Raw genomic sequence first — 57,671 nt, 5'->3', positions numbered from 1 at the left:
CTGGTTCCCGGTTCTACCGCGCAGGAGCATCGCGGTCACCACGTGTGGCGCGGCATGCTTGCAGCAGGCGATGAACCCGCGGAGGGTTCCATCCTGACTGTCGGACATGAGCGTGCGCGTGGTGGATATGTACGCACCTATGGCGACCAGGTGGTGTGGATGGTGAATCAGTTCGATAGCCCAGCCGTTACCGGTACTAAGAAGGAGGAGGCGCTGCGCCGGGCCGCGCTTCTGAACGATAACGGCTGGAACGACTGGCTGGCGAAGCTGATCGAGAGGACGCCGGAAGCGCAAATCCTGCACAACCAGATCATGTTCGTTCCAGCGCTGCCGCGGTGGACATCGGCGCGGGTCGCACTGATCGGCGATGCGGCACATGCGTTGTCGCCGCATATCTCGGCGGGTGGGACACTGGGTGTCGAAGACGTCCGGGTACTGGTCGACGCCGTGCAGACACACGGCGATCTCGCGACGGCGTTATCGGCCTACGAAACCAACCGCATGCCTCACTACGCCCGCGTGCATGAACTGGCCGATGCCGTAGAGCAGGTGCGTGACGCCCACGAGTATGCGCAGGCGTACGCAAGCTTCACTCACTGGATGCTCAACGACGGTTATCGCGCATCGCGTGTCACACCGTAATGACATTCAGCGCGACGTCGATGTTGCCGTGCACGGCCTTCGAGTACGGACAGATTTGATGCGCGGAACGCGCGATTGCCTCGGCGACATCCTGCGCCAGACCAGGTATGCGAACAGTGAACTGTGCACCGAGGAACCAGGCAGGACCGGTTTGCCCGACGTCGACCTGGATATCCACGGAATGATCGGGCGGCAGTGTGACCTTCTTCAACGACGCCGCGATGCCGAGCGCGGAGATGTAACACGCCGACCAGGCGCCGGCAAACAACTGCTCGGCGGTCGGGTGCGGTTCGGCGGCGATGAACTCGTGGTTCGCACCGCCCGGCGCTGACAGCTTGATATCGACGACGCCGTGGTTGCCATGCTGGACGCCGGGATCGCGGTTGACGACGGTGTGGGTCTTGCCCGAGAAGATGACTTTTTCGATCGTGGTCATGATGGATTCCTTGGTAGAGAAGGGGGTTCGGTATCTTCGTAAGAAATGCGATTAAATCGCATGCGATGGATATTGACGAAAGCGACGGCTGCTGTCAAGCGCATAAGATTAAATCGCATGCGATATATATCAGGCAAGAAAGCAAAGACCTGACAGTGACCGGTTACCAGGCGCCGCGCGCAACCCGGTGCTCATCCGACTGAGGGTTCAGCGGGTTGCTTGAATAATCGCCCGAAGCCTTGCGCGACCGGGCTCACACCCATCAACTGGACCGCGTCCCAGAACCCGGCAGGCGAGCTCGACACGACCGGTACGCCAAGGCGAGCCTCGAGCGTGTCGATGATGCCGAGCGTTTTCAGGCCGCCACACGAGATCAACACGCCCTGCGCCGACGTATCCTCCGCAAATGCGTCTTGCGCCAGATCGATCAGTGTTTCGGGCGGTACGGTGCCCACGCCAAGTACATCGGTCATGGCAAGACCCTTGACGGCCGTGACCTCGAATCCTTCTTCTCGCAGGAATGCGGCAAGCCGTGCGTTGACATCGTCGATGTAGGCGGTCGCCAGTGCCACGCGTCGTACGCCCGTCGCTTTCAATGCCCTGACGACTGCATGACTCATCGTCGTTGCAGGCAAACCGGTGGCCTCGTGGATCGCGGCAACGAGTTGCTGGTTGAACGCGGCGCCGCGGTAAAAGCTGAGCGAGGTGCCCATCAACGAGATGGCCTGGGCGCCGTCGTCGGCGAGCGCACGCGCCCTGTCAGCCACGGAATCGATTACCGCCTCATAGCCCGCTGGCGAAATCTGGCCGAGCGCCAGGCCTCGCGCGATAAACCTTGCCCGTTCCGGATAGAGCAACGGACCGTCGTCCGGGACTTTTCCCTCGGCAGGCGGAACGATCAAACCGATGGTGGGCAGACTTTGGGTGTCGATATTCATGGGCGATGTTTGAGTGACGATAGGGGGCCGCGAGATCGATCATCACTCGCTGCATCATCGTAGCGTACGGCTCCAGTGCCACGCAGAATCGCTACACCGACCCGCGAGATCGCACGACCGTTCACTCCTCAACCGAAGAAATGCGCTGTCGAGGTTCCATTCCCAGCAACTGCAAACCCGCACGGCGCCGCAGATCTTCAGTGGTTTCGCTTCGTTCATCGGGGCGCCAGCCAGGCGGTCGAAACGCATAACCGAGCCCCTCGCGGATCGAACGCGCCGTTACCAGGTCGCGCCACAACGCACGCCAGTGATCGAACTCGACGGTGAGCAGGTTATAGGTTGTCATCGGTTGAACCAGACCGAAGCGACAGGGGGTGTCGCGCCTTTCCGCGATATACGTGCCGAATAACCGGTCGAACACGATCAGTACGCCACCGTAGTTCCCATCGAGGTACTCGAGGTTAGACGCGTGATGCACGCGATGCGCGGAAGGCGTGTTGAGTACCCACTCCAGCGGTCCGAGCCGCGGAATCCACGTGACGTGCAGCCAGAACTGATAGAGCAGGTTGAGCGAAAGCAGCGTCAGCACGACCTTGGGTGGCATACCGAATAGCGGCGCGAGCACGAAGAACAGCGTCGAGCCCGTAAGACGGCCGGTCCACCCCATACGGTAGGCGACGGCAAGGTTCAGTTGATTCGGTGAATGATGAACAGCGTGAGTACACCAGAACCAGCGCACCCGGTGGGCCGCGCGATGGTAGCAGTAGTAGCAGAATTCCTGACCGACGAAGCACGCGAGCCAGCCGCTCCAATGATGCATCGGCAAAGTCCAGAGCCTGTGGCGCCAGAACCAGCCCATGGCGTCGCCCCAGAACGCAAGTGGTAGCAACCAGTTCAACGGATACTCGCGAACCAGCATGTCAACCACCGATACGCCGGCCGCTTTCCAGTCGTAATCGCGCCAGCTGCGCCGCACCGAAAGTACCAGGGCCTCGGTCAACGATGACACGAGAATCAGTGCGACGGCGAACCTCAGTATGGTGAACAGGACAGTCATGACCGGAGCATCCCTATGAGATGCTGGCCAGCGTAATTCGGCATCGCGAACGCGACAATCGATCTGGGACGAGTTGGGTCTGATGCGGGGTGGATCGGACGAACTGCGTTATTGCTGCAGGCGCTGTACCAGTGTCGCGCGATGCTGCCGGCTGCATGGCACTTCGGCGCCGCTGCGTAAAACGATGGTCGCGTCGCCCTTGCCCTCCGGTCGCACGGCAAGCACGGCGGCCAGCGCTACGGCGGCGCCGCGATGGGTGCGGACGAACATCGGATTGAGATCGTTGAGCAGCGCGGTCAGCGTACGGCGCATCAGCAGGCTTCGCCCTGGCAGATGGATGTTGACGTAGTTGTCGGCGGCTTCCAGCCATTCGATGTCCGCGCAGCGCACGACGTGCGTCTGCCCGCGGTCGGCGATCATCAACTGTGTGGGCACACCGATGCTCGGCCGTGTGGTCGCGCGAACCGATGCACGCAAGCGCTGCACTGTGCGCGCCAGGCGTTCTGGTTCGACGGGTTTCAACAGATAGTCGATGGCCTGGGCATCGAAGGCGCGCAACGCGTACTGATCGAACGCGGTTACGAATACCAGCGCCGGCGCGTCGTCCGGTAAGGACGCCGCCACATCGAAACCGTCGACTTCCGGCATCTGCACATCGAGGAAGATCACGTCCGGACGCAACTGCTCGGCGAGCGTCAACGCCGTCGCGCCATCGGCGGCTTCGCCGACTACTTCGACATCAGGAAAGACGCGCAGCATGCGCAGCAGCTTGCTGCGAGCGAGTGCCTCGTCGTCGACGATCAGTGCGCGCATGGCAGTGTCACTCGCACGATCAGGCCGCCGCCGGGCCGCAGTTGCAACGCAAGGCTCGCTTGCGTGCCGTACAGCGAGTGCAGCCGGCCCTCGAGGTTGCCGAGACCGACGCCGCGGGTATCGGGCAGGCACTGCGTCTCGCCGTCGTCCTCGATTTCTATCTGCAGCGTGCCCGTGTTGTGGCGCGCGCGGATCGCGATGTGCGTCAGTGCACTGCGCCGCTCGACCACATGCCGAAAGCAGTTCTCGAGCAACGGCTGAAGTCCGAGTGTGGGCACGAGGCAACCCGGTGCGGTGGCATCGACGTCCCACGTGATCCGCACGCGATCGGCAAAACGCTGCGTCATGATGTCGGCGTAGGCGTGCAGCAGCGTCAGTTCGTCGGCGAGCGACTGCTCGGGTCGCTGACTTGCATCGGTCGCCGCGCGCAGCAATGTCGCGAGCCGCGTGAGCAACCTGTCCGCGGAGTCGGGGTTGCTGTGGATCAGCGATGAAATGGTGTTCAGCGCGTTGAACAGAAAATGCGGTTGCAGTTGCTGGGTCAACTGTGCGAGCTGTGCCTGACGGGCGAGGTTCGCCTGCTGCGCGGAACGCACTCGTTCGGCAGCCCACGCGCCGTAGGACTGAACGCCGAAAATAATTCCGCCGAACAACACATAGAACTCGACGAATGCCGTCGCGTCGTACGCGAATACTTCGCCCCACGGGCCGTGCCGGTACCGGCTGCCAGCCAGTGCGTAGATGCCGAGACGCAGCCCATAAATGCTGGCGACGTAAATAACCAGTTGCAACGGCATCCATGCCCAGGCGCGCAGAAACCACTTCAGCGGCTGGTTGAGCAGGTGATTGCGGCGGTTGATGCGCCTCGTTTGCAACGCAACCAGCACGGTGGCTCCGAGCGCGGATGTGACGGTGTTGACGAGTGTCCGCCAGAATTGCAGCTCGCCGGACCACAGTGACTCCTGCATGCCGACCGCGAGCATCAACAGCCAGAACGCGGCCCAGGGCCACGCGAGGCGTCGCCACAGCTCGATGGGTCGGGGTTCGCCGGCAAGAGGGCTAGTGTTCATTGACGCGCTCATTCACGCTCGTCTCCGGCACGGGTTTCGTGTCCGCACTCACAGTATGTCGACCGTGCGTGAATGCGACTTCATCGTCACAGGTCTGCGGCTAGCGCTGACTATGGTAGTCGTAAAAACTTGTCGTGGTCCAGGAGGAGGCCCGTCCTGGGCTGCGCTTGCCGTTGCGTTTCCCGTGCTTCATTTCACGACGGCAACCCTATGCGTCGCCTGAATGGCCCAACATCGCGGCACTTCCGTATAGCATGGCGGCACGTCTCGCCGGCGGCCGCAGCACGTGAAACCGCCGGAGCAAGTACGACAAGGACAACCCGAAGGAGCAGTCCAATTGACGGAGCAGTCAACAAGCACCCCGCTCGAACCGACACCGTCTCGCGCCAGCGCGTGGCTCGATGCATTGACGACACGGTTGCTGAACGCATCGCGCGGTCGCAGTCGTCTCGCCACGGGCTGGCATTCCTTCCTCGTATTCGGCATCAAGCAGGCATGGGTCTGTCTGTTCGGCGGGCTGATGGTCGCGCTGCTGATCGCGACGCATCTCTGGTATCCCGCGCATGCGCTACTGCCTCGCTACGACGCGTTGACGCTTGCCGCGGTTGCGATCCAGATCGTGCTGGTTCGGCTGGGCCTCGAAACGTGGGACGAAGTGAAGGTCATCCTGCTGTTTCACATTGCGGGCACCGGCATGGAAGTGTTCAAGACCGCGGTCGGCTCGTGGATCTATCCGGAGTTCGCGTATCTGCGCATCGGTGGGGTGCCGCTCTTTACGGGGTTCATGTACGCGTCGGTGGGCAGCTACATCACGCGTGCGTGCCGCGAGTTCGATCTGCGTTTCTCGCATCACCCGTCGTTGAAGGTGACGCTCGCGCTGTCGGCTGCGATCTACGGCAACTTCTTTCTGCATCACTACTGGTTCGATCTGCGCTACCTGTTGATGGCGTGCGCCGCGATCGCGTTTCGCCGCTGCTGGGTCTACTTTCGCATCGGTACGGTGTATCACCGGATGCCGCTGCTGCTCGGTTTCTTTCTCATCGCCGTGTTCATCTGGCTTGCCGAAAACCTCGGCACGCTCAGTCACGCGTGGCTGTATCCGAGTCAGCTGCAAGGCTGGGCGATGGTGTCGGTCGGCAAGCTGGGCTCGTGGTTCATGCTGACGATCATGAGCTACGTGATCGTCACGCTGGTTAGCCGTCCGCGGTTGCCGTTGCCTTCGCGCTGATCTCAACCCTCGACCGCGTCGTGACAGCAGACACAGAGCTTGTTGCCGTCCGGGTCGTAGAAGTACGCGCCGTAGTAGTCGGGATGGTAGTGCGGCCGCAGTCCGGGCGGGCCGCCGCAGCGTCCTCCGTGGGCTAGTGCGATGGCATGACAGCGATCGACGTCCGGTCGCCCGGCAGCGAGGAACGCGGTCATGTTGCCGTTGCCCGGTGCGGCCGCCGCGCCGTTATGCGGACTGCCGATCAGAAACAGCGGCCGCGGCGCACCGGCGGCGACCCAGCCGGCCCAGGGCCGGTCGGGCTCGGAGAATTTGAGCGTCAGTCCGAGCTGCTCCATGAGCGGCGTATAGAAGCGCAACGCGCGCTCGAAGTCGCGGACCCCGACGAAAACATGCGAAAACATTCCCCCTCCCTTTGACGGCCGGCATGACCCGAAGTCCGGCCATGATTCCGCACACTGAAGTCCTGCGCAACACACCGGCTTCAACGTCAACCCGACATGGCCGGATAGCGCCGCGGCCCGCCTGGCAGAGGGTCGCGGGCCATCCTCTGTACAATTGCCCCATCGACAACCCGAAGCGACCGCCTCTGCCGGTCATTCTCCGGGTGCCACGTGCCCCGTACCCGACCGCTATTTCGCCTTTATCGATCCGCTCCATCATGGCCATCACCTACAAGACCCCTGACGATCTCGCCGGCCTGCGCATCGCCGGCCGCCTCGCCGCCGACGTCCTCGCGATGATCGGCGAACACGTGAAGGCCGGTGTCTCCACCGGGCAGCTCGACGCGATCTGCAACGACTACATCGTCAATACGCAAAAGGCGATTCCGGCAAACGTCGGCTATATGGGCTTTCCGAAAACAGTGTGTATTTCGGTCAACCAGGTGGTGTGCCACGGCATTCCGAGCCGCGGCGAGGTCCTCAAGGACGGCGACATCGTCAACATCGACGTCGCCGTGATCCGCGACGGCTACTTCGGCGACACGAGCCGCATGTATTGCGTGGGCACGCCGAGCACGGTCGGCCGCAAACTGATCGACACGACCTACGCGGCAATGCTCGCGGGCATTCGTCAGGTGAAGCCCAATGCGACGCTCGGCGACGTCGGCCACGCGATCCAGCAGGTCGCGCAGCGCGCCGGCTTCTCGATCGTCCGCGATTACTGCGGGCATGGCATCGGCAAGGTGTATCACGAGGAGCCGCAGGTGCTGCACTACGGGCAACCGGGGCAGGGCGTGAAGCTCAAGCCGGGCATGGTGTTCACGATCGAGCCGATGGTCAACGCGGGCCGCGCGGGCACGTCGGTACTCGCCGATGGCTGGACGGTCGTCACCAAAGATCGCTCGCTGTCCGCGCAGTGGGAGCACATGGTCGCCGTGACCGACGAAGGCTACGAACTGCTGACCCCCTGGCCCGACGGCACCGGCGCGTACGAGTCGCCCTGAATGCAACCTGAGTGCGCCCTGAGCGCACGCAGTGCAACGACGCCGGCGAGCGTCACGCGCGACCTGGCCGGCCCCATGCGCATCGCCCGGGCGCGTGCACTGGCGGGTCTATCCGAAAAATAAGGATTTGACTCGCGCGGCTGTTCGGTTAAAGCTATGCCAAAGCATCAAAAGGGGTTTTTGTCTGCATGATTCCGTCTCTGACCGTTCGCCGTATCACCGCCAGTCAAGGCGCCGTTTTCCGCGAACTTCGTACTGCGTCGTTGCGCGAAGCTCCCTATGCGTTCGGCGAAACGCTTGAAGACGCCCTTTCCGCCGATGCCTCCACGTTCGACGCCACCGCTGCGCGTCACGCGTTCTCCGCTACCGAAGCCTCGTTCATTCTCTATACCGAAGGCCATCCTGCCGGCCTGATCGACGCGTATTGCGACGACTCGGCCGCGCGTCGCGCGTTCGTCTGCGAGCTATGGGTGGCGCCGGCCGTGCGGCATCTGCGCGGCGGCGTGCTGCTCGTCGATACCGCCAGCGAATGGCTCGCGCGCGGCGGCGCACACGAGATCTACGCATGGATCGCCGACGCGAACCGCAACGCGATGCGTTTTTACGAAGTGCTCGGTTTTGGTCCGACCGGCGAGCATCGCCGCATCGAGCGCGTGCCGGAGCAGGGCGAAACGCTGCTGGTGCGGCACGTCAGGCACGCGTCCAGCGCGTCGGGCCGGTGAGCGGCGCGCTGTCTGCCGCGCCGCGGGTTCCGCGTTCCATCCATTCCGCTGTTCTTCTCTCGCACCGTGCGGCGCAGCATGCGCCGTTGCACGTGTGTTTCCCGAAAAAACTGGCCGCCCGCGTAGACGCCTGTAAAATACGCAAAATTTTTCGTCGAACGCTATGTCGCCCAAGAAATCGCCCTTTTTCGAACTGCGCAGCGGCTCCGTCGACACGCTTCTGTTCGTCGTGAAGACCACTGACCTCGATGCGATGCGCACCGAGCTGAACCGGCGCTTCGAGGCGACCCCGGAGTTTTTCGCCAACGATGTCGTCGCGATCGACGTGCGCCGCCTGAACGCCGACGAGCGGTTGCCGCTCGCCGAGGTCGCGCAGTTGCTCGACAGCGTGCGGATGCGGCCTGTCGGCGTCGTTGCATCGCCGGAGCAGCATGGCTGGGTGCTGGAAGCAGGCTTGCCGCTGCTCGAAGCGCGCGACCGGCGCGGTGCCGGCGCAAAACAGGCCGGTGACGAAGCTGCTGAAACCGCGGAAACATCTGCCGCAACGCCGGTGGTACCGGTGGTTCCAGACACCGTTCCCGCCGAACCGGTGCCGCTTGGCACCCCGTCGCAAACGCTCGTCATCGACAAGCCGTTGCGCTCGGGGCAGCGCATTTACGCAAAGGGCGATCTGGTCGTGCTCGGCATCGTGAGCTATGGCGCGGAAGTGATCGCGGAAGGCAACATCCATATCTACGCGCCGTTACGCGGCCGGGCGCTGGCCGGCGTGCAGGGCAATCACGATGCACGGATTTTCTGCACCTGTCTCGAGCCGGAACTGATTTCGATTGCGGGTATCTATCGTACGACTGAGAACCCGTTGCCGGCCGATGTGAACGGCAAGGCCGTGCAGATCTGGCTCGACGAAGAGAAATTGATGATCGAACCGCTGCGGCTCACCTGAGGCACGCGCCGAGCGCTGCGGCTGCGCATGCTGCTGACAACCGGTTGCAGCGCCTAATTGAAGTTGAAGAATCTGACGAACGCAAGGTAAGGCTAAATGGCAAAAATCATTGTGGTGACTTCGGGCAAGGGTGGCGTGGGCAAGACGACCACGAGCGCGAGTTTCGCATCGGGTCTCGCATTGCGCGGCCACAAGACCGCCGTGATCGACTTCGATGTGGGCCTGCGCAACCTCGACCTCATCATGGGCTGCGAGCGCCGCGTCGTGTACGACCTGATCAACGTGATCCAGGGCGAGGCGAACCTGAACCAGGCGCTCATCAAGGACAAGAAATGCGAGAACCTGTTCATCCTGCCCGCGTCGCAAACGCGCGATAAGGATGCGCTCACGCAGGACGGCGTCGAAAAGATCATCAACGATCTGATCGCGATGGACTTCGAATTTATCGTTTGCGATTCGCCGGCCGGGATTGAATCGGGTGCGCTGCTCGCGATGCACTACGCCGACGAAGCGCTGATCGTGACCAATCCGGAAGTGTCGTCGGTACGCGACTCGGACCGGATTCTCGGCATCCTGTCATCGAAGACGAAGCGCGCGATCGAAGGCAAGGACCCGATCAAGGAGCATCTGCTGATCACGCGCTACAACCCGAAGCGCGTCAGCGAAGGCGAGATGCTGTCGCTCACGGACATCCAGGAAATTCTGCGTATCGAGCTGATCGGTGTCGTGCCGGAATCGGAAGCGGTGCTGCATGCGTCGAACCAGGGGCTGCCGGCTGTGCACATCGAAGGTACCGATGTCGCCGAAGCGTATAAGGACATCGTGTCGCGCTTCCTTGGCGAAGAGAAGTCGCTACGTTTCACCGATTACCAGAAGCCGGGCCTGTTGCAGCGCCTCTTCGGCACCAAGTAAGGGGAGCGCACCTAATGTCGATTCTTTCGTTTTTGCTGGGAGAGAAGAAAAAATCCGCGTCGGTTGCGAAGGAACGCCTGCAGTTGATCATCGCGCACGAGCGCGGCGGCAACAAGGCGCCCGCCGACTATCTGCCGGCGTTGCAACGCGAACTCGTCGCCGTGATTTCGAAGTACGTGAAAATCTCCGACAACGATATCCGTGTGAGCCTCGAGCGTCAGGACGACCTCGAAGTGCTGGAAGTCAAGATCGAGATTCCGCAGGCCTGAGGGCCGGGTGTTGCGGTTGTTGCCTCATCCATCTGTCTAGCTGTCTAGCGGTTGTATGACACTGTCTGTCGCGCTGCATGTGTTGCCTTGATGGCGGCACGCGCAGCGCGCAACAACCTCCCCGCACTTTCCCCCTCGTCGCCTTTTCCCCTACGTCTGCTATCGCGGTGAAACACCTCGTTGCACTTCAGGTGCCCGCGTAATACGGCGGATGTCAGCCTCCCTGTCACCTCGCGCATTGAACGGATACGCCGTCAACGGTGTTCTTTCCTGAGGTGAATATGAACAGGTCTTTGCGCGTGCTGCTCGTCAATGCAGCACTGGTTATCGCCGGCGTAAGTGCGGTGGCGTCGTCTGCATCTGCGGAAGTAATCATCGTCGCGCCGTCCGCACCGCCAGCGGTGCGCTACGAAGTCGTGCCCGCCGCGCGGGTCGGATATGTCTGGGATCACGGTCACTGGCGCTGGGATCGCGGCCAGTACGTGTGGGAGGCGGGTCACTGGCAGGCTGAGCGCATCGGTTATCACTGGGTGCCGGGGCACTGGGCCGGTCGTGGTGATGGCTGGCGCTGGATCGATGGTCACTGGGCTTGAGCGTCGACAAGTTTCGATAAGCGTCGATCCGTGTCGCTCGGTGTCGATGTGCGGTGCCGCAGGTAGCGGCGCCGCTTTCAGGAAGCATGCGATGAAAACAAGACTGCTGGCAGCGCTGCTGCTTGCTATGACGCTTGCCGGCTGCATCGTCGTGCCGGCACGCCCTGCGTATTACCGGCCCGCGCCGGTCGTCATCTACTGACGCGGGGTATCGGTTGGGGCTGCGTCGGTGGCCTCAGCCGGTTCGGGCTCGTCGTCGATCAGCGCCTCCGGCACTTCGGGAACGGGTACGGGGGCCGGCTGCGGCAACGGCGCCATATAGCGCGTTGCCAGCGATTCATACAGCGGCGGCGCGAAGAGCCGCGACACGCGGCTGGAAATCAGCGCGGTCGCCATCAGCGAGATCACCAGTGCATGACCGTTGATCATCTCCATCACGATCACAAACGACGTAATCGGCGATTGCGTGACGGCGGCCAGATAACCGACCATGGCGAGCGCGATCAGCATCTGCAGTTGCATGCCGCTGAATACGGTGTGCAGCAGGTTGCCGAAGCCCGCGCCGATCGACAGCGACGGCGCAAAGATGCCACCAGGAATGCCGGGCAGGTACGAGCCCACCATCGAGATCATCTTCAGAAACGGATAGAACAGCGACAGTTGCTCGTGACCGTCGAGCAGCCCACGCGCTTCCGCATAGCCGCTCCCGAATGTCGTCCCGCCTGAAATCAGTCCGACTACCGCGATGATGAAGCCGCACAGCGCCGCGAACGCAACCGGCCGCTCGCCGTGCAACTGGCGCAGCGGCGCCGGAATCCAGCGGGCGGTGTTCAGCAGCAGCCAGCCGAACACGCCGCCTGCAATGCCGGTGACGACCGCGGTCAACACCACGGCGACGGCGAGCAGATCCGGAAAGTGCGCACCGATCTCGATCGTGCCGAAGTACGTGTAGTTGCCGTTGAGCCCCAGCGCAATCACACCGGCGATGATGATCGCCGTGATCAGCACGCCGCTCGCGCGCGCTTCGAAGCTGCGCGTCAGTTCCTCGATCGCGAAGACGATGCCGGCCAGCGGCGTATTGAACGCAGCGGACAGACCGGCTGCGGCGCCCGCGAGCACGAGCTGACGTTCGATCAGCGCGTTCGAACGCGGATAGAAGCGGCGCAGATTGAACATCAGTGCCGCGCCGACCTGGACCGTCGGTCCTTCGCGGCCGATCGTAAACCCACCGAGAATACCGAGGAACGACACCAGAATCTTGCCGACGAGAATCTCCAGCGTGAGCAGACGCGCGCCAGATTCACCCGGTTTGGTGTGCAGCGTGGCGATGACCTGAGGAATACCGCTACCTTCGGCGCCACGAAAAAACCGGCGCGTGAGCCAGACCGCGGCCGCGGCGACGGCGGGTGTGAGCAGGAGCGGCAACCACACGTAGTGATGCTGCATCGACCGGAAGGCGTTGTAGCCCCAGTCGATCAGGCGCGCATAGAGCACCGCAATCAGGCCGACCGCGATCGCACCGAGCCAGAAGATGCCGTACTGCCGCCAGAGGCGCCGTGCGCGTCTGGCCAGCGTGGAAGAGAGGACAGGCAGAGCCCGGGGCATGGTGTATCTGCAGATGCAAAGCGGCGATTATAACGGCGGAACCTGCACGAAAAATGTGCTGAAAGTGAATTGAAATAATCGTTCTGAATGTCAAGCTCAGTAACGTCCAGTAACGCTCTTGTGACGCTGTAAGGGTATCGTGCGATTTACCGGCCGTTGATGTATAAGCATGGTCGGATAAAATCACGCCTGCGACCGATTACGGTAACGGACTACCCCATGAAGCGAATTCTTATCGTCAAGGTCACCTCGATGGGCGACGTCATCCAGGCCCAGCCGGTTGTTGCCGATCTCAAACGCGCGTTTCCCGGCGTCAAGGTCGATTGGGCTGCTGACGAAGCCTTTGCAGAAATTGCCCGCTGGAACGTCGGCACCGACCGCGTGTTGTGCGCGCCGCTGCGCCGCTTCAAGAAAGCGCGTCGCTGGGCCGACTTCAAGGCGATCTGGGCGTCGATCGCCGAACTGCGTGCCGAGCACTACGACGTGGTGCTCGACATTCATGGCGTCTACAAGAGCGCCATCATTTCGTTTCTCACGCGTTCGTCGCGACGGCTCGGCTACCAGGCCAAGGACCTCGGCGAGCGCGGCGCGGCATTTGCCTACACGGGCCGCTTTGCGCCACGTGGCGACGTCAATGCGTGGTATGGCATGCGCGAGACGGTGAGCCGCGCACTCGGCTATACGCTCGAAGATCCGCCGATCTATAACCTGCAAGTGCCGCGCGCCACGCACACGGCAGCGGATGCGCCGCCGCCTGACGCTTCGCCGCTCGCCATCCTGTTCCATGCAGCATCGAAGGACGACAAGAAGTGGCCGACCTCGCACTGGGCCGCGGTAGCCCGCGACCTGCTCGGGCGCGGCTATCGCGTCGTGTTGCCGTGGGGATCGCTCGCCGAACATAGCGAAGCCACCGACATCGTCGCGCAGGTCCCATCCGCAACCTTGCTGCCGCAGATGACGCTGACCGGCATCGCGCAACTGATCCAGGACTGCCAGCTGGTGGTCGGCGTCGACACAGGCTTCGTACACCTCGCACATGCGTTGCAGAAGCGCGCGGTGATGATTTTCATCGCGACGTCGGCGGAGCATTTCGGCAATCACACGCCGTACCGTTCGGTGTCGGTTGGAGATGGCCGGCGCGTGCCGAGCATCGACGAAGCGCTGCAGGCTATCGATCACGTGCATGCGGTGCCGACCGTTCCACCGGCATCGCTTTCCGTCGGCGCAACACCGTCTGCCGCCGCGGCATAACGGTTTTTCTCCTCGCTGTCGAAACCCGAACGCACGCGTAAAGCGTGCGTTTTCACATGGGCGAACGTGGTTTCGCACGGACGGCCGCATTACACGCTTGTTAAATCTGTCGCTGTTCTTCTACAAATGCGCCGCGGAAGGCCGGTTTATGCGTTCTGTGTAACATCGCGGGCGACTTCGCTTACAAATTGCAACGTTCGTGCAGTATCGCGTCGTGTTCAATCGGAAGTATTCGAGATCGCGAGATCGATCGAATCATACTGACCCGACGGGAGAACGATGTGAAACGCTTGACGCTAACCTTGATTGCCGGCGCGCTGCTGACAGCCGCGCTGGGTGGTTGCATTGTGGTACCGGCGCCGGGCTACTACGGTGGCGGCGGTTATTACCACGGTGGCGGCGGATACTACCGCTAACGATGAGGGTGGCGTCACGGGCAAGCGCGCGTGACGCCATTCATTCCTGCGCAGCGCGAACTTGCGCGAATGCGAGGCTGTTACGAGAGCATCATTTCGAACGCGACGACCGCGGCAATCGCTGCCGCGTTGGCTGCGAGCGCTTCGACGACAATTCCTTTCCACGTGACTGGCTTGAAGCGGATTGCCAGCAGTAAGGAACCGAGCAATGCCAGCGCGATGATCATCACGATATCTGCGTTGCTGATCTGAATACCCACGGGCGCCTCCAGTTTTCAGGATCCTGGTGTCGAACTCAATTCGAGTATAGGCACGCCAAAAAACCGCGCAAGGCGGGGAAACTCCGCAGCTACGCGGCGTTTTCTGCAATATTCCTTACATCAAGCGTGTATCGCGCGTCTCGCGCATGCACAGCACACCGATCAGGCTGACGAGCGCGGCCACCGACACATACCCCCCCACCCACGACAATCCACCGCGTGCGGCGAGCACCTGAGCGATATACGGCGCGACCGACGCCCCGAGAATCCCCCCGAGGTTGTACGAAACACCTGCACCGGTGTAGCGCACGTTGGTCGGAAACAACTCCGGCAACAACGCGCCCATCGGCGCGAACGTAACGCCCATCAGGAACAGCTCGATCACGAGAAACAGCAATACGAGCGGCACCGAACCGCTACCGAGCAGTGGCTCCATCGCGAAGCCCGACAGGATCGCGGCAACGATGCCGACGATCAGCACCGGCTTGCGGCCGAAGCGGTCGCTAGCCCACGCGGAAATCGGCGTTGCGAATGCCATGAACAGCACCGCGATGCACAGCAGGCCGAGGAAGCCTGGTCGTGTGAAGTGCAATGTCGATACGCCGTACGACAGCGAGAACACCGTCGAGATGTAGAACAGCGTGTAGCAGACGACCATCGCGAGCGCGCCGAGCAGCGTGGGACCGCCGTGCTTCGACAGCAGCTCGGCGATCGGCACGCGCACGCGTTCCTTGCGTTCGATGGCGGCGCGGAAGGCCGGCGTCTCGGCAATCTTGAGCCGCACGTAAAGGCCGAGCGCGACCAGCACGGCGCTCACGAGGAACGGCACGCGCCATCCCCAGCTGCGAAACTGCTCATCCGACAGCGTGAGCGCGAGACCGAAGAACAGACCGTTCGATGCCAGAAAACCAACCGACGGCCCGAGCTGCGGAAACATGCCGAACCAGCCGCGCTTACCAGCGGGCGCGTTCTCGGTAGCGAGCAACGCCGCGCCGCCCCATTCACCGCCAAGCCCGATGCCCTGACCGAAGCGCAGCACGCACAGCAGGATCGGCGCGAGACTACCGATCGAGTCGTAGCCGGGGACGAAGCCGATTAGCGTCGTCGACAGACCCATGACGAGCAGCGACGCGACGAGCGTCGACTTGCGGCCGATGCGGTCGCCGAAGTGGCCGAACAGAAACGAACCGATCGGTCGCGCGATGAAGGCGATACCGAACGTGACGAACGCGGACAGCGCCTGAGCGGTCGCCGAACCGTGCGGAAAGAACACCGGGCCGATCACGAGCGCGGCGGCGGTGGCATAGACGTAGAAATCGTAGAACTCGATCGCGGTGCCGATGAAGCTCGCGAAGATGACCCGCGACGCGCTGTTTTGCCCGGCCGATTCAGACTGGCCGGGTTGCACGGTGGAAATCGGTGGTGTGGACATCAAAAGTCTCCAGGTGTCGTGATGCTGCCTTGTTGTGCGAGGGCAGGTGCCCGCGGCGGCAGCGTTTTATGTTCATTGGGGCAAGCGGGCATGCGGTGGGGATGCGTGAATCCGGCCGCAACGGCCTGACAGCTTACCTCGGGTGGTGGCGCGTTGTGAATGGTCGCGAACGGCTGCGGGACGGTGTGACGTCAGTCGATTGTTTGTGCTTGCGGCGAGGCGAGCGTACGCAACTGGAATTTACCGTCGTCGTTGAAGAGCCAGTCTTCCATCAGCTCGAGCCGGCCGCGGCCGTTGAGTAGTTTGGCGGGCGGTTGCGGCAGCGGCGCCGAACGGCGTAGCGAATTGAGCGCTGTGCTTTCTGCTTCGTCGTCACCGTTGGTGCGATATACCGATGAAGCGACCACGCGGCCGTCGCGATCGACGGTGAATGAAACGACCACGAGCGAGCGCAGCATCGCTTGTGGTGTACCCGTCAGTACGGTCGAGGGATTGCGTTCCTGAATGCGACGCGCAACCGCGTCGCGATACCGGTCGAGCGCGGCGCTGTTCATCGCCGCTAGCGGCACCGATAGCGCAGGTCGTTGGGGCGGGGTGAAGGTGCAGGCGGTCGCTGTCAGCGCGACAGCGAGCGCCGTGCAGGAACGAAAACGCGTGAACATCGCGGCACGCCTTGCAGGCAGACTGTGCTTCGAATGCTAGTCGAAACAGGCGGCTTTGCAATCGGTGGTGATCCGCAACGTTCGATGCGAGTGAAGACTTACTGGAGCGACAACTGCGCGCAGGGATCGCTGGGCACGGTGGTGCATCCATACGAATACTGACCGCTCTTTGCGATCAGATCCTTGCCCGCCTTGAGATCGCCGCGGAATTCCGGCGAGCTTTCGTAAGCAATGAAGGTCGAGCACATGACGGCAGACAGTACGACCAATGAGAACGCGATCTTTTCGAGTAGCTGATAACGATGAGGCATGAGCATGGCTTCCAGATTGGGTTGCCATCATACCTCATACTAAGGGTTTATACCTAGTTGGCGCCGCCCCTTTAACGTCCTGAAACCAATGCTAAATGACAATTACAAATTGAAACTTGTATGACACACCGGCTCATGGGACATTGGAGTCGCGTTCAGCAGTAACCCCTCGGGACGCATATTGATAGGGCCGCGGCGATGTCTGCGGCTTTTTTTTCGCCCGCTTTTTGAAGTCGGGTGAGAATGTGCCATTGCAAAATGTCTGATTCAGGCTTAAAGAAATATTCGAGTTGTCTGAATGGATCATTGGCAGTTCATTCAAGCAGCCGTTTGTCGATTTCGTTCGTAATGCGATTAAAAAATCAAGGTGTTGAAGTTCATTCAACATGCCGATGATCGCCGATGTGCTCCTCGTGGAGCCGCGTTACCACCTGCTGTGAACGGACGGCCAGGCTTGTCCACGCTACCGCTCCCGCATCATCAAGCTGTCACGCGCCGATGGCGACCCGGACACGGAAAGGCGTGCTGTTGTGCACCGACGTACCCAAATATTAGACATTATTAAATATTGCAATAGGCGTCTTTATCGTAAGACTTCGTGTGGACAAAGTAATAGTCTTGTGCCAAAGTTCCGGCAGGCACTTAACACGCCTTTTTGCCGGCGATGCTACAGGAAATACCACGAAAGTCGGCAAAACTGCTTGTTCGAGTATCAGTAAAACAGGTGCTTGAGAGATTCCCGAGATAAAGAAGCCGATGAGCGCCGCGAAGGCGCGCGTCGATCTGATGCGCGATGGCACAAACGCGTGCGCAGATGGGAGAGGGTCGTAACCATGGACATCACAGGACCGGCAGGCTGGCGGAACAACCTGCGAACTGAAGCGAACCACCTGCATCAATCGGCCCCTTCGCGCGCCATTTCCGCAGGTCTGGAACATCACGACGGCCTCTCGTAAGCCGGCCGCCCGTCCACCTTGATCTCTGTTGTTGAACGTCCTCGCATCGAGGCGAGAGTAAGTTTTGCCCGTGTTTCGCAACCGCGATGTTGCGTACTACGGTGCGTGTATTGACATCAAAGCGTTGCGGTCTTCTGTTGCCATACCTGCGTCATGAAAAGTGCTCGCTGTCCGATGGGTCGTGCCAGTTTGCGCATAACGACGGCCATGCGTCGCGTTGCGTTCATTGGCGCGGCGTGTCCCGACGGACGACGCGTGAGCGATCAAGTCGTGCCGCACCAGTCCTGATGAACGGATGGCGCCTATGCGTGTGCTAGTTGTCGAAGATGACCCCGTGCATGCCAAAGCGGTGGTGAGAGTCGTCGGCCCGTTGGGACACGACATCATCGAAGTCGGCGACGGCGAGGAAGCCGTGCGTCTTCTCAGATCGCAGCCGGTCGATCTGGTCATTCTGGACTGGCTGCTGCCCAGGATGAGCGGCTTCGAAGTGCTGTACTGGATTCGCCGCAACCTCGGTGACCTGCCTGCGGTGCTCTTTCTGACGAACAAAACCCTCGATGACGATATCGTCCTGGCGATGGAAGCCGGCGCCGACGACTATCTCGTGAAGCCGTTTCGTGTCGGGGAACTGACCGCGCGGGTCAATGCGCTGCTGCGGCGGGTCACACACGATCTGGAACGGACCGACCAGATCCGCGCCGGCGACTATACGCTCGACACGCTGGGCCGCACCGTCGCGTTGCGCGGCGAGCGTATCGAGCTCACCCCTAAAGAATTCGATCTCACCGCGCTGTTCTTCAACAACCTCGGGAAGCTGCTGTCGCGCAAGGTTGTCAGCATCAGTACGTGGGGGCGCGAGCTCGACCCCGCATCGCGCACGCTCGACACCCACGTCTATCGCGTGCGGCAGAAGCTGGCCCTCGCCCCTGAAAACGGCCTGCGGCTGAGCGCCGTCTACACACACGGATACCGGCTGGAAGAAGTGCCGTCGAAGTCGCCCCGAAGTGCCGTGCCAGACCCGAACGTGTTGCCGTGCAACTGATCTGCGATCCAGGCGAGGCGCCCGGGCGCCCCACCGATCAAACGACCGGCTCGCGACCTCGCAGGCGAACGTTGATGTCGGGTCGTGACCCGGACGCCAGCCATCCTCGCATGCTGCAGGAATGGCTGGCGTTCGGCGTCTTCCTGCTGTTGCTATGTGTTGTACTCGACGTTTCACGGCTATTGCGCGGAGCGGATCTGTTCTTTTTCGACACGGTGCAACCGCTGCTTCAGCAGCCCACACCCAAGAAGATCGTCCTCGTCGCCATCGACGACGCCAGTGTCAATGCGCTGGGCGGATGGCCGGTGCCGCGCAGTGCCTATGCCGAACTGATCGACTGGCTCACTGACGCCGGTGCGTCTGCCGTCGGGCTCGACATTGCGATGCCGAACGCCGGCAGAGTCGATCCTGGCGGCGACGATCAGCTCGCGAAGGCGATGACACGCAACGCGAAAGTCGTGCTGCCGGTTCTGCTTGTCGATACCCCCGCGGGTACCCATGTCGTTCCGCCCGTTGCGCCGATCAGGGAGGCCGCGTTCGCGATCGCTCGAACCGATTCGTACGCGGATGTAGACGGGATGTCCCGCAGCTTCTATCGGGTCGAACGGTTCACCGGCGCGAACTCGATGCATATGAGCGAGGCGCTGCTGAGGGCCGCCGGTTCGAACCCGGTTCGCTGCGAAGAATCCCCGGGCTCGACTCGAGATGGGGCCGGCGCGTGTCGACGGTATGTGCCGACAGGAGGTGAGCCGTCGCACGCGTCTTACTCGTTGATCGATGTGTTGCGGGGCCGGGTGGCTGCGTCGATTTTCAACGGGGCGATTGTCGTCGTTGGTCCGACTTCCAGTACCACGGACACGCATTTCGTCAGCACGAGCGGCGATCGATCTCCATTGACCGACGTCGCATTTCTGGCCGACGCCACTGACGGGATGGCAAGCGGATCGCTGGTCGATCCGGTATCGGACGCGGGCCAGTTGCTGCTCAATCTGTGCGTGTTGCCGTTCCTGTGCGCGGGGCTGTCTGTGCTCGGGCCGCGCGCCGGATTGCTTGCCTGCGTCACGCTTGCGCTGGCTACGTATGCTGCGTCTCTCGTGCTGCTCGCAGTCGCGCACGTCTTCTACTTTCCGGGCGCCGCGGCCGCGATGTGCCTCGCGGCGTATCCCGTCTGGGCGTGGTGCCGGCAGGGGATGGCGCTGCGCTACGTGAGCCAGCAGGCAGAGAGCGTCATGGGCGAACTGGCGCTCGCGTGCGGACCGCCCATCCGCGTTAACGCGCTCGATTCGCGACAACCGCGCGTCGTCACGCAGCGATGCACGGTCGAACGCGAGCAGGACACAGCACTGCGTTTTTTCTCCCACGACGTCCGCTCTCCCCAGGCCGCGATACTCACCTTGATCGAACAGCGTCGCCATGCGCCGACGGACATGCCGGAAGCGCGCTTCATCGATCTGGTGAGCCAGTACGCGGAATCGACGCTCGCCCTGGTGGATCAGTTCCTGTTACTCGCCCGCGCAGAGAGACGCACGCTGTCACTGACCACGGTCGATCTGGCGTTCCTGCTCCACGACACCATCGATGACTTCTGGCCACATGCCACGGCGAAACGCACACGGGTCGATCTGATCGCCGAGCCCGGCATCCTGATCGACGCCGATGCGCAGATGCTGCGTCGCGCGGTGGGCAATCTGATCGACAACGCCATCAAGTTTGGACCCGAGAACGCGACGGTCACGGTGAATGCGTGTGCATGCGAGCGCTATCAGTCCGTTGCAATTGCCGATCAAGGCATCGGCATACCCGCCGATCAAATCCCGAATCTGTTTACCGAATTCACCCGGATCGATGCGCATAGTGATCGCCCTGGTCACGGCCTTGGGCTCGCCTTCGTTAAAAGCGTCATTGATGCGCTTGGCGGGAAAATTCTTGTCGAAAGTCGGGTGGGGCAAGGGTCTATTTTTACGCTTCTTTTGCCGAAGCAGTCGACTGCAAATTGATGGTTATATCGACAGACTAGCCGGAAAGCCTTTGTTGAACTATTCCGCCAGTGCGTGATTCCATTCGCGAATTCTCTTCCGGTTGATTAATAGGATAGTTTGTCAAGGCGGCCTTTCGCGCCAGATGTAAATCTTAAATCAATTGGTCAATACCCCCTTTCTTCGTCAGGTGGGGAACTTCATTTTTAACATTGTGAACCGCTACGTGGCGCGGTATTGCTTGTCGGGCCTGCGTTCACGTTTTCATTCGTCACATTTCTGTGACAATTGTTCAAAATTATTTACTCCATTTTTCCACTTGCCATCCATTACTCTACGATTCAGCACATTCTTGCCTGAGTCACATGGGTAATTTGAATGGAAATGCGTAGCGAATAAATTAAATTGAGTTATCTGGATTGAGGAAATTCATTGGGTTCCCCAATGGATGCGTGCGTCTGGTGCGTAAGAATTTATTTATTGAATTCCGTGTGTACTCGCATTCCAGAAAAGAATTGTACTGAAGTTGTTTTATCCGGAAACAGGCTCGCGTTAATTCAGGAAAGCGCGAGACAGGCCCGCACGTTCGCTGGCAGACCGCCAGTGGGCAGGTGCATTGAATAGAACACGTCGACTACAGCCTGGCAGGAAAAATTATGAACAAGGTATATCGCTCGATCTGGAACAGCGCGCGCGGCGCTTTTGTCGCCGTGTCCGAGATAGACACCGCAGCAGGAAAAGGAAAGTCGAGATCGTCGTCCGGCACGGTCGACCAACGCGGAGGGCCGGCCAGCAGAGTCGATCGGCGGCGAGCTATCGCTGTTGGGATCATGCTGATGTCTGCGGGAGGTGTCTTGATTCCGCGGGCAGCGGTGGCGCAGGCAGTGGCTGGCGGCTCGGCCGGGGGCGCGAATTCGGTGGCAGTCGGATCAGGCTCAAATGCGGCGGGAAACCTGGGAATTGCGGTAGGCCAGAATGCAGCGGCAACCGGACTTAACACGACTGCTCTGGGCACAAATAGCCAGGCGGTTGGCAATTTCGCCACAGCGGTTGGCACCAATGCTGATGCGGCGGATGAGTTCGCGACGTCGGTAGGTTATCTCTCTACTGCGGCATCAGGCGCAACAGCGCTTGGCGCATTCGCGTCCGCAACCGGTGGGTTTGCGATGGCATTCGGCGAGCATTCGAGCGCGTCGGGTTCGTTCGGCGTTGCGATGGGTGGCGGTGCCGCGGCAAATGGCAACTTTACCGTGGCAGTCGGCGGAAGTGCTTTGGCGGCGGCGCTGCAAGCCACCGCACTGGGTTACCTGGCAACTGCTGCGGGCGTGAGCGGGGTTGCACTGGGGAATCAGGCGCAGGTGTCGGCCGCCGCCGCTGGCGGCCTGGCGGTTGGTAGCGGCGCGTCGTCGGGCGGCGGGTCAGCGGTTGCGCTCGGTACCAATACGGGTTCCACGGGCTCGGCTTCCATCGCCATCGGTGCGGGCGGCGGCACGGCCGGTGTCCCCGGCTCGGGTACGCAGGCTACGGGCGACCAGTCCATTGCCATCGGCTTTACCACGTTAGCCACGGGCACCTATGCGCAGGCGCTCGGCGCCGCGTCGACCGCCACCGGAGTTGCCTCGGTTGCGCTCGGACATACCTCGACGGCCACCGGTACCAATGCGCTAGCCATTGGTGCTGCCGCGAACGCGCTGGCCGACAATACGATTGCACTCGGCGATCAGGCGACGGCCACGAGCGGCCTGGCGACAGCGATCGGCGCGGGCAGCACCGCGACGGGCGTGGATTCCACCGCTGTGGGTGGGCGTGCCGGTGCGTCGGGCCAGTACAGTATCGCGATCGGAGCCGGGGACCTCACGGGAGCGACAGCCGCTGCCAGTGCTTCGGGTCTGGAAGCGATTGCCATCGGTAATGGTTCAGTCGCGACAATCGACTATGCCACCGCGCTCGGACAGGCCGCCACCGCCGGCGGAACCGGTTCTGTTGCAGTAGGTCCTTCTGCCAAGGCGACCGGGTATTTCAGCGTCGCCATCGGCGATCTGGCGCTGGCGACCTCCACGTCCGCTGTCGCATTGGGACCCGGCGCCACCGCAGGCGCCAATAATTCGATTGCCCTCGGTATCAACTCGGTTGCGTCGGGCGTTTCCGGGACGGCTTTGGGCGCCGGTAGCACGGCCGCGAACAATGGGACGGCGGTCGGCGTCAACGCGGCCGCCTCCGGCACGCAGGGCACGGCGCTTGGCGAACAGACGACAGCCAGCGGCACCAATGCACTGGCCGCCGGCGCCCAGGCGACTGCCTCGGCTAACCGGGCCACCGCGCTTGGTACGAATTCACAGGCACTTGCTGTATCGACGGTTGCGTTCGGCGACACCAGCATCGTGGCCGCCGCCGCGGGCACAGGTTCCATCGCGGGTGGCCACAACTCGCAGGTGACTAGCGGCACCGGCGCCGTCGCGCTCGGCGAAGGCCAGACGGCAAGCGGTAACGGTGCAGTGGCGATCGGCGATCCGAATACGGCTAACGGTAACGGTGCCGTCGCGATGGGCGCGACCAACACCGCGAACGGCAATGGCGCAGTCGCACTGGGGAATACGAACATAGCGACCGGACAGGGATCGGTTGCGCTCGGCAATGCATCGCAGGCGAATATCGCGGGTTCGATCGCGATCGGCGACACCGCGGTGGTGCAGGCCGCTGCGACAGGCGGTGTTGCACTCGGCTCGGGGGCGACGACGAGCGTGGCGAACAGTGTGGCGCTCGGTGCGAACTCGACGACGACCGCGGGTGTGCCGACTGCCAGTGCGGTGATCGGCGGCGTCACGTACAACTTTGCCGGCGTAACACCGGCTGGGGTGGTGAGCGTCGGCGCTCCGGGAGCGGAGCGACAGATCCAGAACGTCGCGGCCGGACAGTTGAGTGGAACCAGCACGGATGCAGTGAACGGCTCGCAACTCTTTGCGACGAACCAGCAGGTGACGGCCAACACCACGGCGATCACCAACATCAACAACGGTGGCGGCATCAAGTACTTCCATGCGAATTCGACGCTTCCCGACAGTCAGGCAAACGGCGTCAACAGTGTGGCGATCGGACCGAACGCTGTGGCGAACAACGCGGGTGACGTCGCACTGGGCAATGGTTCGACGACAGCCGCGGTGACACCGACCGCGGGTGCGACGATCGGTGGTGTCGCCTATACGTTTGCAGGGACCAGTCCGACCAGCGCCGTGAGCGTTGGAGCGGCCGGCGCCGAGCGGCAGATCCAGAACGTCGCGGCCGGGCAACTGACTGCCACGAGCACGGATGCCGTGAATGGCTCGCAACTGTTCGCGACCAACCAGCAGGTAACGGCCAACTCGACCGAGCTGACGAACATCAACAACGGTGGCGGCATCAAGTACTTCCACGCGAATTCGACCGATCCTGATTCGACGGCGAGCGGCGCCGATTCGGTGGCGATCGGCGGTAACGCGCAGGCGACGCAGGCGAATTCCGTCGCGCTCGGTGCGAATACGACGACGACTGCGGCTGTCGCGACGGGCAATGCGGTGATCGGCGGCGTCACGTACAACTTCGCGGGTGCGACACCTGCGGGCGTGGTGAGCGTCGGTGCAGCGGGAGCGGAGCGGCAGATCCAGAACGTGGCTGCAGGGCAGTTGAGCGGCACCAGCACGGATGCCGTGAATGGTTCGCAGCTCTTCGCGACCAACCAGCAGGTGGACGCGAACACGACCGCGATCTCGAACATCAGCAACGGTTCGGGTATCAAGTACTTCCACGCGGACTCTACGCTCGCCGACAGTCAGGCAACGGGTACGGACAGCATCGCGGTCGGTCCCCAGGCGGTCGCGAGCGCCGCGGACAGCTTCGCGGCCGGCACCGGTGCGCAGGCGACAACCGCCAACGCGATGGCACTCGGTGCACAGACGACCGCTTCGATCGACGGCAGTGTCGCGATCGGCTCGGGTTCGGTCTCCGACCGCACGATTGCAGCGGGAAGCGGCACGATTCCGGCCGGCACGCATACGGTTCCATTCAACACGTCCGATGAGACGCTGCTGGGCGCTGTGTCATTCGGTAGCACAACGGGCAACACGTACCGGCAGCTCATCAACGTCGCGGACGGCACCAGCGCACACGATGCAGTGACAGTCCGGCAGCTGACCGGTGCGCTTGCAGCGTTCTCCGTGACGCCGACGCTGTACTTCCACGCGAATTCGACAGCCGCTGATTCGCTGGCGGCGGGTCAGGAGTCGATCGCCGTGGGGCCGACGACGGTGGTCAATAGCGCTAACGGTATTGGCATCGGTAACGGTGCGGCCGTCCAGCAGACTGCGCCTGGTGGTGTGGCCATCGGTCAGGCTGCGAATTCCGGGCAGGCCGATGCGATTGCACTGGGTAGTGGAGCGAATGCGACCGGTCCGCAGTCGATTGCGCAGGGTGCCAACTCTGTTTCCAGTGCGGCGGGTGGTATCTCGATCGGCTCGGGCGCGAACAGCAGTGCTGCCGATGCGTTGGCGCTCGGCTCCGGTGCAAGCGCCAGCTTTGCAAACAGCGTGGCGATCGGTGCAGGCTCGGTCACGACGGTAGGCGCCCAGTCGAACTACATCGCGTACGGCCTGAGCAGCCCGCAGTCATCGGTGGGTGAGGTCAACATCGGCAACCGCAAGATCACGGGTGTAGCAGCAGGCTCGGCCGGGACGGACGCCGTCAACGTCAGCCAGCTTCAGGCCGTCGACCAGAGTCTCACCACCCAGATCCAGAACCTCGTCAACAACAACGGCGGTAACGGCGGCTTCCCGTCGACGCCTGGCACCACGACAGCACCTTCATCGACCGGCTCGAACTCGTCGGCGGGCGGTAACGGCGCGGTCGCTTCCGGCTCGAACAGTACGGCAGTAGGTAACGGTTCGACTGCATCCGGTCCGAGTTCGACCACGCTCGGTGCAGGCTCGACGTCCTCGGGTAACAACTCGGTGGCGATCGGGGCGGGAAGCAACGACGGAGGACGCAGCAACGTCGTCTCGATCGGCACGGCGGACTCGCCGCGGCAGATCACGAACGTCGCCGCAGGCACCGCACCGACCGATGGCGTCAACGTCGGCCAGTTGAACGCCGCACTCGGCAACGCGAACGCCTACACCGACGCCCAGATCCAGGGTCTGCGGCGCGACGCGGATGGCGGCACGGCGAGCGCGATGGCGGTGGCCGGTCTGCCACAACCGTCGGGACCGGGCAAGAGCATGGTGTCGATCGCGGGCAGTATCTATCGAAGCCAGTCGGGCCAGGCAATCGGTATCTCGACGATCTCGGAGAACAACCACTGGATCTACAAGGCCGCAGTCACGACCAATACGCGCAACGACTACGGCGCCGTGATCGGTGCGGGCTATCAATGGTAAGCAGGGCGGCTGCGCCAGAGCGGTCCAGCGCGCTGCCTTTCTCACTTTGGAAAACGGGTACACCATGAAAATGCAATCGATTGCTGCTCTCTCCATCACCGTGCTGGCAGCCCTGTTTATAGAGGGCTGTGCGGCACCCCAGTCTCCGCCCGTGTTTCCGAACCCACAGGCGGCCTCGCCCGCGGGCGGCACGTTCGTGAACATCGATAACCTGCGCAACGTCGCGGTGGGCCTGAACAAGGACCAGCTGTACGACCTGATCGGACCACCGCAATTTCATGAATGGTTCGTCGGCAATCACGTGTGGAACTACCTGTTCGACTTCCGGCGCGGCAACGAGGTGGTCTCCTGCCAGTATCAGGTGCAGTACGACAGCCACATGCGGGTGAGCGGTACTTACTGGCGGGACCCGGTGTGTGCGGACTTCCTGAAGGCGCCTGTACAGACGACGGTAGTCACGGAGGTGTCGAAGCCCGTTCCACTCGATGAGTTCTCGATCCAGAGCGAGGCGCTGTTTCCGTTCGGCAAGTCGAGTCTGGCTTCGATGTTGCCGAAGGGGCGCGCCGAACTCGATGCGGTGGCCGCGAAGATCCGTGCGAGAGATGGAGTGACGCGCATCGATGTCGTAGGGCATACCGACCGGATCGGAACGGACGCGATCAACCGTCCGCTGTCGGTCGCGCGGGCGGACACGGTACGGGCGTATCTGATCGATCGCGGACTGGATGCGCAACTCATTCACGCGGAAGGAGTCGGGTCGAGCCAGCCTGTCACGCATTGTCCGGGTGGTGAGTCGGCGGCGGTGATTGCGTGTTTGCAGCCGGACCGGCGTGTTGAAATTACGCTTTATGGGCAGCGTAAGGCGGGGGCGTAGAGAATTTATCAAGCCGTCATGCGATGCAGTCGAGCGCGGCTGCATCGCTTGCACCCGGGAGGCCGATCATCGTGCGGTCCCTTCCGGCGCGCTTCATCGTATAGGGCGGGCCGTCTGCGTGTGCGAGTAAAGCCGCGAGGGAATCATCCTCCCGCTACCGAGGCCCGTTCCTGATTCAAGACCTGTGCCCCAGTCTTCCGAGCCGGGCACACGGCCTACCTGTAGAACACACTATCGATTCATACCCAACGGCTATCGGCAGACCGAGTGGCAACACCACACGGCGACTACCTGGTTGCGGACTTCCATTCTTTATCGCCGGGCACCCAACAAAGCGCACAGCACGAGGAATAGAACCTATTCCTCGCGGATGACTACCGCGCATTCGTGCGCGAGCGGACGATACACCTCAACCTGTGCATGAACGCATTGGCGCACATGCAGCAGTCCGCCAGTTCCTGCTTCGAGCATATAGGCGGACCGTTCAACACTCACTATCGAGGTCATCATGACGCAAGCTCCGAAAGGAAAACTCGCACTTATCACCGGCTCTTCTCGCGGCATCGGCGCTGCCATCGCGACGCGTCTCGCGCGCGACGGCGCATCGGTCGTCGTTCACTACGCGTCGAGCCCGGAACGTGCTGAGGCGGTGGTCAAGGCAATCCGCGATGCAGGCGGCGAGGCCGAAGCGGTTGGCGCCAATCTGTCGAAGCCCGAAGGAGTGACGGCGCTGATCGATGCGGTGAATGGGGTGTTCGGCGGCAAGTTCGAAGGCCGGCTCGATATTCTCGTCAACAACGCGGGTACGGTTGAATACGGGCCGTTCCTCGAGTCGTCAGACACGTCGTATGACACACATTTCAATCTCAATGTGCGTGCCCCGATCGAACTGGCGAAGGACGCGGCAAAGCGCATGACCAAGACGGGCTGGGGACGCATTATCAATGTGGGTTCTGCTTTCGGAGAAGCTGCGCCGCTGCCGGGTGTCACGCTTTATATTGCGTCGAAGTTTGCCATTCGAGGTTTCACGCGGGGTCTTTCACGTGAACTCGGGAAGTATGGTGTGACCGTCAATGCGGTTCAGCCGGGTCCGATCGATACCGAACTGGCTCCCCAGCCAGGGACCGAGGAACACGCGACGATGACGAGGCTCGCTAGCGTGGGTCGTTTCGGCAAGCCCGAAGAAATCGCGGCGGCAGTGGCGTATCTGGCGAGTCCGGAAGCGGGGTACACGACCGGGGAAAGTCTGACGGTTGATGGGGGGTGGATTGCTTGAGGGAGGCAATGGGCCGTAAAGCCCGATGGAGTCGGGCTTTACGGGGCACCGGTGAATCGTCCGGATTATTTAATTCGCATACTATAAGCCCGACGATAATCGCAGCCATGAAATCCTGTCTCGGTTTTTCGCTTAATGTCAGGGATTGTCAGACTTAGAAGGCGGTATTCCCTGAATTTGATACGATTGCAACAGGCGAAGTAAATGAAGTCAAACAGGCCGCGCCTTTAGGGTAGCGGCCGTATTGCGTTTTCGATCGTACGGGGTTTCACATGGTTAACGAATTGCTCGACAAGGCGCTGCGCGCTGGCTATACGCAGTCGGGCCGACTCATCAAACTCGATACACCGCTGGGCGCTGACTGGCTTATACCGATGTATGTGACAGGATCGGCCCGCCTTGGTGGCAATTTCGAGATCACCGTCGATGCCGTCTCGAACTACGGCGACAAAATCAAACTCGGTCAACTGGTCCTCAAACCGGTGACACTCTGGATACAACAGGCCGATGGCAGTTATATGCCGGTTCATGGTTACGTGCAGCACGCGCGTCGCCTTGGTAGCGACGGGTCAACGACCTGTTTTCAGATACGGTTCGCCTCATGGCTGAGTCTGCTCAAGCTCAGTAGCGATTGCCGCGACTGGCAGGAAGCCGACGGCACCCGGATTCTCTCCGACGTATTCGCGAAGACGCCACAGGCATCGGGACAATATCGCTTCGATCTGCGCTCGCCGGTACGCTCGTACTCGCAGCGTGTGCAGTGGGAAGACGACTGGAACTTCACCTATCGCAGCATGGAAGAACTCGGCATCTTCCCGCGCTTCGAATTCGCAAAGGACGGCAAGTCCCATACGGTCGTCATCATGGACGACCTGTACTTTGTTCCGCCGTTGCCCGAACAGGTGGTGAGATTCAGCCGCTCGGGGACGAACGAGGAATTCGACGGGCTGACGCAGTGGAGCGAGCAGCAGGATTCGCAAAGCGAATCGATTACGACGAATACGTTCGACTACATGCGGCCCGACCTGCCGAAGGAAATCAATTCTCCTGCATTCAACCAGGCCGAATTGCCCGCACAGGGTGAGAACTACGTTTATACCGGTGGGTACTCGTGGTCGGACAGCGCGATGGGCGAACAGCAGGCGCGTATTCTCGCGGAGGAAATGGCAAGTCGCTCGAAACGGTATTTCGGCGTCGGTAGCCTGCGGTGCGCGTTGCCGGGTTACTGGTACAGGCTCGATGGCCATCCTGTGCACGATACCGAGCCGGAACACGACCGTGAGATGGCAATCATCGGAGTCGACTGGCTGATCCAGAACAACATCCCTGGCATTGAATCCCTCGCACGGTTTCCGGACAGTCTGCGCTTCGAAGTCGAACAGGCACGCGCAACGGGTGCGGGATCGACGGTTCGACACACCGACGGTAGCGCCGGATTTTTCCAGGTGGAAATCGAGGCACAGCGCCGGCGCGTACCATTCCGCAGTCCGTTCGTGCACCAGAAGCCGGAGATGCATCTGCAGACGGGTGTTATCGGCACGCCCGACAACGAAGAAATCTTTATCGATTCATTGAACCGCTCGAAGGTGTGGCTCTCATGGAGTCGCAAGGGCCGTAACGAACGTGCATCGGCGTGGATACGTGCAGCGATGCCGGACGCGGGCCAGCAGCGTGGTGGTCACTTCGCCTTGAGGAAAGGAGACGAAGTGCTGGTCGCATTTGTCAACGGCGATTGCGACCGTCCCGTCATTATCTCGAGACTGCACGGGGGCGCGACGAAACCGGTGTTCCACTCGCACGGCCTGCACTCCGGTTTTCGTTCGAAGGAGTACGGCGGCGACGGGTTCAACGAATTCCTGATGGACGATGCGAGCGGCCAGAACCGCATGAGTCTGAGTTCGACCAGTTACGCAACCGGTCTGCAGATGGGGTATCTGATCCAGCATTCGGACAACACGCGAGGCGCATTCGTCGGCACAGGCTTCGACCTGAAATCGGGTGCGTATGGTGCGATCCGCGCCGCACAGGGCGTACTCATTTCGACGCAGCCCGTCGCAGCGCAGCCGATGAACATGACGCCAGCCACCGGGCAACTCGCGGGCGCAGAGGCCGTTCTCGAAACCGTGTCGAAAGCGAGCGAGACCAACCGGGGCGAGAGCCTGCAGGACGGTCACGACGCACTCAAGACGTTTACTGATGCAACCCAGCACAGCGTTGCAGCTTCGCTCGGCAAGGGTGGGCGCACAGCGGGTGGCGGCACCGGCAACGCGAACGGATTTTCGAAGCCGGTCATGGTGCTGTCGAGTCCTGACGGCATCGCCGCAACCACACAGCAGTCCGTCCACCTCACCGCGGATCAGCATGTCAACACCGTTGCCCGGAAGAACATCGTTCTCGCGGCGGGTAAATCGTTGCTCGCGAGCGTCATGGACGGTATCAGCCTGTTCGCGCAGAACCTCGGGATCAAGCTCATTGCGGGCAAGGGGAAGATTGACATTCAGGCACTCAGCGATGCGATGAACCTGCTTTCGCAACTGGACCTGAAAGTCGAGAGTGCGACGGGACGGCTGGTCCTGACGGCGAAAACCGAAGTGTGGCTGGGTGCGGGTGGCTCGTATATCAGCATCAAGGGCGCGGGCATCGAGAACGTCACGACGGGTCACATTCTGGAGCGGTGCGCATCATGGGACAAGCCGAGCGGCGCGAGTGCGACGAACCTCGATCCGTTGCAGGCCACACCCATTGCGACGAAGGGTGGCCGGGGCAGGAGTTTTTCCGGCTGACCGTTTCACGCCAACCGCGTCCGGCTACAATTCTTCAGACAAGAAGCACAACGAGAACCGGGTCACATGAGCAATTCGCATCCCCACCCTGCAGCAGCTGCCCCGGCTGCTCCAGCCACGCCTGCCGCACCGCCCTTCACGCCGGTGAAATGGAGCTTTCCATTTGCGCCATCCGGCAAGGACGACGCAGGCGACCCGATGACCTACATGAAGGCACTCGGCAATGCCGGAAACGGTTTCTATCCGCTCGGCGCAAACGGTCTCTGGCATGGCGGGATTCACTTCGACGGGCAAACCGCCAGTGCGCTGAAACAGGACGGCGGCATCCGCGCGATTGCCGACGGTGAAGTTGTCGCCTACCGGCTCGACACGAAATATCCCGAACTGGTGTTTAAGGACAAGCGCACTTCGCTGTATTCGACAGGCTTTGTGCTGATCCGCCACAAGCTGCAACTGCCGCCGCCGGACCCGAAACCGGCTACCGCCCAATCGGGCACGGCGAGCGCTCCGGCGGCATCCAGCACGGCCGCTGCCCCCGCCCCTGCTGCGAGCGCGGCAAGTGCCCCGGCGGCGGCCGCAAGTGCGCCGAACCCTGCGAGTGCAGCGAGCACCCCTGTCCAGCCGCCGAAGGCTCCCGATGGCGATACGTTGGTGTTTTTCAGCCTGTATATGCACGTGATGGACTGGGCAGCGTATCAACTGGCAATGGAAGCCGCCAGCGATACCAGCGCTACGCCCGATCCGAACGCGCCGCACATTGCACCGATGCCGTACTGGGAAGGTGACAGCTATTACCGCGTTGGTGACAGGGCGAAGGACCCGCAGGATGTTCCCAAGCCGAAGACGCCGCCGCCATCTGAAGGTCTGGATACCGACGCGCTTACGAAATTCATTCAGAACGATTTTCAGGCGCTGTCGCCCACACCGGCCGCTCCCGACCTGGAACTGCCAGCCCCGGCACCCGTTGTCGGTATTCGCGTGCGCGAGGTGCCGAACGGAAAGATTACCGGCCTGCTTCCCAGGGGATCGGAACTGATTATCTCGGAGACGGAGAAATCTGGCACACCGGGTTGGGCGAAGATCGCGACGATCAAAAGCGGCACTCCCGTGGGACCGGTCGTCGGGCAGGACCCTTCGCCGCATGCTCCGTACGGTTGGGTATATGTCAAGGACCTGGATATCGTGGTCGACCCCAAGCCCCTCGATCAGGTGGTAGTGCTCAAAAAACCGTTCCACGTGGCCGCGGGTACCGTGATCGGATACATCGGCGAGTATCAGGAATACACCGATTCGAGCGCGCTGCCGCCGAAGCCCGCACATCCGATGCTGCATCTGGAAACGTTCGCTGGCCCCGATCTGGGCGCGTTCATCAAGCGCAGTCAGGATCGGGTGAAACAGTCATCCCGGGCGCAGACTAAATCGTTTCTGGAAATCTCGCCGGGTGCGTTGCTGGTGACGGATGTTCCTGAACCCGATCAGACGCTGACGCAGATCGGTCTGAGTCTGGTTCCCGTCGGCAACGCGCAAGGTTCACGCTGGATCAAGGTACAACCGAAGGGTGCCCCTCCGGCTCATCCGCATCCTCATTCCAGCGGTCAGGCACACCCTCCGGCAACGCCGCACCTCCAGCCAGTCGGGACACCTCTCTGGGTCGATGCCAGTCTGGCGGGTCAGACGACGAGAGCCGTAGTCAAGGGCTGGAGCAACTTCCCGTTGAAGGTCTCGAACGCGAAGGGACCAGGGGCGGATTTCCGTGATGTGTTCCGCCGCATTGACCTCGACAAACTCGGCGCGGAGAACGTCGCGAAGGAGGACGGCACGGGTCCGCGCTGGTGGAACATCACGATCGGCACAAAGGACGGTGCGACGCGTCAGGGCTGGGTGTGTGAGAAGGATCATCCGCTCACGCGTCTGTGCGGGCCGTGGGACTGGCCGGGCTTTGATCTGATCGACAACAGCAGTATCAAGCCAATCGACATGCTCAAGCGCTACCTGTACGTCACGCAGCAGCTACTTGAGGGCGAGGACGAATCGGAATTCAAGCCGAGCACGTCGCTGGTGAACGCTGGCGAACTCATCACGAAGCTGGAAAAGGCGATTGATACGAATCACGATGGCAAGATCACCGCACAGGAACTGAAAGCGGCGCAGCAGGTGCCATGGCTCGCGGAGGCGCTATCGCATCTGGTGGTCCGGTGTGAAAGCGAATGGGGTGGTGGTCCCGGCAAGTGGGAAGAACTCAATCCGTTGATGAAGAAACTGCTGTGGCTTTGGAAAAGCGAGCTTGAGCGGATTGGCAAGCTGCAATGGTGGGAGCAGGTGACGGGTGTTGAGGGATTCCCGAAGGAACCGACGCCGTGGCATTTCCATCCGGTTGGGTTCATCGGGAATTTCATTAATTCAGGTGATAAAACAAGGGTTCTTCGACTATCCGATCAAGATGTAGATGATTTGATTAAAGTTACAGCAACTGAGGTTGCGCTGAGCTTGAATGATGATAATTTGGGAAAACAGGCCGGTGCGGTTGTTGATACCATTTTAAACCGCCGGATGTCTGGGCTTGAAAAGTGGAGCACAATTAGAGGTGTAATTAATGAAAGGTGGCAGTTCTCGGACATCAATGCTCCGAGACCAAGCGCTTATGGAAGTGTGCAAAATGTCCCTGAAAGCCGCGTTTCTCAGAGGGTAAGGTCCCTGGTTCTCGCTCACTTACAAGATCGGGCTAACGGCGGGGCTTCTCTGGTTGGAAATAACTTGAGCTATGCAAATCCATATGCTTTAGACGAGGCTTCGGATGCAACGAGAGCGTGGGTTGAAGATGTCGTCCATCAAGCAAGCATTACTGGGTATAGGTATGGAAGTGGACGTGCGGTTCATGTACATGGCACAACGCAGGGACTAATGCCTTCCAGGCCAGACCCTTATACCATAGAGCTTCCGTAGCCATAGAATCACTAACCTGTTGAGGATGTAATGAGGAAATTCATTTGTTTGGTTCTTTTATTGCTACCGCTAAGTTCGTTTGCCAAGACATGCGTTGATAGTGGGAATGTGTATGATGATTTATCCTGTGCCGATCAAGCTCTGGATAGCTCAAAAAAAGAGCTCAATGTGATTTATCAAAAAATATATACATCCACGCAATACAAGGATGAGTTTGAGCAGTCGCAGAAGGCTTGGCTCAACTATAGAGAAAAGCAGTGTAATGGTTATATTGCAGCCGAGGCCTCGCAATCTCAAGGCGCGGGTTCCGGCTTAATTACAAAAGACTGCCTCGTCACAATCACCAAACAGCGAGTTGATTATTTGAAGACTCTTCTCGAGAAATAGCAGGTTGATATGATGAATCTTGTTCGCGTTGATGACGATACTGACCACGGTGGCAAGGTGCTAACGGGCTCAACGACGATGCATTACGATGGCCGCTTCGTCGCTCGCAAGGGCGATCGGGTGTCGTGTCCGCAGCATCCAGACGTGTCACCTAACATCATCGAGGAAGGCGACCCGAATATGACCGACAGCGGCATCCCGATTGCGCGGCACGGTCACCGGGCTACATGTGGTTGCCATCTCATTTCGAGTTTGACCTGATCGCTGTACGGTCAGCGTCCGTCTCCAGCGGAACGGGGCACGCTGGATTTCGGTCCTGTGTTTTTTGACAGGACGATGAGCGTCGTGAGGCATGCATCATTCGCTGGACGTGTAGGTCTTCGGAGCGTCCCCCAGAAAGCCCGGGTCGTCGCGCGATCTTCCGATGATCGCGCTCGAACCGTTCCATCGAGTCACCCAGTAACGCTATCAGCGGCAGTTCTTCGTGCGTGTCGTGAGTCGCGCGCGCCGGTCCCTGATGCCAGCATGTCGGAAGTGACATCGGGCTATTCGATTCTTAATTGTTTGGAAGAGGATGGGGTGGTTTCACCGGGACCGATCTGAATCGTGAAAGCATCGACTCGCCGCAAAGCCCCATACCACCTAGCTTGACGGGATTTTTTGAAGGTACTTGAAAGATAAGACTGGCGGAGGCGGTGAGATTCGAACTCACGGAAGGGTTGCCCCTTCGCCGGTTTTCAAGACCGGTGCATTCAACCACTCTGCCACACCTCCGGGATGCGGATTGTACCCTGGAACGGCGCCATCGCGCCTGATCCAAGGCCAAGTCGTTACGATGCGTCCTGCAAAAACAACTCCTGCAGATCGTTCAAAAAACGCTGACCGAGCGGCGTCGGCGCGATGTGCTGATGATCCCGCGCAATCAGCCCACGCTTTTCCGCTTCCCCTAAAGCGCTTTCGATCGATGTCATCGTCAAACCTGTGCGCTCGATGAAACGATGCACCGGAAATCCTTCAACCAGCCGCAGCGCATTCAGCATGAACTCGAACGGCAGATCACGCGGTCCGACTTCGTGTTCCTCGTGAACCGGCTTGCCAGCCTTCGCATGCTCGATGAACGTGGCAGGGTGCTTGTAGCGCATCTGCCGCAAGATCCGGTTCGGAAACGACAGCTTCGTATGCGCGCCCGCGCCGATACCAAGGTAATCGCCGAACCGCCAGTAGTTCAGATTGTGTTTGCTCTGCCGATGCGGCTGCGCATACGCGGACACTTCGTAGCGTTCATAACCGGCCGCAGCGGTGCGCTCGTGAATCCACTCCTGCATGTCGGCGGATGCATCGTCGTCGGGAAGCGCGGGCGGGTACTTCGCGAACAGCGTGTTCGGTTCGAGCGTCAGGTGGTACAGCGACAGATGCGGCGGCGCAAACGAGAGAGCCGTCTCGATGTCGGTCTGACATTCGGCAAGCGTCTGTTGCGGCAGCGCGAACATCAGATCGAGATTGAAGTTATCGAAGGTGTGCGCGGCGACTTCGACTGCGCGGTGCGCTTGCGTTGAATCGTGAATCCGGCCGAGCGCTTTCAGATGCGCCTCATTAAAGCTCTGAATCCCAACCGACAGTCGATTCACGCCGCTCGCCCTGAACTGCGCGAACTTCGCAGCCTCAAACGTGCCGGGATTCGCTTCGAGCGTGATTTCAGCGTCGGCGTCGAGCGGCAGCAGCGCCCGCACATCCGACAGCAACCGGTCGAGGCCCGCAGCAGACAGCAAACTGGGCGTCCCCCCACCAATGAACACCGTATGCACCTGGCGCCCCCACACGAGCGGCAACGCCAGCTCGAGGTCGGCGCGCAACGCATCGAGATATTCGTTCTCGGGGAACGCATCGCCTTTCCATTCGTGCGAGTTGAAATCGCAGTACGGACACTTGCGAACACACCACGGAAAATGCACGTACAGCGCGAGCGGCGGCAGCGACGTGAGTCGAATGCTGCCCGGCGCGGTGAACGCCTGGATCACGCCGGCCCCCGCCGATGCCGCGCTCATGCTTCCTCCCGCAAGCGCGCGAGCAACTGCTGCAACGCGATCGCTCGATGGCTCTGCGCGTTCTTCACAGCCGGATCGAGTTGCGCCGCGGTCGCGTCGAGCGCGGGCAGGAAGAACAGCGGGTCATAGCCGAAGCCGTTCGAGCCGCGCGGCGCGTCGAGCATTTCGCCGTGCCAGCGACCTTCGACGATCAGCGGCTCGGGGTCGTTCTCGTGACGCGCGAGTGCCAGCACGCAGTAGTAGTACGCACGGCGATCGGTCGCGTCCTTCAGTTGTTCGAGCAGATGCGCGTTGTTCGCCGCGTCGCTTTTCTCGCCACCAGCGAGCAGTGCGTAGCGTGCCGAATAGACACCGGGCGCGCCGCGCAGCGCGCGTACGCACAGACCCGAATCGTCGGCGAGGGCGGGCAGGCCGGTGAGCCGCGCGGCATGCCGCGCCTTGGTCAGCGCGTTCTCGACAAACGTCGGATAGGGCTCCTCCGCTTCGGGCACATTGAGCGCGCCTTGCGGAATCAGCTCGATTCCCGCTGCGCCGAGCAAGGCCGCGAACTCGCGCAGCTTGCCCGGGTTGTTCGACGCGAGCACGACTTTCGCCAGCGAACTTGCTGCCGCCGTGGTCGCAGGAGCTTGACGATCACTCACCCTTGATCTCCAGCGCTTCCTTTTGCTTCGCGATCAGCGTCGTGATACCGCTTTGCGCGAGGTCGAGCAGCGCGTTCATTTCGTCGCGGGTAAACGGCACGCCTTCCGCCGTGCCCTGAATTTCGACGAAGCCACCATCGCCGGTCATCACGACGTTCATGTCGGTATCGCACTGCGAGTCTTCGTCGTAGTCGAGATCGAGCACCGGCAGTCCGTCATACACACCGACTGAAATCGCGGCGACGTAGTCGGTGATCGGCGAGCTTTCAATGCGACCTGTCGTAAGCAGTTTCGCGACCGCATCGTGTGCCGCGACGAATGCGCCGGTGATGCTCGCGGTGCGCGTGCCACCATCGGCCTGGATCACATCGCAATCGATGTGCAACGTGCGTGCGCCCAGCCGTTCGAGATCGAACACCGAGCGCAGCGCCCGGCCGATCAGCCGCTGGATTTCCTGCGTGCGCCCGGTCTGTTTGCCGCGCGCAGCTTCACGGTCGCTGCGTGTATGAGTCGCGCGCGGCAGCATGCCGTATTCGGCCGTGAGCCAGCCCTGGCCGCGATCGCGCAGAAAGCCGGGCACCTGCTCGGCGATGCTCGCCGTGCAGATCACCTTCGTATCGCCGAATTCGACGAGCACCGAGCCTTCCGCATGCTTCGTGTAGTGGCGCGTGATGCGCACATCGCGCAGCTGATCGGGGCGGCGGCCGCTGGGGCGTTTCGTGGTGTCGTTCATCGTCGGGGACCGTGGAAGGAGGGGGGAGGAGGGAAACCGCGATTTTACCGCCGATCGGCGGTGCGAGCCGCATTCGCCTTGGTTCCGCTTCGCGGGGCGCTATCGCGAAAGATGGGATAATGCGCGTTCTACGCCCCGCGTCCCGTACACGCCGGGCGACTCGAATCCACGGGCTGTACCGGAAACAGCGCGGAAACGACGCGCAAACCCTGCGGTTGCCGTTGCGTTTTTCCGCTCAGCCCCTTTCGCGAGACGAACGATGATCTACAGCATGACTGGCTACGCGAGCGTGACACGCGAACTCGCTGCGGCCTCGGGCAATGGCGGTGTGAGCGTTTCCGTCGAACTCCGTACCGTTAACTCGCGCTTCCTCGACCTGAACTTCCGCATGCCCGAAGACGTGCGCGTCTGCGAACCGACGCTGCGCGAAATGCTGATGAACAAGCTGTCGCGCGGCAAGGTCGATATCCGTATCAACTTGCAGCGCAGCGAACAGGCGGCCAACGCAGGCGCGTTGAACCGCGATGCACTCGAACAGCTCGCGGTGCTCGAGCGCGCCGTGCTCGAATCGTTTCCCGATGCGGGCCATCTGCGCACGGGTGAAATTCTGCGCTGGCCCGGTGTGCTCGCCGAAAGTGGCGTCGCCGCTGAGACGCTGCGCGATGCCGTGCTCGGTTGCGGCAAGCAGGCGATCACGGATCTGATCGACGTGCGCGCGCGCGAAGGCGCGCAACTCGCCACGATGCTGCTGAACAACGTCACCGAAATGGAGGCGATCGTCGCGAAGATCACACCGCTCGTGCCGGAACTGATCACGAAGCATCAGCAGAAGATCGTCGAGCGTCTGCAGGAAGCGCTCGGCATCGCGGCACCCGATAGCGCTGCGACCGTGTCGACGGTATCGCGTGAAGAAATCAACGAGCGCATTCGCCAGGAAGTGACGATGTACGGTATCCGTATCGACATCGCCGAAGAACTGACGCGCCTCACCGCGCACCTGAACGAAACGCGTCACGTGATCGAAAAGGGCGGCAAGGTAGGCAAGCGGCTCGACTTCATGATGCAGGAGCTGAACCGCGAAGCGAATACGCTCGGCTCGAAGGCCGCGGCCAAGGAACTCGCCGACGCATCGATGACGCTGAAGCTGCTCATCGAACAGATGCGCGAGCAGGTGCAAAATCTCGAATAAGTCCCGACCGACCCGGAGTCCCGCAGCATGACCGACCACCCACGCGAAAGCACCGCGCCGCGCAATCCGTACGCAGGCGTTTATCCGGGCAACCTGTTCATGGTCGTCGCACCATCGGGTGCGGGCAAGTCGACCCTCGTGAACGCGTTGCTCGCGCGCGATCCGGCCATCCGCCTGTCGATCTCGTACACGACGCGCCCGCCGCGCCCGAAAGAACAGGATGGCCAGCACTACCACTTCACCACCGTCGACGATTTCCTCGCGCGCCATGCGGCCGGCGAGTTTCTCGAAAGCGCGGAAGTGCATGGCAACTACTACGCGACGTCACGCGTGTGGATCGAAGACCAGATGAAAAACGGCCATGACGTGCTGCTGGAAATCGACTGGCAGGGCGCGCAACAGGTGAAAAAGCGGTTTCACAACGCAATTGGTATCTTCATCCTGCCGCCTTCGCTCGAAGCGCTCGAAGACCGGCTGAAGAAGCGCGGCCAGGACGAACCGAACGTCATCGTACGGCGCTTGCTCGCCGCCGGTAGCGAAATGGCGCACGCGGCGGAAGCGGAGTACGTCGTGATTAACGAGAACTTCGATCGCGCGCTCGCGGACCTGCAGTGCCTGGTCGGTGCGACGCGTTCGCGGTTCGCGTCGCAGTACGCGCGCCACACGGAGCTGTTCATGCAGCTCGGCATCCACCTGCCGCATGGCGGCTGACGGCGGGGTGTCGCGCACATAAGGTAGAATGAGTAACATACTGAGAAGGAATTCCTGACATGGCCCGCATCACCGTCGAAGACTGTCTGAAACAGATCCCGAATCGTTTCGAACTGGCGCTTGCCGCAACCTACCGCGCGCGTCAGCTCGCGCAAGGCCACACGCCGAAGCTTGAAAGCCGCGATAAGCCCACCGTCATCGCCCTGCGCGAAATTGCGGCGGGCCACGTTGGCGTCGAAATGCTGAAGAAGGTGCCTGTCTAAGGCACCTTGTCTGTTTTTCGATTACCGCTGTAAATGACTCCGCCGCGTGCAGACCGCGGGCTCACTGACAAGGAGGCGAGCATGAGCACCCACCCTTCGCCTTCTGCCACTGAACTGGAGCAGGAGTCCGATTCGCCCTCGTCTGCGCGCAAATACATCGACGCGGTCCTCGAACAGTCGTTTCGCCATCTGTTCGGGCCGACCGCCACGCCGGAGCAACCGCGCCGGCACGACGTCGTTTCGATCGCCAAGCTGACCGCTGCTCTCGCCGGCTACCTGACGCCGGAAGAGATCAAGGACGTCAAGGCGGCGTTCCATTTCAGCGACGAAGCCCATCTCGGCCAGTACCGCCAGAGCGGCGAACCCTACATCACGCACCCTGTCGCCGTTGCGGAGATCTGCGCCGGCTGGAAGCTCGACGACCAGTCGATCATGGCAGCGCTGCTGCACGACGTGATGGAAGACCAGGGTGTGACCAAGGCCGAACTGGCCGAGCGCTTCGGTGCGAAGGTCGCGGAACTGGTCGACGGGTTGTCGAAACTGGACAAGATGGAGTTTCGCAACCGCGAGGAAGCGCAGGCGGAAAATTTCCGCAAGATGCTGCTGGCGATGGCGCGCGACGTCCGCGTGATCCTCGTCAAACTGGCGGACCGGCTGCACAACATGCGCACGCTGGGCGCAGTGCCGCACGAAAAACGCCGCCGCGTGGCGCGCGAAACACTCGACATCTACGCGCCGATCGCGCATCGGCTGGGGCTGAACAATACGTATCGCGAGCTGCAGGATCTGAGCTTCGCGAACTTCAATCCGCACCGCTACGCAACGCTCGAAAAGGCCGTGAAAGCGGCGCGCGGCAATCGTCGTGAAGTGGTCGGCAAGATCATGGAGTCGGTGCAACGCGCGATTGCCGATGCGAAGCTCGATGCCGAAGTCACCGGTCGCGAGAAAACCATCTTCAGCATCTACAAGAAGATGCGCGACAAGCAGTTGTCGTTCTCGCAGGTGCTCGACGTGTACGGCTTTCGCGTGGTCGTCGAAAGCGCACTTGAGTGCTATACCTGCATCGGCGCGCTGCATGCGCTCTACAAGCCGGTGCCGGGCAAGTTCAAGGACTACATCGCGATCCCGAAGGTGAACGGCTACCAGTCACTGCATACGACGCTGGTGGGGCCGTTTGGCGCGCCGATCGAGTTCCAGGTGCGTACGCGCAAGATGCACGAGATCGCCGAAGCGGGCGTTGCCGCGCACTGGCTGTACAAGAACGGCGGCGCGGATCTCAACGATGTGCAAAAGCGTGCGCATCAGTGGCTCAAGTCGCTGCTCGATATTCAAAGCGAAGCCGGCGATTCAAGCGAGTTTCTCGAGCACGTGAAGATCGATCTGTTCCCGGATGCGGTCTATGTGTTCACGCCCAAGTCGAAGATCATGGCGCTGCCGCGTGGTGCGACGGCGCTCGATTTCGCTTACTCGATCCACAGCGACCTCGGCAACCAGTGCGTCGCGGTGAAGATCAATAACGAACTGCTGCCGCTGCGTACCGAGTTGAAGAGTGGCGATATCGTCGAGGTGATCACCGCGCCGTACTCGAAGCCGAACCCGGCGTGGCTCGGTTTCGTGCGTACCGGCAAGGCGCGTTCGGCGATCCGTCATTACCTGAAGACGATGCGTCTCAACGAATCCGTGCAGCTTGGCGAACGCCTTGTCGATCAGGCGCTCAAGGGCTACGGGCTCGCACTGGCCGATGTCACGCCCGAGGTGTGGGAAAAGCTCGTGCAGTGGACGGGCAACAAGAACGGTCAGGAAATTTTCGCGGACATCGGCCTTGGCCGACGGGTCGCTGCGGTGATGGCGAAGCGCATTGAAGTGCTGATGCGCGGCCTCGATGCCGACGACGACAGCCCGCGCGAAGCATCCGTATTGAACCCGCCGCCGGTCGTGATCACCGGTACCGAAGGCATGTCGGTGCAGCTCTCGGCCTGCTGTCGCCCGATTCCCGGCGACGACATCATGGGCTACATCGGCATCGGGCTCGGCATGGCGATCCACACTACCGATTGCCGCGTCGCACAACGTATTCACCGGCGCGATCCGGGCCGCTGGATCGATGTTGCGTGGGCGCCGCAGCCGGGGCGTCTGTTCGACGTGGCGATCCGGGTGCTTGTGAAGAACGCGAAGGGCGTGTTTGCCCGCGTTGCTGCTGACATCACGTTTGCCGATGCGAACATCGTGCACATTGCGATGGACGAGGACCTGTCGCAGGAATCGACGGTGCTGCGCTTTGTGATCCAGGTCAGCGACCGCGTGCATCTCGCGAATGTGATGCGCCGTGTGCGGACCAATCCGGACGTGATGCGTATCGCGCGCGAGCGGCCCAGCGAAGAGCAGCACCATCGTCACGACGGTGGCATGCGCATCGATCGCGAACGCGCAGACTACTGATCCACCATCAGGGCCACCGATAAAAACAAAGGGCCTTCCATCTGGAAGGCCCTTCATGAAATGGTGCGGCTGGCAGGATTCGAACCCACGACCCCTTGGTTCGTAGCCAAGTACTCTATCCAACTGAGCTACAGCCGCACGTGACCGGTACGGATAACCCGCTTATACAGCGGGGTGAAACGAAAGGGCCTTCCATGGAGGAAGGCCCTCAAATAAGTGGTGCGGCTGGCAGGATTCGAACCCACGACCCCTTGGTTCGTAGCCAAGTACTCTATCCAACTGAGCTACAGCCGCACGCAGAAACGAGATTATAGCAAAGCCTCGAAAAAAGGGAAGCGAGAAACGCGATTTGTGCCGTGGAGTCGATCGTGTACCCTTGATGGCTGGACGTTTGCGGCATTCACCCGGATTACCATGAACAAGGCTTTTGTCAAAGAATCGAGCGAAGAAAGCGACGACGATCTCGACGTCGCCCAGCCCGAAATGCCCGCTGGGGCGAAAAACTACATCACGCCGGCCGGCTATCGCCGGTTGCGCGACGAGCTGCTGCATCTGATCGATGAAGAGCGTCCGGAGGTGGTGAAGCTCGTCTCGTGGGCGGCATCGAACGGCGATCGTTCGGAGAACGGCGATTACATCTACGGAAAGCGGCGTCTGCGCGAAATCGATCGGCGGATCCGCTTTTTGACCAAACGGCTGGATCTCGCGGAGATCGTCGATAGCAGCCGGCAGGAGAGTGTCGATCAGGTGTTTTTCGGTGCGACTGTTCACTATGGGACAGCTGATGGCGAGGAGCATGCGATCACCATCGTCGGTGTCGACGAGGTCGATCTGGACCGCGGGCACGTCAGCTGGATCTCGCCGGTTGCGCGGGCGTTGTTGAAGGCGCGGATCGGCGATCAGGTCACGTTGTATACGCCGGCAGGGCCGGAGCCGATCGATGTGCTCGATGTGAGCTACCCGCCGCCCGATGCGGGCGCCTGATTGCACGCGCAGCGATCGACGCACGCTCCCACGCGGCAAACAACCTCAAGCCAATAAAAAAGGCGCCGCAAGCGGCGCCTTTCGATACTGCGGATACTGCCAGCAGCTTAGAAGCGGTGACGCAGGCCTGCGGTCACAGCGATCTGGCTGTTCGTCGACGATGCCGAGCCCAGACCGTTGATGTTTGCCGAGATGCCCGAGCTTTCGTTCACGCGTTGGTACACGCCTTGCAGGTACACGTCCGTACGCTTCGACAGTGCGTAGTCTGTTTGCAGGTTGAACTGGTTCCAGTGCGGACGATCGCCGTCGAGGGTAGCCTTCGTGTACGTCCACGAACCCGCCAGGCTCAGAGCCGGCGTCAGTGCGTAGCGGCCATTCACTTCGAAGTTCTGGAAGCGCGCGCTTGTGCCGCCCAGACCGATACCACCGGTCACGCCCGATTGAGCTGCCGAGATGCCGACTGCCTGGGTCAGGTTGGTTTGCGTGTAGATCGCGCCGACAGTTGCCGGGCCGAACGAGTAGTTCGCACCAGCGCCCCACGTTTGTTGACGGCCTGCTGCGAACGTCGAGTCATCCGACACTGCGCCGCTCGTGTTCAGCGAACCGCTGCCGTTCAGTTGCAGGTAGGCAGCGCCGACATTCAGGCCTTGCCAGCTGTACGATGCACCCGCGCTGTATGCACGGTTGTTGGCGAACTGGCCAGCATCGTTCGAGAAGCCATACAACGCGCCGAACTTGAAGCCGGCGTAGTTGACGCTCTGGAACTTGACCGAGTTGCTGATACGGAACGAGTTGTTCAGGTTGTCGTTATCGAACGGGTGCGCGAACTGCGTGCCACCGTATTGCGTACCGGTCAGCGAGAACGGTCCGAGATAGTCGACCACGCTGTCGTATTGACGGCCGAGGGTCACGGCACCGTATTGATCGCTTGCCAGACCAACGAACGCTTGACGACCGAACTCACGGCCACCTTGACCAAGCTTGCCGTTAGCGATGTTGAAGCCGTTTTCCAACGTGAAGATAGCCTTCAGACCGCCACCGAGGTCTTCAGCACCGCGCAGGCCCCAACGGCTACCGTTGATCTGGCCGCTGGTTTCTTGCCAGTTGCTGTGGCCGCCCTGGTTGTTCGTGTAGGTGATACCTGCATCGATCAAGCCGTACAGCGTGACGCTGCTTTGAGCGTGCGCTGCAGTAGCAAAAACGCCCGTGAGGGCCGCGACCATGAGAGTCTTTTTCATCTTTATAACTCCGAGAACAGGATGGGCTTTGGAAACCCAGGCTTGAAGGAAACCCTCACGCTAACGCTGCGAGAGGCGAAATTTGCGTGAAACGCGCGGTGCAGCCAGCGCGTCGGTTTCCGGACAGGCAAAGTGTAGAGATGAGGCCGGGGAGCGGGCGTTCCAATTTCAGCAATAAAGTATTACGAGATTGGAAATTATTCGGATAGCCGCTCAAAGCCTTACTGGGAAAGGCTTTTCAAGACGCGCCAAGGGATGGGAGGGGTGTGTCAACCAACGGGCGTTGTGCAATTGCTACAACAAACGATGTGCGAAAACAACGCTAAAAGACATAAAAATAGATTGTTGTCGTATAAGGAATAGATGTTTGTTGTTTGCGCTACTAATGGGCTGATGCGGTGGCGCTATACTTTAATCTCTGCTTTCCGAAGCAGACTTTTTCGTTGACGAAAAAGATCTCCAAACCTTTGTCGGCGCGACCTCCAAGTCGCGCTTTTTTTTGCCTGTAGCTTTCGCGCGGTTGCTGCCGGTTATCCCTGCTGAGCCGCAACGCTGGTGGTAAATGCATCCAGCGGTAAGGACAGGCTCCAGTCTTCCATTACATAGTGACGGGCGTCCATAGGGGAAGACAGCAGGTTTTGCCAATGATCTCCGTGCCAGACCGGGTCGAATGCAAGGTGGGAGGTGGCAGTAGTAGTGGGCGTGGCGTGATTTGGCGCGCGGCCTAACCACGCGATCAATCGGCGGAATTCATTCAGCATGGCACTCTCCCTAAAACAGCTTATGCACACGATCTTGAAAGGGATGCCTGATACATACAACCCGGACAAATACTTACCGAAAACACAATTTGTTACGCTGAGGTAATATTTTCCTATCAAAAGATTCTCAAGATCCTGATTAAGTAATAATGACGTTTTAACGATTCGGTTCACGCCGGGAATAAGCTGAAAACGTTCTCCATGCGCCGCGCATCGCGATATTGTTTGATGCGCAATACACCTTCCAAAAATTTACTTGACGACGATTCCCCGCCGCCCGTATAACGGCAGAGCTGAATTTTCGATTGACAGACGCAGCGGCATTACAGGCCGATGCGTACCTCCGGCAACAGAGGATGTACGTCGTAATATCGGCTTGAGGGCATTGCCCGTTTTTATTAAATCTCGAGGGAAACAGGAACATGGAAACCGGTATCGTCAAATGGTTCAACGATGCTAAGGGCTTTGGCTTCATCACATCGGACGCAGGCGGCGAAGATCTGTTCGCTCATTTCTCGGAAATCCGCAGCGAAGGCTTCAAGTCGCTGAAGGAAAACCAGCGCGTATCGTTTGAGGTCAAGACCGGCCCGAAGGGCAAGCAGGCTGCAAACATCCAGCCGCTGTAAAAGGCCCTGCGCCGCATGAGTTACCTGCGGCCCATTGAAAGCCCCCGCATCGTCGGGGGCTTTTTTCATCTATAGCCGCAACTTGAACCGGTGTTGAAACCCGCGATATTTAAATAACCGTCTGACTGGATTGTCGGGCGGTGAATATTAAATCGGGTGGTTCGAAGTTAGCGGTGTGAATCGCAGGTTGCGGTTTTTTAGCCTGGCTTGCCGGCGCGCCTGCATACGGCCCTGCCGGCAACTGGTGGCATACTCCCCGTAAGCCACATTCAAACTCCTGTCATGCCCGAACAGCTTCTGCCGGACCCCGCGATCGACACGCCGATCGTCTTCGTCGACCTCGAAACGACCGGCGGCTCGCCCGGCGAGCACCGTATCACCGAGGTCGGTGTGGTCGAACTGGCCGCGTCGGGCGTTTCGCGCTGGAGCACGCTGGTTGATCCGCAGCAGCCGATTCCGCCGTTCATTCAGCAATTGACCGGCATCACCAACGCGATGGTGCAGGGTGCGCCCACGTTCGATGCGATCGCTGCCGCGCTGTTCGAGCGCCTGAACGGCAAGCTTTTCGTGGCGCACAACGCCAGCTTCGACCGTGGCTTTTTGCGCAGCGAGTTCGCGCGCGCGGGTTTCACGTTCAATCCGGATGTGTTGTGTACGGTCCGTCTGTCGCGCGCGCTGTTTCCGGCGGAAAAGCGCCACGGGCTCGATGCGCTGATGGCGCGACACGCACTGGTGCCCACCGATCGACATCGCGCGCTCGCTGACGCCGATCTGCTATGGCAGTTCTGGCAACGTCTGCATGGGCTGGTGCCACTCGACGTGTTGCGCATGCAGATCGAGCGCACGATGCGGCGCTACCGGCTGGCTGGCGACATTACCGAAGATCTGCTCGATAGCGCGCCGGCCGGTTGCGGTGTCTACGCGCTCTACGGCGAAGACGATGCGCCGCTATACGTCGGCCGCAGCGTACGCGTGCGGCAGCGCTTGCGTACGCATCTGACCGGCGAGCGCCGGTCATCAAAGGACATGCGGCTGGCGCAGCAGGTTCGGCGGGTCGAATGGCGTGCAACGGGTGGCGAACTCGGCGCGCTGCTTGCGGAGGCGCAGTGGATAGCAGCGCTTCGTCCCGTTCATAACCGGTTGCCGCGCGTGGCCCGCGACGATCCCACCGATGCGCCGTGGCCATACGCAGGTGCGATCGTGTTCGAGGAGCGCGACGACGCCTCGCGGTTGCCCACGTTCCATGTGGTGGATCGCTGGCGCTATGTAGGCCACGCGCCGTCGCTCGAGGAAGCGGCCATGCTGACGTCGGCCAGCGCCGCAGGTCCGTTCGAGCTTTCGACGTACCGGATTCTGCAGACGCATCTTGCGCGCGGCCTGCGTGTTACGCCGCTCGCTGCGCCTGTGTCCGCGCTGGCCAGTGCAGATTCGGTCGCGTAGCTGTCGCTGCTAGCTGCCAGCGCGGGTCGCAGAGGATGCGGTCCGTGGATCAACCGGTCGCACCAACCCCACCCGACTGACACACGTGCCCGAGCGCATGCGTCAGCGCGCCCGAATACGTCGCGTCATAACGCGTCAGCGATTTCCAGTTCGCGATTCCATCGGCGACCCGCGTCGGACAGTCCGACGCACCGCGCAACGGCTGGACGCGCGCGAGCCCCGCGATCAATGCAGCAGTGAGCTTGTCCAGCTGCGGCCGCGTGCTGGCCGCAAGATCGGGAGCCGGGCCTTCCGGCGGTCGTGTTGTTTGCCAGGTTTTGAACAGGTCGTTCTGCACGTCCTTGCTCGCATCGATCTGGTCCTGGAAAAACGCGTGCGCAAACGCAGGATCAACGTCGGCGGCTTGCGCCCGTTTTTCCACATCGTTAAGCAATACGGTTTCGCGCGGTGTGTCAGTGATCGATTGATGGTTTGCCCATTTCCAGCGCGCCACCGGTTCGGCGAGCGCGAGCCGCTGCGACACGAGTGCGATCAGGTTAGTGAGCGCCACATCGTCGCCGGCTGCGGAAGCCGGCATGGGGGCGAAGCAGACCGCGGAAAAAAGCGCGAGCGTGCAGAGCACTACAGCGGGGCGGTAAGTGAGTTTCATGGATGGGCAATCAAGCAACGTTAATCGAGGCGGGAAAAATCCGAAGAATAAACGAAGCGAGGACGAAGCGCGGCGAAACGTACGCGCAGCGATCAAATGCGGGGGAAACGCTGAGGCAGGAGGAAGGGCGGGAGGGACAGCACAACAACATGTACAAGAGGCGCAACGGACGTGCGAAAACCCGCACGCTGAATCAGATGGGACTCAGGTGCGGCTAGCAGGTCGGGACCTGTGTGCGCGATTTCGGTAGCGCATGCCTTAGCAAGTTACTGCGCCGCAGCAAATGTGCTGAGGCAGCATTAACGTCGCCGCGGGTGCTTACTTCTGTTCGCACGTCTTGCGTTGTTCGTCGAGAAACGCGCGGACATGTTCCGGCAGTTCGGCCCCGAGAAACTCTACGCCTGCGGGTTCCGGATCCGGGCTAAACACTTTGTCCGGGGTCGGAACTCTTGGCGGTCTGGTATCCATGATAGTTCTCCTGTGTAAAGCGATTATCTGCCTCGTCCCCCGATTTGCACCAGTGCTGCGAAGCAGTGACGCTGCTTTCATTGCCTCTTTGTTGCTTTAACGGCACAGCGGTCCACGATTTCAAAGTTGCTTAAACAAAATTTAACGATCGTCGGTATGACAATTGGCCGCAGAGCGTGTGTTGTCTGCTTGTTATACTGCGCGCACAAATTTTCAGACCAACGATGAAACGTTCGACGCGGTGGATCGGCCTCGTATGGCTGGCGCTGGTACTCAATGTACTGTCGCCTGTCATCGGCTATGCGCGTCTTGCGAGCACGCAGAGTCCGTTCACCGTCGAGCTTTGCCATGCAGGCGGCCAGAGCGTCGTCATCGATCTCGGCGGTTCCGGCGACGCCAGTGACACCGGCAAAGTCCATCTCGTTGTCCCGCACTGCGTCTATTGCCCCGGCTTCGCCGCGAATTTCGCGCTCGGCACCAGTCTTCCCTTCCTGCCGGTTCCCGCTCATGCATCTGTGTATCTGCAGACGTTTGAGCCGGAGACCGTTTTTGTGCGTCGCAGCGTTCGCGTCGCACAACCTCGTGCCCCACCTGAAACGCTGATCTAGCCCGTCTCTCGAGTCCGCGCCGTCGTCATCGTCTTTGCTGACGGTGTGGGATACAGCACGTCGCGTGCCGCCCGATCGCGCCTTATCGCGCGATGTTCGTGCGCGCGCCGTTCTCGATCACGCTTTCAGGATTTCCCATGCGTTACGCCCTTGCTGCGCTGTCTGCACGCCGGCCGTTTTCGGTTGCGTGCATGGCGGCCTTCGTCATTCAGTCCGCTCATTCCGCCGAGTCCGCAACCTCGCCCGCCGATCCATCCGATTCATTGTTAACGAACGATTCGACGCAGGCGTTGACGGGCGGCATACATACTTTGCCCGTCGTCACGATCAACGGGGCGCGGCCGGTACGTCCTGCATTTGCGCCGGACACGCCAGGCGTTGTGGAGACGATCACGCGCAGGCAGATCGACGCGCACAACACGGTCAACACGGAAGATGCGCTGAAGTACGTACCAAACCTGATGGTGCGCAAGCGCTTCATCGGCGATCGCAACTCAGTGTTCTCCGGCCGCGATTTCAACGAAATGCAGAGCGCGCGCGGTCTGGTCTACGCAGACGGCCTGCTGCTATCGAACCTGCTCGGTTCGAGCTATGGCTACCCGCCGCGCTGGTCGCTGATCGCCCCCGACGACATCGCCCAGGTCGAAGTGCTATACGGTCCGTTCTCGGCGCTGTACCCGGGCAACTCGATCGGCTCGACCGTGCAGATCACGACGCGCAAGCCGGAGAAACTGGAAGCGTCGCTGGACACGCAGTTCTTTACGCAGCGCTACAACGACCCGTACGGCTTTGCGCAGAGTTTCGGCGGCAATCATCAGTCCGCCCGGATTGCCGATCGTGTCGGACGGTTCTGGTATTCCCTGTCACTCGACCGGCTCGAGAACAACAGTCAACCGATGCAGTACGCGGCGCCGAACGGTACTTACAACCCGGCGTTTGGCACACCGCTGCCGGTAACCGGCGCCGCCACCGACATCGGTCCGAACGGCAGGCGGCGTGTGTTCGTCGGTCCGCAGATGATCGAGCGCACGCAGCAACTCACCGAAACCGTGCGGATGGGTTACGCGTTCACCGACCATGTCGACGCGACGCTCACGCTGGGCCACTGGAAAAACCACTATAAGGACCGCGCGCAGACGTTTCTCACCGACGCGGCCGGCAATCCCGTCTATGGCGGCAATGTGACGATTGGCGGGCGCAACTACACGGTTGCGCCGAATGCGTTTTCGCCGGCTAACGGCGATCAGGAAAACTGGCTGTACGCGTTCGGCCTGAACGCGAAGCTCGATTCGGGCTGGCGCTTGTCCAGCACGGTCTCCGCCTACGACGTCTCGCACGATGTACTGCGCTCGGCGACCACCGCGCCGCCCGCGGCGCTGGGTGGCGGTGCGGGCACGATCTTCCACGGCGACGGTACCGGGTGGCGGACCTTCGACCTGAAGGCGGAGTCGCCGTCGGTGGCGGGGCACACGTTCACGGTCGGCTATCACTTCGACAACTACCTCCTGCGCAACCAGACCTACAGCACGTCGAACTGGTTATACGGTGCGCCGGTGACGCTGGCCAGCACCTATCGCGGCGACACACGCACCCAGGCGCTATATGGTCAGGACGCGTGGCGTTTCGCGCCGGGCTGGCTGGCCACACTCGGTCTGCGCTACGAGCGCTGGGATGCGTATGACGGCGCGCTCGGCAACGCAAGCTCGACGCTCGGCTACGCGGACCGCGGCGCGAACGCGCTGTCGCCGAAAGCCTCCGTGCAATGGCAGGCCACCGACGACTGGCGGTTCCGCGTGTCGTTCGCGACCGGCACGCGCTTCCCGACCGTCGGCGAGCTGTTCCAGGGAACGATCTCGAACAACGCGCTCGTCAACAACAACCCGGGCCTGCGCCCGGAGAAGGCAATCGACTGGGACTTCACGGCTGAGCGCGACGTCGGCGTGGGCGTCGTGCGGGCGAGCGTCTTCCAGAGCGATCTGCGCGATTCGATCTACAGCCAGACCACGATCAGCGGCGCGACGACCGTCACGAATATCTCGAACGTCGATCGGGTGCGGGTGCGCGGCGTCGAGCTGGCGTTCTCGGGGCAGAACGTGCTGCTGCGCGGACTCGATCTCGATGCGAACCTGTCGGCGAGCAACGCGCGCACGCTCGAAGATTCAGCGAACCCGGGGTACCAGGGCAACCGCTGGCCGCGCATTCCCGTAGTACGCGCGAACCTGCTCGCGTCGTATCGCTTCAACGAGCAATGGCTCGCGAGCGTCGGCGTGCGCTATTCGGGTCGTCAGTACAACACGCTCGATAACAGCGATGTGAACCCGGACGTCTACGGCGGCACGAGTTCCTTCACGGTGATCGACCTGAAGGCGCGCTACAAGATCGATCGTCACTGGCTCGCATCGATCGGTGTCGACAACCTGACGGATCGTCGCTACTACGTCTTCCACCCGTATCCGGGACGGACGTTCTATGGAGAACTCAAGTGGTCGCTTTGAGAGAGGCGGGCGATCTCGATTCTGTCGGGGCGTGAGCGCTGGGTTCAGGTGGGCCAGTTCAGAGGCTGAACCCTGCGCTTTCAAGCAGGGTTCAGCGATAGGGCAAGCCTGAAAAAATGCGGGCTACGAGTGCGTCAGACTCAACGCATAGAACTTGACGACCGTGCCAGCCGTCGTCAACGGTGTACCCGATACCGCCGATTGATCATAGTCGCCGGCCTTGAAGTAGAAGTTCTCTCCGTCGAAGCTGGAATCCATCGTATAGGTCTTCGTCGTGCTGTTGACCTTCACGGTGACCGTCGTGCCACTCAGGCTCAACTCATAGGTGAACTTCGTTCCTACCGCGACATTGGTAATTGTGTAGGTGTTCGATTTGCCGCCCTGGTTAGTGCTCTCGAGTAGAAGCTTCACCACACCACCTGAAGTGAACTGCAGTTCGCACAGCGGTTTGCTAGGCCCGGAGCCCTGGAAAATCTGGCCGACCGTGGTGTGGTCCGGCACCTGGGTCACGGCGACCGTTGCGTTCATCCTGTTCGTGCCGGCCGTGGACCACGTCGCGTTCTCATGCAGTTCCGTCCGCGGATGCAGCGAGCCGGACGTGGTCCAGCCCTGCGTGGGATCCATCATCACCATCGAACCATCCGAACTGTCCGTATAGAAGTAGGGCTTGTCCGTGTAGCCGCCCGTAAGTCTGGAACTGCTCACCGTGTCGATATCGCCGGACGAGCCCGTCGGCAGTTGCAGCGTGAACGGCGCAAGGTTGAAGTTCGATCCGGGCGGACTGCTGGTGCTGAGATCGGGCTGTACCACACTGGCATTTTGATCAAGCTGTTTCAGCGCTGCTGCGGACACACCATCGCTTGAACCGCCGCCGCCGCATGCCACGAGCATGCTGCCAGACAGGACCGCAATAAGGCTGGTGATGATTCGGCTCTTCATATCGTCTCCTTCTCATTTGCCACGGGTTGAAATGCGACAACATTTAACGAGAGCTATTATTCGTTTTGAGTTATTTAGGGTAACGTTTTCCTAAATAATTAATAATCGTTAACCCGAGTAACATATTCAATATGAATTGCGTTAGTTGATTCAAATGACGATATTGGATATCCAGATGGAATCGATCTGGAATCCGAGGTTGTATCTTGCGGGTCAGGCCAGGCCTCGTGGGCCAGGGGATATCTGGGCTCAGTCAGAGTGCTTTGCCACTCACAGATCTAAAGGACGTGTCTTGCGAGCCGGCGTTCAAGCCGGAATTGCTATATGAGTCGATTAATTACGAAATACTTTCTATGTGAAATTGTGACCTTGTTTTAAATCATGCTAGCAAGGAATATCTTGAAAGTAAACGATTTCCTGATTTGTCGTTTTAGTCGTGACGATACAGAGCCGTTACCAATACGGCGCTCGAAACACGGATGGATACCGACGCGGGCCGCCGCGGGCAGCCCGGTATGGATATCGATTGCGCGTGACCTCAGGTCGGCTTTCCTTCACTCGATGCCCAGTTCGGCATCAGCGAATTGCTCGGAAGTGTTTCGTCGACCATCTTGCGAGTGGTCTGGATGCCGGCCACCGGCAACCCGGTCGGATCCAGCAGACCGATCTGTACCAGGACGGATGCCTGGTCCCAATAGATATGTTCGTTGTAGAGCTTGTCGCCACGAAAGCAGACCACGGCGAGCATCGGTACTTCGAAGTATTTCCCGGTTGGCGGCAGGCCCGGCAGAAGCCAGTCGATCTCGCGATCATGCGTCGCACAGAAGACAAACTCGTCGACGATGCGATCGGCGCCGATCGTGCGTGAAATCGGAATCAGGCGCGTATCGGCGGGGTTCGAGTCGACGAAGTGATACTTGTAGAAGCGCTTCAACTGATCGTGCCCGACGCCGCCGGTCATCGTCGGCACATGATTGACGTAGGGCTCGGCAACCATGGTCGGCATGACCGCGTTGACGTCCCGCGTGGCGAACTCGTAGTAGCAATGTTGTTCCCACAACGTATTCAGGTCATGGATCGGACCGAGTACCTTGCGCAACAGCGCGAGGGTCCGCGAATACGCCATCATCGTGGCCGGCTTGTCGAAGTGCTCGCGTTCGGGCGTAGCGAACGCATGACCGCAGCCTGGGTAAACGTATTGCTCGATCTGCGGTTTAGTCGCAAGCGCGGTCTGGACTGTTTCCCGCACGTGCCCCGGGCAATGTGCATCTTCGCCCGCGAAATGGAAAACCATCGGGCACCGGATCGATGCGACTTCATCGACGAACGCCTCGAGACCGACGCCGTAGTAGCTGACCGCGCAATCGACATCGGTGCGTGCTGCGGTCAGCATCGCCAGCTTGCCGCCGAGGCAATAGCCGATCGTGCCAACTTTGCCTGCGTGTTTGGGTCTTGTCCGCAATGCATCGATGGTGGCTGCGATATCTGTCACAGCGAGCGGCAGATCGAGCCGGGCGTGGTAGTCGAGCGCCTGGGCCAGCTCCGCTTCGCCATAGCCGAGCACGACGCCTGGCTTCATACGCCAGAACAAGTCAGGAACGAGCACGACATAACCTTCCTCCGCATACCGGTCCGCCATCGCTTTCATATAGGCGTTGATGCCGAAGATTTCCTGCAGCAACACGAGTCCCGGACCGGACCCCTGGGCGGGTTTCGCCAGATAGGCCGAGAAGCGCCCGCCATCGTGGGACGGAATATCGATCATTGCACCGCTCATGTTTTCGTTCCTTTCGGGCTTGCTGAAGCGATTCGAATAGTGGGGAGGCGCCTGGAGTCGACGTACTGAGTCTTGTGCGTGGTGCCTGCGGTCGTTCGCAAGGACAACCGCTCAGCCGATTCCTGATGCGCGCTGCGAAGCTGTCGACGTTGCGCCGACAATCGCATCACTATTGTGAACCAGAGCCGGTGGAAAGGTGTGACACCTCGCAGGGGTGACGAGGCGTCGAAGTCGAGCGGATGCTGCCCGTCTTAGTGGGTTCTTGCGCCAGCAATCTCGCTGAGACTATCGCCCAAGGCCTTGTCGAGGATCGCCACCGCGCGATCGATCTCGTCCGTCGACACCGTCAGCGGTGGAGCGATACGCCACACCGAGCCGCGTTCCGGACGCCGGCGTATGTTCATGCTCAGTCCGTTCTCGAAACATTTGCGCGTCGTCAGTGCGCCGAGTTCGTGAGCCGCGTTGCGCGACACGCGGTCGGTGACGAGTTCCACGCCGAGCAGAAGACCCGCGCCGCGAATATCGCCGATGACCTCATAACGCTGCTGCAATGCTTCCAGACGGCTGCGCAGATAGCCGCCCATTTCGTTTGCGCGCGCAACCAGGTTCTCTTCCTCGATCACCCTCAGGACGGCGAGCCCGACTTCGGCGAGGAGCGGGTCCGATACGTGACTCGTGTAGAACGTAAAGTGCTTCTCGTGCAGGACTTCTTCGATCTTTGATGTTGTCGCTACCGCTGCGAGCGGCAAGCCACCACCGAGCGTCTTCGACATCGTCATGATGTCGGGCACGACGCCGAAGAACTCCGATCCGGTGCGCGTACCGATGCGGCCAAACGCGGTTTGCGCCTCATCGAAGATGAGCAGCATCCCGCGTTCGTCGGCGGCTTTGCGCAATGCCTGCATGAATGAATGCGGCGGTACGAGCACACCGCCCGCGCTGATGATCGGCTCGACGATGATCGCCGCACCACGGCCGCTTGATTGCATGTCGAACATCTTCAGTGCGAGGTTCAGGTTGGCCAGTGCCGATTCTTCGGGTGTGGCGGCCTCGATATACGGTCGATACGCATTCGGTTCGGGGATCAGGAATACGCCGGGTGCGGGCACGCCGTAACCCTTGCGGTCGCTCGCGAACGACACCGTACTGGCACCGCCCGTGATGCCATGCCATGAACCGCCGAGCGCCAGCACTTCATAGCCGTCGGTGTACATCTTGGCCATGCGCAGTGCGACCTCGGTTGCTTCGGAGCCAGTGTTGATGAAGATGGTCTTCTGTAGATCGCCGGGCAGCCAGTCGCGCGCGAGGGTCTGTCCAAGCTCGGCGACGACTTCGGGGATCATGCCGCTGAACATATGGAACGCTTTCTCGCCCGCTCGATGGACGGCTTCGACGATGGCCGGATGGTTGTGTCCGATCGTGGCGCACATCTGGCCCGACGTGAAGTCCAGATATTCGCGGCCGTTGCTATCCTTTACGATGGTGCCTCTCGCGGAGGTGAACAGGTTAGGGAAAGTATCGCCGCCGTACCGGACCAGAAAATCTCTGGATGCCTGCAGAAGTCCTTCGCTCATCGTTCGCTCCATGGGGTGGTTTCCGTGAGAAAACATCTTAGGCAGGCGAGAATGGCGGCGCCAACGCATAAAACTCAGCACCCCATCAAATGAGCTCAACTCGAGATTCGTCGAAATCCCGCTTGAAATCCCGGTTGCCGCCGCTCAAGGCGCTCCTCGCATTCGAGGCGGCGTCGCGGCGCGGTAGCTTTGCGCTGGGTGCGGAAGAGCTTGCGGTGACGCCGTCAGCGGTCAGTCATCAGATTCAGCAGCTCGAGGATTTTCTGGGCGTGCCGCTGTTTCAACGGCTTCCGGGGCGGGCTGTGCTCACGGCGGCGGGACGCGCCTATGCACGCGAGATCGAGCGCGCATTCGGCGTGATTACCGAAGCGACGAATCTGGTCGCACCACAGTCGCAGCGCGGCTATCTGGTGGTGGCGTCCAGTCCGAGTTTCGCGGCCAAGTGGCTGCAGCCGCGATTGCCCGAATTCCTGCGTAGCAATCCGGATGTGAGGATTCGTCTGTCCACGCTTTCCGGGCATGACGATCTGGAGGCGACGCGATTCGATATCGCGATCGTCTATGGTCAACCGCATACGTCGAAGTTCGATATCGAGCCGTTGTTGATCGAGCGGTTGCGGCCTTTGTGTAGCCCTGTGCTTGCAAAGGAACTCGCGTTGCGTGTGCCGCAGGATCTGGCGCGTGCGACGTTGATCCATTCATCGAACGCGCTGACGTGGCCGGAGTATTTGCGGCGGGTAGGGTGTCCGGAGGTGCGGCTCGATAACGAGCTATGGCTTGATCGCTCGGTGATGGCGATCGATGCAGCCGCTGATGGTCTTGGCGTGGTGCTGGAAAGCGAGCTTCTGGCTGCGGAAGAATTGCGCGAGGGGCGGCTGATTGCGCCTTTCGATGGTGCGCAGTTCAGTGTCGAAGTGACGTCTTACTATCTCGTGCGATCGCGGGATCACAACATTGGCTCGCAGGCGGCGATGGCCTTTGAGAGCTGGTTGCGCTCGGCGTTCGATGCGGCTGACCTGGGTTCGGGGCCGGGTAGTACGTGAACATGCGAGTACCGAACGACGTTCCAGTGTCCGCGACTAGGCCAGCGAACATGGCGGGCTCGCAACCAAGGTTGAAGAGGCCTGTCGCCGTACCGATCAGCTACCAGGACTGTCTGTCATTAAAGGCGGCCCGCTTAATCGTAGCGTAATCAGATAGCGCTCGTCGTTTGAGCGGCTCTCGTTGATGAAGCGGCGAACGTCGAGAATGATTTGATATTTGTTGTCGGCTAACCAATAGGTTATTGGATCGGTACGCGACCGGATGCTAGCTCGCATGGCGGGCGTGTCTGTGATCGCTGGATTACTGGCCACACGGATCAGTCGCCAGCCTCCTCGCCGGAGTTGATTTTGCAAGTCAGTGAGGACCGCCATCGTGTCGTCGAGCGACAAGGTTTCAATCTG

Annotated in this window: 52 protein-coding genes, 3 tRNA genes and 1 pseudogene (2 of these 56 running past the window's edge); 30 read left to right on the top strand and 26 right to left on the bottom strand. The window is 61.0% G+C overall.

Features of this window, described 5'->3' with window-relative positions:
* Positions 1-642 carry the 3' portion of an FAD-dependent oxidoreductase gene (locus BWP39_RS05435; protein ID WP_096717596.1) on the top strand. Its footprint begins 471 nt before the window's first position, so 642 of the gene's 1,113 nt are visible here — the last part of the coding sequence; its start codon lies beyond the left edge, outside the window; it ends in the stop codon at positions 640-642.
* Here BWP39_RS05435 and BWP39_RS05430 read toward each other — a convergent pair.
* From BWP39_RS05430 to BWP39_RS05410, 5 genes are all read right to left on the bottom strand, one after another.
* On the bottom strand, positions 632-1,078 hold the full coding sequence (locus BWP39_RS05430; protein WP_096717594.1) for an Ohr family peroxiredoxin: 447 nt from the start codon (positions 1,076-1,078) through the stop codon (positions 632-634). The genes BWP39_RS05435 and BWP39_RS05430 overlap by 11 nt on opposite strands.
* Positions 1,079-1,269: 191 nt before the next feature.
* Entirely contained in the window at positions 1,270-2,016 is a 747-nt protein-coding gene (locus BWP39_RS05425) for an arylmalonate decarboxylase (RefSeq protein WP_096717592.1), read from the bottom strand.
* 121 nt (positions 2,017-2,137) lie between these two features.
* On the bottom strand, positions 2,138-3,073 hold the full coding sequence (locus BWP39_RS05420) for a sterol desaturase family protein (protein WP_096717590.1): 936 nt from the start codon (positions 3,071-3,073) through the stop codon (positions 2,138-2,140).
* A 108-nt stretch (positions 3,074-3,181) separates the two neighbouring features.
* Complete coding sequence (locus BWP39_RS05415) at positions 3,182-3,886, bottom strand: LytR/AlgR family response regulator transcription factor (RefSeq protein WP_096717588.1); 705 nt, start codon at positions 3,884-3,886, stop codon at positions 3,182-3,184.
* Positions 3,874-4,956, bottom strand: coding sequence for a sensor histidine kinase (locus BWP39_RS05410; protein WP_096717586.1), 1,083 nt, complete (start codon positions 4,954-4,956; stop codon positions 3,874-3,876). The genes BWP39_RS05415 and BWP39_RS05410 overlap by 13 nt, the downstream gene beginning before the upstream one ends.
* Before the next feature lie 337 nt (positions 4,957-5,293).
* On the opposite strand from BWP39_RS05410, the gene BWP39_RS05405 reads away from it, so the two are divergent.
* Positions 5,294-6,184, top strand: coding sequence for a DUF817 domain-containing protein (locus BWP39_RS05405; protein ID WP_207556599.1), 891 nt, complete (start codon positions 5,294-5,296; stop codon positions 6,182-6,184).
* Positions 6,185-6,186: 2 nt separating this feature from the next.
* Here BWP39_RS05405 and BWP39_RS05400 read toward each other — a convergent pair whose 3' ends face one another.
* Complete coding sequence (locus BWP39_RS05400) at positions 6,187-6,585, bottom strand: VOC family protein (protein WP_096717584.1); 399 nt, start codon at positions 6,583-6,585, stop codon at positions 6,187-6,189.
* A 257-nt stretch (positions 6,586-6,842) separates the two neighbouring features.
* Between BWP39_RS05400 and map the strand changes: the two genes are divergently transcribed.
* The 6 genes from map (at position 6,843) to BWP39_RS05370 (ending at position 11,067) form a co-directional block, all read left to right on the top strand.
* Positions 6,843-7,628, top strand: coding sequence for a type I methionyl aminopeptidase (map, locus tag BWP39_RS05395; RefSeq protein WP_096717582.1), 786 nt, complete (start codon positions 6,843-6,845; stop codon positions 7,626-7,628).
* Between the two features lie 188 nt (positions 7,629-7,816).
* Entirely contained in the window at positions 7,817-8,350 is a 534-nt protein-coding gene (locus BWP39_RS05390) for a GNAT family N-acetyltransferase (protein WP_096717580.1), read from the top strand.
* Between the two features lie 163 nt (positions 8,351-8,513).
* Positions 8,514-9,293 carry a septum site-determining protein MinC gene (gene minC / locus BWP39_RS05385; protein WP_096717578.1) on the top strand — a complete coding sequence of 260 codons (780 nt, stop codon included), beginning with the start codon at positions 8,514-8,516 and terminating at the stop codon, positions 9,291-9,293.
* A gap of 96 nt (positions 9,294-9,389) precedes the next feature.
* Positions 9,390-10,205: a septum site-determining protein MinD gene (gene minD, locus BWP39_RS05380; RefSeq protein ID WP_096717576.1), complete on the top strand. Its 816-nt coding sequence runs from the start codon at positions 9,390-9,392 to the stop codon at positions 10,203-10,205.
* Between the two features lie 14 nt (positions 10,206-10,219).
* The gene (gene minE / locus BWP39_RS05375) at positions 10,220-10,474 is read left to right on the top strand and encodes a cell division topological specificity factor MinE (protein ID WP_091011415.1); all 255 of its coding nucleotides are present in this window, start codon (positions 10,220-10,222) and stop codon (positions 10,472-10,474) included.
* Between the two features lie 281 nt (positions 10,475-10,755).
* Positions 10,756-11,067 carry a YXWGXW repeat-containing protein gene (locus tag BWP39_RS05370; RefSeq protein WP_096717574.1) on the top strand — a complete coding sequence of 104 codons (312 nt, stop codon included), beginning with the start codon at positions 10,756-10,758 and terminating at the stop codon, positions 11,065-11,067.
* A 195-nt stretch (positions 11,068-11,262) separates the two neighbouring features.
* On the opposite strand, the gene BWP39_RS05365 is transcribed toward BWP39_RS05370, so the two are convergent.
* The gene (locus BWP39_RS05365) at positions 11,263-12,672 is read right to left on the bottom strand and encodes a chloride channel protein (RefSeq protein WP_096717572.1); all 1,410 of its coding nucleotides are present in this window, start codon (positions 12,670-12,672) and stop codon (positions 11,263-11,265) included.
* Between the two features lie 219 nt (positions 12,673-12,891).
* Between BWP39_RS05365 and waaC the strand changes: the two genes are divergently transcribed.
* On the top strand, positions 12,892-13,923 hold the full coding sequence (gene waaC / locus BWP39_RS05360; RefSeq protein WP_096717570.1) for a lipopolysaccharide heptosyltransferase I: 1,032 nt from the start codon (positions 12,892-12,894) through the stop codon (positions 13,921-13,923).
* A gap of 281 nt (positions 13,924-14,204) precedes the next feature.
* A complete protein-coding gene (locus BWP39_RS32475) occupies positions 14,205-14,339 on the top strand; it encodes a hypothetical protein (protein WP_268877163.1) in 135 nt (44 codons plus the stop codon).
* 80 nt (positions 14,340-14,419) lie between these two features.
* On the opposite strand, the gene BWP39_RS05355 is transcribed toward BWP39_RS32475, so the two are convergent.
* The 4 genes from BWP39_RS05355 to BWP39_RS05340 form a co-directional block, all read right to left on the bottom strand.
* Positions 14,420-14,599, bottom strand: coding sequence for a hypothetical protein (locus BWP39_RS05355; protein ID WP_096717568.1), 180 nt, complete (start codon positions 14,597-14,599; stop codon positions 14,420-14,422).
* A 115-nt stretch (positions 14,600-14,714) separates the two neighbouring features.
* Positions 14,715-16,031 (bottom strand): MFS transporter, encoded by a 1,317-nt coding sequence (locus BWP39_RS05350; RefSeq protein ID WP_096717566.1) that lies wholly within the window; start codon positions 16,029-16,031, stop codon positions 14,715-14,717.
* 191 nt (positions 16,032-16,222) lie between these two features.
* Entirely contained in the window at positions 16,223-16,693 is a 471-nt protein-coding gene (locus tag BWP39_RS05345) for a TonB family protein (protein WP_096717564.1), read from the bottom strand.
* A gap of 98 nt (positions 16,694-16,791) precedes the next feature.
* Complete coding sequence (locus tag BWP39_RS05340) at positions 16,792-17,004, bottom strand: hypothetical protein (RefSeq protein WP_091011639.1); 213 nt, start codon at positions 17,002-17,004, stop codon at positions 16,792-16,794.
* 1,260 nt (positions 17,005-18,264) lie between these two features.
* Between BWP39_RS05340 and BWP39_RS05335 the strand changes: the two genes are divergently transcribed.
* The 5 genes and pseudogenes from BWP39_RS05335 to BWP39_RS05320 all read left to right on the top strand — a co-directional run bounded on the left by BWP39_RS05335 (position 18,265) and on the right by BWP39_RS05320 (position 27,257).
* Positions 18,265-19,002, top strand: a complete 738-nt coding sequence (locus BWP39_RS05335) for a response regulator transcription factor (RefSeq protein WP_096718571.1) — start codon at positions 18,265-18,267, stop codon at positions 19,000-19,002.
* A gap of 74 nt (positions 19,003-19,076) precedes the next feature.
* On the top strand, positions 19,077-20,999 hold the full coding sequence (locus tag BWP39_RS05330; RefSeq protein ID WP_096717562.1) for a CHASE2 domain-containing protein: 1,923 nt from the start codon (positions 19,077-19,079) through the stop codon (positions 20,997-20,999).
* Between the two features lie 635 nt (positions 21,000-21,634).
* Positions 21,635-21,730, top strand: a pseudogene (locus BWP39_RS32675) (ESPR domain-containing protein); the annotation flags it as partial.
* A gap of 102 nt (positions 21,731-21,832) precedes the next feature.
* A complete protein-coding gene (locus BWP39_RS05325; RefSeq protein WP_235851373.1) occupies positions 21,833-26,383 on the top strand; it encodes a beta strand repeat-containing protein in 4,551 nt (1,516 codons plus the stop codon).
* 64 nt (positions 26,384-26,447) lie between these two features.
* On the top strand, positions 26,448-27,257 hold the full coding sequence (locus BWP39_RS05320) for an OmpA family protein (protein ID WP_096717558.1): 810 nt from the start codon (positions 26,448-26,450) through the stop codon (positions 27,255-27,257).
* Positions 27,258-27,614: 357 nt separating this feature from the next.
* Here BWP39_RS05320 and BWP39_RS31705 read toward each other — a convergent pair whose 3' ends face one another.
* Positions 27,615-27,767 (bottom strand): hypothetical protein, encoded by a 153-nt coding sequence (locus BWP39_RS31705; RefSeq protein ID WP_157915122.1) that lies wholly within the window; start codon positions 27,765-27,767, stop codon positions 27,615-27,617.
* Here BWP39_RS31705 and BWP39_RS05315 point away from each other — a divergent pair.
* The 5 genes from BWP39_RS05315 (at position 27,766) to BWP39_RS05295 (ending at position 34,907) form a co-directional block, all read left to right on the top strand.
* Positions 27,766-28,533 (top strand): SDR family NAD(P)-dependent oxidoreductase, encoded by a 768-nt coding sequence (locus BWP39_RS05315; RefSeq protein ID WP_096717556.1) that lies wholly within the window; start codon positions 27,766-27,768, stop codon positions 28,531-28,533. The genes BWP39_RS31705 and BWP39_RS05315 overlap by 2 nt on opposite strands.
* Positions 28,534-28,805: 272 nt before the next feature.
* On the top strand, positions 28,806-31,316 hold the full coding sequence (locus BWP39_RS05310; protein ID WP_096717554.1) for a type VI secretion system Vgr family protein: 2,511 nt from the start codon (positions 28,806-28,808) through the stop codon (positions 31,314-31,316).
* Positions 31,317-31,382: 66 nt separating this feature from the next.
* On the top strand, positions 31,383-34,259 hold the full coding sequence (locus tag BWP39_RS05305; RefSeq protein ID WP_096717552.1) for a calcium-binding protein: 2,877 nt from the start codon (positions 31,383-31,385) through the stop codon (positions 34,257-34,259).
* A 30-nt stretch (positions 34,260-34,289) separates the two neighbouring features.
* Positions 34,290-34,646, top strand: coding sequence for a lysozyme inhibitor LprI family protein (locus BWP39_RS05300; protein ID WP_096717550.1), 357 nt, complete (start codon positions 34,290-34,292; stop codon positions 34,644-34,646).
* Positions 34,647-34,655: 9 nt separating this feature from the next.
* The gene (locus BWP39_RS05295; protein ID WP_096717548.1) at positions 34,656-34,907 is read left to right on the top strand and encodes a PAAR domain-containing protein; all 252 of its coding nucleotides are present in this window, start codon (positions 34,656-34,658) and stop codon (positions 34,905-34,907) included.
* A gap of 423 nt (positions 34,908-35,330) precedes the next feature.
* Here BWP39_RS05295 and BWP39_RS05290 read toward each other — a convergent pair.
* From BWP39_RS05290 to rph, 4 genes are all read right to left on the bottom strand, one after another.
* Positions 35,331-35,420, bottom strand: a tRNA-Ser gene (locus tag BWP39_RS05290).
* Positions 35,421-35,476: 56 nt separating this feature from the next.
* Positions 35,477-36,691: a radical SAM family heme chaperone HemW gene (gene hemW / locus BWP39_RS05285; RefSeq protein ID WP_096717546.1), complete on the bottom strand. Its 1,215-nt coding sequence runs from the start codon at positions 36,689-36,691 to the stop codon at positions 35,477-35,479.
* Positions 36,688-37,332 (bottom strand): RdgB/HAM1 family non-canonical purine NTP pyrophosphatase, encoded by a 645-nt coding sequence (gene rdgB / locus BWP39_RS05280; protein ID WP_096717544.1) that lies wholly within the window; start codon positions 37,330-37,332, stop codon positions 36,688-36,690. The genes hemW and rdgB overlap by 4 nt, the downstream gene beginning before the upstream one ends.
* Positions 37,325-38,065, bottom strand: coding sequence for a ribonuclease PH (rph, locus tag BWP39_RS05275; RefSeq protein WP_096717542.1), 741 nt, complete (start codon positions 38,063-38,065; stop codon positions 37,325-37,327). The genes rdgB and rph overlap by 8 nt, the downstream gene beginning before the upstream one ends.
* Before the next feature lie 259 nt (positions 38,066-38,324).
* Between rph and BWP39_RS05270 the strand changes: the two genes are divergently transcribed.
* The 4 genes from BWP39_RS05270 (at position 38,325) to BWP39_RS05255 (ending at position 42,667) form a co-directional block, all read left to right on the top strand.
* Positions 38,325-39,254, top strand: coding sequence for a YicC/YloC family endoribonuclease (locus tag BWP39_RS05270; protein ID WP_096717540.1), 930 nt, complete (start codon positions 38,325-38,327; stop codon positions 39,252-39,254).
* Between the two features lie 27 nt (positions 39,255-39,281).
* Positions 39,282-39,965 (top strand): guanylate kinase, encoded by a 684-nt coding sequence (gmk, locus tag BWP39_RS05265; RefSeq protein WP_096717538.1) that lies wholly within the window; start codon positions 39,282-39,284, stop codon positions 39,963-39,965.
* Between the two features lie 59 nt (positions 39,966-40,024).
* Entirely contained in the window at positions 40,025-40,228 is a 204-nt protein-coding gene (gene rpoZ / locus BWP39_RS05260) for a DNA-directed RNA polymerase subunit omega (RefSeq protein ID WP_091011430.1), read from the top strand.
* Positions 40,229-40,309: 81 nt separating this feature from the next.
* Positions 40,310-42,667 (top strand): RelA/SpoT family protein, encoded by a 2,358-nt coding sequence (locus BWP39_RS05255; RefSeq protein ID WP_096718569.1) that lies wholly within the window; start codon positions 40,310-40,312, stop codon positions 42,665-42,667.
* Positions 42,668-42,728: 61 nt separating this feature from the next.
* Here BWP39_RS05255 and BWP39_RS05250 read toward each other — a convergent pair.
* Positions 42,729-42,805, bottom strand: a tRNA-Arg gene (locus tag BWP39_RS05250).
* A 79-nt stretch (positions 42,806-42,884) separates the two neighbouring features.
* A tRNA-Arg gene (locus BWP39_RS05245) sits at positions 42,885-42,961 on the bottom strand.
* 120 nt (positions 42,962-43,081) lie between these two features.
* Here BWP39_RS05245 and greB point away from each other — a divergent pair.
* Positions 43,082-43,651, top strand: coding sequence for a transcription elongation factor GreB (greB, locus tag BWP39_RS05240; protein ID WP_096717536.1), 570 nt, complete (start codon positions 43,082-43,084; stop codon positions 43,649-43,651).
* A gap of 107 nt (positions 43,652-43,758) precedes the next feature.
* Here the strand turns inward: greB and BWP39_RS05235 are convergent, their stop codons facing one another.
* Positions 43,759-44,889, bottom strand: a complete 1,131-nt coding sequence (locus BWP39_RS05235) for a porin (RefSeq protein ID WP_096717534.1) — start codon at positions 44,887-44,889, stop codon at positions 43,759-43,761.
* 530 nt (positions 44,890-45,419) lie between these two features.
* Positions 45,420-45,650 carry a hypothetical protein gene (locus tag BWP39_RS05230; protein WP_096717532.1) on the bottom strand — a complete coding sequence of 77 codons (231 nt, stop codon included), beginning with the start codon at positions 45,648-45,650 and terminating at the stop codon, positions 45,420-45,422.
* A gap of 422 nt (positions 45,651-46,072) precedes the next feature.
* Here BWP39_RS05230 and BWP39_RS05225 point away from each other — a divergent pair, with 422 nt between their 5' ends.
* A complete protein-coding gene (locus BWP39_RS05225; RefSeq protein ID WP_091011435.1) occupies positions 46,073-46,276 on the top strand; it encodes a cold-shock protein in 204 nt (67 codons plus the stop codon).
* A 282-nt stretch (positions 46,277-46,558) separates the two neighbouring features.
* Positions 46,559-47,716 carry an exonuclease domain-containing protein gene (locus tag BWP39_RS05220; protein WP_096717530.1) on the top strand — a complete coding sequence of 386 codons (1,158 nt, stop codon included), beginning with the start codon at positions 46,559-46,561 and terminating at the stop codon, positions 47,714-47,716.
* A 49-nt stretch (positions 47,717-47,765) separates the two neighbouring features.
* Here BWP39_RS05220 and BWP39_RS05215 read toward each other — a convergent pair whose 3' ends face one another.
* Both BWP39_RS05215 and BWP39_RS31925 read right to left on the bottom strand, forming a co-directional pair.
* Positions 47,766-48,365, bottom strand: coding sequence for a chorismate mutase (locus BWP39_RS05215; protein WP_096717528.1), 600 nt, complete (start codon positions 48,363-48,365; stop codon positions 47,766-47,768).
* Positions 48,366-48,683: 318 nt separating this feature from the next.
* Positions 48,684-48,833, bottom strand: a complete 150-nt coding sequence (locus tag BWP39_RS31925) for a hypothetical protein (RefSeq protein WP_170043833.1) — start codon at positions 48,831-48,833, stop codon at positions 48,684-48,686.
* A gap of 224 nt (positions 48,834-49,057) precedes the next feature.
* Between BWP39_RS31925 and BWP39_RS05205 the strand changes: the two genes are divergently transcribed.
* Positions 49,058-49,441, top strand: a complete 384-nt coding sequence (locus BWP39_RS05205) for a DUF2946 domain-containing protein (protein ID WP_096717524.1) — start codon at positions 49,058-49,060, stop codon at positions 49,439-49,441.
* A gap of 137 nt (positions 49,442-49,578) precedes the next feature.
* On the top strand, positions 49,579-51,936 hold the full coding sequence (locus BWP39_RS05200; protein ID WP_096718567.1) for a TonB-dependent receptor: 2,358 nt from the start codon (positions 49,579-49,581) through the stop codon (positions 51,934-51,936).
* Between the two features lie 123 nt (positions 51,937-52,059).
* On the opposite strand, the gene BWP39_RS05195 is transcribed toward BWP39_RS05200, so the two are convergent.
* The 3 genes from BWP39_RS05195 to BWP39_RS05185 form a co-directional block, all read right to left on the bottom strand.
* Entirely contained in the window at positions 52,060-52,875 is an 816-nt protein-coding gene (locus BWP39_RS05195; protein ID WP_096717522.1) for a polysaccharide lyase family 7 protein, read from the bottom strand.
* A 538-nt stretch (positions 52,876-53,413) separates the two neighbouring features.
* A complete protein-coding gene (locus BWP39_RS05190; RefSeq protein ID WP_096717520.1) occupies positions 53,414-54,652 on the bottom strand; it encodes a dienelactone hydrolase family protein in 1,239 nt (412 codons plus the stop codon).
* Positions 54,653-54,903: 251 nt separating this feature from the next.
* A complete protein-coding gene (locus BWP39_RS05185; RefSeq protein ID WP_096718565.1) occupies positions 54,904-56,226 on the bottom strand; it encodes an aspartate aminotransferase family protein in 1,323 nt (440 codons plus the stop codon).
* Between the two features lie 122 nt (positions 56,227-56,348).
* Between BWP39_RS05185 and BWP39_RS05180 the strand changes: the two genes are divergently transcribed.
* Positions 56,349-57,269, top strand: a complete 921-nt coding sequence (locus BWP39_RS05180; protein ID WP_235851372.1) for a LysR substrate-binding domain-containing protein — start codon at positions 56,349-56,351, stop codon at positions 57,267-57,269.
* A 96-nt stretch (positions 57,270-57,365) separates the two neighbouring features.
* Here the strand turns inward: BWP39_RS05180 and BWP39_RS05175 are convergent, their stop codons facing one another.
* Positions 57,366-57,671 carry the end of a flagellar biosynthesis sigma factor gene (locus tag BWP39_RS05175; RefSeq protein WP_096717516.1) on the bottom strand. The gene runs 321 nt beyond the window's last position, so only the last 306 of its 627 coding nucleotides appear in the window; its start codon lies beyond the right edge, outside the window; it ends in the stop codon at positions 57,366-57,368.

Source organism: Paraburkholderia acidicola (genome assembly GCF_002362315.1).
GTDB classification, from domain to species: Bacteria; Pseudomonadota; Gammaproteobacteria; order Burkholderiales; family Burkholderiaceae; genus Paraburkholderia; species Paraburkholderia acidicola.
This window is presented reverse-complemented; position numbering and strand designations above follow the sequence as displayed.

Bases quoted from the DNA above. Each gene is read 5' to 3' on its own strand.
- minE (WP_091011415.1), top strand. From the start codon at position 10,220: ATGTCGATTCTTTCGTTTTTGCTGGGAGAGAAGAAAAAATCCGCGTCG.
- greB (WP_096717536.1), top strand. From the start codon at position 43,082: ATGAACAAGGCTTTTGTCAAAGAATCGAGCGAAGAAAGCGACGACGAT.
- BWP39_RS05400 (WP_096717584.1), bottom strand. From the start codon at position 6,585: ATGTTTTCGCATGTTTTCGTCGGGGTCCGCGACTTCGAGCGCGCGTTG.
- BWP39_RS05255 (WP_096718569.1), top strand. From the start codon at position 40,310: ATGAGCACCCACCCTTCGCCTTCTGCCACTGAACTGGAGCAGGAGTCC.
- minD (WP_096717576.1), top strand. From the start codon at position 9,390: ATGGCAAAAATCATTGTGGTGACTTCGGGCAAGGGTGGCGTGGGCAAG.
- BWP39_RS05410 (WP_096717586.1), bottom strand. From the start codon at position 4,956: ATGAACACTAGCCCTCTTGCCGGCGAACCCCGACCCATCGAGCTGTGG.
- BWP39_RS05345 (WP_096717564.1), bottom strand. From the start codon at position 16,693: ATGTTCACGCGTTTTCGTTCCTGCACGGCGCTCGCTGTCGCGCTGACA.
- BWP39_RS05350 (WP_096717566.1), bottom strand. From the start codon at position 16,031: ATGTCCACACCACCGATTTCCACCGTGCAACCCGGCCAGTCTGAATCG.
- BWP39_RS05205 (WP_096717524.1), top strand. From the start codon at position 49,058: ATGAAACGTTCGACGCGGTGGATCGGCCTCGTATGGCTGGCGCTGGTA.
- map (WP_096717582.1), top strand. From the start codon at position 6,843: ATGGCCATCACCTACAAGACCCCTGACGATCTCGCCGGCCTGCGCATC.
- BWP39_RS05230 (WP_096717532.1), bottom strand. From the start codon at position 45,650: ATGCTGAATGAATTCCGCCGATTGATCGCGTGGTTAGGCCGCGCGCCA.
- BWP39_RS05220 (WP_096717530.1), top strand. From the start codon at position 46,559: ATGCCCGAACAGCTTCTGCCGGACCCCGCGATCGACACGCCGATCGTC.
- rpoZ (WP_091011430.1), top strand. From the start codon at position 40,025: ATGGCCCGCATCACCGTCGAAGACTGTCTGAAACAGATCCCGAATCGT.
- BWP39_RS31925 (WP_170043833.1), bottom strand. From the start codon at position 48,833: ATGGATACCAGACCGCCAAGAGTTCCGACCCCGGACAAAGTGTTTAGC.
- BWP39_RS05320 (WP_096717558.1), top strand. From the start codon at position 26,448: ATGAAAATGCAATCGATTGCTGCTCTCTCCATCACCGTGCTGGCAGCC.
- BWP39_RS05340 (WP_091011639.1), bottom strand. From the start codon at position 17,004: ATGCCTCATCGTTATCAGCTACTCGAAAAGATCGCGTTCTCATTGGTC.
- BWP39_RS05420 (WP_096717590.1), bottom strand. From the start codon at position 3,073: ATGACTGTCCTGTTCACCATACTGAGGTTCGCCGTCGCACTGATTCTC.
- BWP39_RS05310 (WP_096717554.1), top strand. From the start codon at position 28,806: ATGGTTAACGAATTGCTCGACAAGGCGCTGCGCGCTGGCTATACGCAG.
- BWP39_RS05390 (WP_096717580.1), top strand. From the start codon at position 7,817: ATGATTCCGTCTCTGACCGTTCGCCGTATCACCGCCAGTCAAGGCGCC.
- BWP39_RS05215 (WP_096717528.1), bottom strand. From the start codon at position 48,365: ATGAAACTCACTTACCGCCCCGCTGTAGTGCTCTGCACGCTCGCGCTT.
- BWP39_RS05295 (WP_096717548.1), top strand. From the start codon at position 34,656: ATGATGAATCTTGTTCGCGTTGATGACGATACTGACCACGGTGGCAAG.
- BWP39_RS05300 (WP_096717550.1), top strand. From the start codon at position 34,290: ATGAGGAAATTCATTTGTTTGGTTCTTTTATTGCTACCGCTAAGTTCG.
- BWP39_RS05270 (WP_096717540.1), top strand. From the start codon at position 38,325: ATGATCTACAGCATGACTGGCTACGCGAGCGTGACACGCGAACTCGCT.
- BWP39_RS05235 (WP_096717534.1), bottom strand. From the start codon at position 44,889: ATGAAAAAGACTCTCATGGTCGCGGCCCTCACGGGCGTTTTTGCTACT.
- BWP39_RS05190 (WP_096717520.1), bottom strand. From the start codon at position 54,652: ATGAGCGGTGCAATGATCGATATTCCGTCCCACGATGGCGGGCGCTTC.
- BWP39_RS05335 (WP_096718571.1), top strand. From the start codon at position 18,265: ATGCGTGTGCTAGTTGTCGAAGATGACCCCGTGCATGCCAAAGCGGTG.
- BWP39_RS05330 (WP_096717562.1), top strand. From the start codon at position 19,077: ATGTCGGGTCGTGACCCGGACGCCAGCCATCCTCGCATGCTGCAGGAA.
- BWP39_RS05305 (WP_096717552.1), top strand. From the start codon at position 31,383: ATGAGCAATTCGCATCCCCACCCTGCAGCAGCTGCCCCGGCTGCTCCA.
- gmk (WP_096717538.1), top strand. From the start codon at position 39,282: ATGACCGACCACCCACGCGAAAGCACCGCGCCGCGCAATCCGTACGCA.
- BWP39_RS05195 (WP_096717522.1), bottom strand. From the start codon at position 52,875: ATGAAGAGCCGAATCATCACCAGCCTTATTGCGGTCCTGTCTGGCAGC.
- waaC (WP_096717570.1), top strand. From the start codon at position 12,892: ATGAAGCGAATTCTTATCGTCAAGGTCACCTCGATGGGCGACGTCATC.
- minC (WP_096717578.1), top strand. From the start codon at position 8,514: ATGTCGCCCAAGAAATCGCCCTTTTTCGAACTGCGCAGCGGCTCCGTC.
- BWP39_RS05185 (WP_096718565.1), bottom strand. From the start codon at position 56,226: ATGAGCGAAGGACTTCTGCAGGCATCCAGAGATTTTCTGGTCCGGTAC.
- BWP39_RS05365 (WP_096717572.1), bottom strand. From the start codon at position 12,672: ATGCCCCGGGCTCTGCCTGTCCTCTCTTCCACGCTGGCCAGACGCGCA.
- hemW (WP_096717546.1), bottom strand. From the start codon at position 36,691: ATGAGCGCGGCATCGGCGGGGGCCGGCGTGATCCAGGCGTTCACCGCG.
- BWP39_RS05370 (WP_096717574.1), top strand. From the start codon at position 10,756: ATGAACAGGTCTTTGCGCGTGCTGCTCGTCAATGCAGCACTGGTTATC.
- BWP39_RS05430 (WP_096717594.1), bottom strand. From the start codon at position 1,078: ATGACCACGATCGAAAAAGTCATCTTCTCGGGCAAGACCCACACCGTC.
- rph (WP_096717542.1), bottom strand. From the start codon at position 38,065: ATGAACGACACCACGAAACGCCCCAGCGGCCGCCGCCCCGATCAGCTG.
- BWP39_RS05425 (WP_096717592.1), bottom strand. From the start codon at position 2,016: ATGAATATCGACACCCAAAGTCTGCCCACCATCGGTTTGATCGTTCCG.
- BWP39_RS05200 (WP_096718567.1), top strand. From the start codon at position 49,579: ATGCGTTACGCCCTTGCTGCGCTGTCTGCACGCCGGCCGTTTTCGGTT.
- BWP39_RS05415 (WP_096717588.1), bottom strand. From the start codon at position 3,886: ATGCGCGCACTGATCGTCGACGACGAGGCACTCGCTCGCAGCAAGCTG.
- BWP39_RS05225 (WP_091011435.1), top strand. From the start codon at position 46,073: ATGGAAACCGGTATCGTCAAATGGTTCAACGATGCTAAGGGCTTTGGC.
- BWP39_RS05315 (WP_096717556.1), top strand. From the start codon at position 27,766: ATGACGCAAGCTCCGAAAGGAAAACTCGCACTTATCACCGGCTCTTCT.
- BWP39_RS31705 (WP_157915122.1), bottom strand. From the start codon at position 27,767: ATGATGACCTCGATAGTGAGTGTTGAACGGTCCGCCTATATGCTCGAA.